Source organism: Streptomyces sp. SX-6 (assembly GCF_059089585.1).
Genome location: NZ_JBTHHU010000007.1, coordinates 170515 through 228185 on the forward strand (window position 1 = coordinate 170515; position 57671 = coordinate 228185).

Sequence of the window (57671 nt, forward strand, 5' to 3'; positions counted from 1 at the left end):
GGCCCGGGCAGACCGTCGCCGCCGCCCTGTGGGGTGCCGGGATCCTGGCCTGGCGCACCACCCGTGACGGGGGCCGCCCGCGCGGGGTGTTCTGCGGCATCGGCCAGTGCTTCGACTGCCTCGCCACCGTCAACGGACGTCCCAACCGCCGGGCCTGCCTCGTCCCCGCCCGCCCCGGTGACGCGGTCACCACCCAGGAGGGGCACGGCCATGACGACCTCGGAATCTGAGGAGTCCGAACCGTACGACCTGGCGGTCGTCGGCGCGGGCCCCGCCGGGCTGTCCGGTGCCGTCACCGCGGCCGGACTCGGCCTACGCGTCGCCCTGTTGGACGCCGCCGCGCACACCGGCGGGCAGTTCTACCGCCACCCCGCACCCGCCGCCCGCGCGGCCCGGCCCGAGGCCCTGCACCACGACTGGTCCGCCTACGCCGGCCTGCGAGGGCGGCTGGCGGAGAGCGATGTCACCCACCTGCCCGGGCACCACGTGTGGAGCGTCACCGACGACACCCCGGCCTGGACGGTGCACTGCCTCACCGGTGACGACGGCTGCGACGAGCGGCCGGTGCGCGTACGGGCCCGCGCGGTGCTGCTGGCGACCGGGGCGTACGAACGTCAACTCCCCTTCCCCGGCTGGACCCTGCCCGGCGTGGTGGGTGCCGGGGGAGCGCAGGCCATGCTCAAGTCCGGGCTGGTGCTGCCGGGGCGGCGGATCGTGGTGGCAGGCAGTGGGCCCCTGCTGCTCGCGGTTGCCTCGTCACTCGCCGCGGCCGGCGCCGAGGTGCCCGCCGTGGTCGAGGCCTCCGGGTACGTGGCGTACGCCCGCCACCTCCGGGCCCTCGCGGCCAATCTGCGGAAGGCGGCCGAGGCGCTGGTCCACGGAACGGCACTGCTGCGGCTGCGGCAGCGCAGTGCGGTCACCCAAGTGCACGGCACCGACCGGGTGGAGGCCGTCACCGTGACCCGGCTCGACCGCGACTGGCGGCCCGTGGCGGGGACGGGCCGCCGGATCGCCTGCGACGCGCTCGCCGTAGGACACGGCCTGGTCCCGCAGATCGAACTGGCCACGGCGCTCGGCTGCGCGACCCGCAGAACGGCCGACGGAACCGTGGCGCTGACCCTGGACGTCCGCCAGGAGACCTCGGTCCGCGGCCTGTGGGCGGCGGGTGAGACCGGGGGAGTGGGCGGCGTCCGGCTGGCCTGCGTCGAGGGCGAGCTGGCGGGCATCGCCGTCGCCGCCCGGCTGGGCGGAGCCCGTGCCCGCACCGGCCGGATCCGCGAACTCCTGAGCCGCCGCAGGGGGATGCGCGCCTTCGCCGACGCCATGGCCGCCGCCCACGCCCCCGGCCCGGGATGGCCGCAGTGGCTGACCGACGACACCGACGTGTGCCGCTGCGAAGAAGTCACCGCCGGACGCGTCCGCGAAGCGGTCGACGACCTGGGGGCGCGGGACGCGCGCACCGTCAAGCTCCTCACCCGGGCGGGCATGGGCTGGTGCCAGGGGCGGATGTGCGGAGCCGCCGTGGCCTGCCTCGCCGCACGCGGCGGCACCCCCGAACTCCCCGCCGAACGGCGCCCGTTCGCCGTACCGGTCCCGCTCTCGGCACTCGCCGAGCCGGAGCCGGAACAGTGACCCCTTCCCCCACCGCAGAGAGAGGCTCGCCGACATGACACACCCCTGGCGCGGCATCATGGTCGCCACCGCCCTGCCCCTGCGCGACGACCTGTCCGTCGACTACGACGCCTATGCCGCGCACGTCCGTTGGCTGCTCGCCAACGGCTGCGACGGCGTCGTGCCCAACGGCTCGCTCGGCGAATACCAGACCCTCACCGACGAGGAGCGGGCCCGCGTCGTCGAGGTCGCCGTCGAGGCGGCGGGCGACGGTGCGCGGGTGATGCCCGGGGTCTCCGCCTACGGCAGCGCCGAGTCCCGCCGCTGGGCGGAACAGGCCGCCGAAGCGGGCTGCGGCTCGGTCATGCTGCTGCCCCCCAACGGCTACCGCGCCGACGAGCACGCCGTACGCGCCCACTACGCCGAGGTCGCCGCGGCGGGGCTGCCGGTCGTCGCGTACAACAACCCCATCGACACCAAGGTCGACCTCACCCCCGGACTGCTCGCCCGGCTGTACGACAGCGGCAGCATCGTCGCCGCGAAGGAGTTCAGCGGCGACGTCCGCCGAGCGTACGAGCTCGCCGAACTCGCCCCGGGACTGGACCTGTTGATCGGCGCCGACGACGTCCTTCTGGAACTCGCCGTGGCCGGCGCGGTCGGCTGGGTCGCCGGCTACCCCAACGCCTTCCCCGCCACGTGCGCCGAGCTGTACCGCGCGGCCGTCGCGGGCGACCTCACCACGGCACTCCCGCTCTACACCTCCCTGCACCCACTGCTGCGCTGGGACTCGAAGACCGAGTTCGTGCAGGCCATCAAGCTGTCCATGGACATCGCCGGACGCCACGGCGGTCCCACCCGCCCGCCGCGCTTCCCCCTCACCGGCGAAGCCGAAGCGGCGATACGGGCCGCCACCGGCAAGGCCCTCGCCAACGACCACCGCTGAAACGACTACCGCTGAAGGGAAGTTCATGCGGACGCGTCATGTCTTCCACGCCGTCGACTCGCACACCGAGGGCATGCCCACGCGCGTGATCACGGCAGGTGTCGGGACGATCCCCGGCACCACCATGGCCGAACGGCGGCTGCACTTCATCGAGCACCTGGACCACCTCCGCACGCTCCTGATGTACGAACCGCGCGGCCACACCGCCATGAGCGGCGCGATCCTCCAGCCGCCCACTCGGCCCGACGCCGACGTCGGCGTCCTCTATATAGAGGTCTCCGGAGTGCTCCCGATGTGCGGGCACGGCACCATCGGCGTCGCCACCGTCCTCGTCGAGACGGGCATGGTGCAGGTGACCGAACCGGTGACGAAGGTACGCCTCGACACCCCGGCCGGACTGGTGAGCGTCGACGTGCACGTACGCGACGGCGCGGCGAGATCGGTCACGCTCACCAACGTGCCCGCGTTCTGCGTCGGGCTCGACCGCAAGGCGGAGGTGCCCGGGTACGGGACGGTGACGTACGACCTCGCCTTCGGCGGGAACTTCTACGCCTTCGTCGAACTCGACGCGCTGGGCCTGCCGTTCGACCGCTCCCGCAAGGACGACCTGCTGGCCGCCGGGCTCGCCGTCATGGACGCGATCAACGCATCGCCGGACCGGCCCGTCCACCCCGAGCAGCCCGCGATCGCCGGAGTGAAACACGTCTACCTGGCCGCCCCCGGCTCGGACGCACACCGCTCACGGCATGCCATGGCCATCCACCCCGGCTGGTTCGACCGCTCCCCGTGCGGCACCGGTACCTCGGCCCGCATGGCCCAGCTGCACGCTCGCGGCCTGCTGCCGCTGGGCCGCGACTTCGTCAACGAGTCGTTTATAGGCACCGAGTTCACCGGCCGCCTGACCGAGGAGACCACGGTCGGCGGGCTGCCCGCCGTGATCCCCACCGTCACCGGACGCGCCTGGATCACCGGCACCGCCCAGTACTTCCTCGACCCGGACGACCCCTTCCCCGGAGGCTTCCTCCTGTGACCACAACCGTGTTCGTCTCGCGCAACCCCGCCGACCCGGCCGATGTGGTCGCCGAGTTCGCGGCACCCGGGCCCGGCGCGGTCGTGGACGCCGTCGAGCGGGCCCGCTCGGCCCGGCCCGTCGGAGCCGCCGCCCGCTCGGCCGCACTCACCACGATCGCCGACGGCATCGAGACCGTCGCCGACGAACTGGCCGCGCTGGCCGTGCGCGAGGCGGGCAAACCGCTCGCCGAGGCCCGCGCCGAGGTCGTACGCACCGCCGCGATCTGGCGCTACTACGCCCAGGCCCCCTACGAACCCACCGGCGCCGTCCATGAGACCGCCGCGGGCCCCGGCCTGCTCCTGACCCGCCGCCGCCCGTACGGCGTCGCCGGACTGATCACCCCGTGGAACTTCCCCTTCGCCATCCCCAGCTGGAAAGCTGCACCCGCACTCGCCGCGGGCAACACGGTCGTCCTCAAACCCGCCCCCGAGGCCACCGCCTGCGCCCTGCGCCTGGCCGAGATCGTCCAACAGGCCGTGCCCGAAGCCGCGTTCACCGTCGTGCCCGGTGGGGCCGCCGAGGGCACAGTGCTGGTGTCGGCCGCCGACGTCGTCTCCTTCACCGGCTCGACGGCCGCCGGCCAGGCCGTGGCGGCGCGCGCGACGGCCCGGGGCGTGCCGGTGCAGGCCGAGATGGGCGGCCTCAACGCCGCGATCGTCCTGCCGGACGCCGACATCGCGCAGGCCGCGGCCCATATCGCCGCCGCGATCGCCGGGTACGCGGGTCAGAAGTGCACCGCCACCAGCCGCGTCATCGCGGTCGGCACGGCCCTCGCCCCGCTGCGCGACGCACTCGCCGAAGCCCTGCGCGCCGTCCCGGTCGGCGACCCGGCCTCCGTAACGACCGTGTGCGGGCCGCTCATCGGCGAAGCCGCCCGCACCCGGGCCGAGGAGGCCTGCCACGGGCTGAGCATCCTGGCCGCGGGCTCCGCGCCGGACGGACCTGGCTGGTACACGGCCCCGGCCCTGGTGGAGAAGGTGCCCGAGAGCCACCGGTTGCTGCGCGAGGAAGTCTTCGGCCCCGTCGCCGCCCTGCTGCCCGCCGACGACCTGGCCCACGCGGTGCGGATCACCAACTCCGTTCCGTACGGCCTGGTCACCTCGGTCCACACCACGGACCTGGACACGGTGCTGCACGGGCTCGACCACCTGGACACCGGCATGATCCGCATCAACGCGCCGACCACAGGCGTCGACTTCCACCTGCCGTTCGGCGGCACGAAGGCCTCCGGCCACGGCCCCCGCGAACAGGGCCGTGCCGCTCTGGAGTTCTACACCTCGAGCCGTACGTACACCCTGTCGCCGGCCGGCGCTACCGCTTGACCGAGGTGGCCCACAGGGAGCGGACCTTGCCCAGGTGGCGGGACATGCACTGCTCCGCCCCCTTGGCGTCGCCCGCCAGCATCAGGTCGAGGAGCTCCAGGTGCTCCTCGGCCGACGGGAGCAGCTCGCCGCGCTCGTCCAGTGCGGTGAGCCCGTACAGGCGCGAGCGCTTGCGCAGGTCGCCGACGGTCTCGACGAGCCGCTCGTTGCCGGAGAGGGCCAGCAGGGAGAGGTGGAACTGCCGGTCGGCCTCCAGGTAGCCGATGAGGTCGTGGTCCCGTGCGGCTCGTACGATCTCCTCGGCCACGGGGCGCAGCGCCTCCAGCTGCTCGCGGCCGGCGGTGCGGGTGACCAGGACGACCGTCGGTATCTCGATCAGGGCGCGGATCTCGGTGTACTGGTCGAGATCACGCTCGTTGACCTCGGTGACCCGGAAACCCTTGTTGCGGACCGGCTCGACCAGGCCTTCCCGGGCCAGGTCGAGCATCGCCTCGCGCACGGGAGTCGCCGAGATCCCGAAGTCCTCGGCGAGGCCCGGCGCCGAGTAGACGTGGCCGGGGCGCAGTTCGCCGGAGATCAGGGCGGCCCGCAGGGCGTGGCCGACCTGGTCGCGCAGCCGTTCCCGGTTGGCGTTCAGATCGCGGTGCTGCAAGTGCCCCATGGCGGGAATCCCTTCGGGCCGGAGCGGATCATTACTCTACATGCAATGTCACACCTTATTCCGTCGCTTACCGGCCGCGAGAGGCAGTCATGAACCCTGCGTACGCCACCACCGACCACGTCTTCACCGTTCCTCTGGACCACTCGGCTTCGGGCGGTCCCTCCATCGAGGTGTTCGCTCGTGAGGTCGTCGACCCGGCCCGCGAGGGTGAGGAACTGCCCTGGCTGCTCTTCCTTCAGGGCGGCCCGGGCTGCAAGTCGCCCCGCCCGTCGGCCGGTTCGCCGGGATGGCTGCCGAAGGCGCTCGAGACGCACCGGGTGCTGCTGCTCGACCAGCGCGGCACCGGGCGCTCCACCCCGGTCACCGCGCGGGCCGCCTCCCGGTTCGGCTCGGCGGAGGAACTCGCGGCGTATCTGGGCCACTTTCGCGCCGACTCGATCGTCGCCGACGCGGAGCTGATCCGCCGGCGCCTGTGCGGTGACACCCCCTGGGAGACGCTCGGCCAGAGCTACGGCGGCTTCATCACGCTCACGTATCTGTCCCAGGCCCCCGAGGGACTGCGGGCCTGCTATGTGACCGGCGGGCTGCCAGGGCTCACCGCCACCGCCGACGACGTGTACGACCGCACCTGTCCGCGCGTACGGGACCGCGTCCTCGACTTCTACGCCCGCTACCCCGACGACGCCACCCGCCTGCGTACGATCGCGGACCTGCTCGCCGCGGGCGACGTCCGGCTGCCGGACGGCGACCGGCTCACCGTCCGCCGTCTGCGCTCCCTCGGGATCGTGCTCGGCATGGGGGACGGGTTCGAGCGGCTGCACTGGCTGCTCGACGAAGCCCTCGATGCCGATGGCGAGTTGAGCGATACCTTCCTTCACCAGGTCGCCTCGATGACCGGCTTCACCGACAACCCGCTCTACGCCGTCCTGCAGGAGTCGCTGTACGGACAGGGTGCGGGCCCGACCGGTTGGGCGGCCTCGCGGGCGCTCGCCGGCCGTCCCGAGTTCGCCGAGGAGGCCGGCCCTCTTCTGCTCACCGGCGAGATGGTGCTGCCCTGGATGTTCCAAGAGATCGCGGGCCTGCGTCCCTTCGCGGACGCCGCCGAGCTCCTGGCCGCACGTACCGACTGGCCGTCCCTGTACGACCTGCGGCGCCTGGCCGCCAACAAGGTCCCGCTCGCCGCGGTCGTGTACCACGACGACATCTACGTCGACGCGGAGCTCTCCCTGCGCACCGCACGCGAGGTCGGCGCCACCCGTGTCTGGGTCACCAACGAGTGGGAGCACGACGGCCTCGCCGCTTCGGACGGCCGCGTACTCGGCCGCTTGATGGACCTGGCCGCCGGCCGCGCATAATCCAGCGGCCCGGCCGCTGTGCGTCAGCGGCCGGGCCGGGTGGGGGTGGGGGAGTGCCGGGCGGGCCGGGTGGGGGAATGAGGGGCCGGGCGTCAGCCCACGTGGATGCGGGGGCGCCGGGAGAGGTCCGGCTCCGCGCGGCGCAGCACCTCGCGGGTGACCGGCGCGACCTCGCCGTCGCCGAAGACCAGGAAGCGCAGCAGGTGGCCGAGCGGATGGCCCTCGGTCCAGTTGAAGTACGCGTGCGGGACCATGTCCGTGCACGCGCGCAGTTCCATCAGGACGGCGGCGATGGTGTTGGCCACGACCGGGCCCTCGACGCGCAGGATGCGGGCGCCGTGGCACTCCTCGCCCGTGACCTCGAGGTCGGAGGTGAAGTCGGAGGAGTCCCGGACCATGACCTCGAGGAAGAGCACGGGCGAGCCGTCGGGGATGTGGGTCTCCTCGCGCTGGCTGTACTCCTTCGCCCGGTACTCGGCCTCGTCCCGCTCGTCCGGCTCGTTGGCGACGATCCGCAGCGGTCCGGCGGCGGCCGCCTCGTCGACCAGTCGCCGTGCCGTCTCGTCGAACGTGACGTCCACGGCGCGCAGTTCGAAGGCGCGGTGGACCCGGGAGGCGATGGAGGAGAGCAGGATGGCCAGGATGAACAGGGAGGCGATCTTCAGGCCGTCGGGGCGCTCGATGACGTTGGCGACGAGGGTGTAGGCGAAGACCGCGGTGATCACACCGAAGCCGACGCTCGCGGCGCGGTGGCCGCGGTGGCGGGCGGCGATGGTCGCGGCGAAGGACGCCGAGAGGATCAGCACCAGCACGCCGGTCGCATAGGCGCCGCCCTGCGCGTCGACGTCGGCGTCGAAGAGGACGGTGACGGTGACGGCGATGGCCATGAAGAGCAGGACCAGGGGGCGTACCGCGCGGGCCCACTCGGGGGCCATGCCGTAGCGCGGGAGGTAGCGCGGGACGAGGTTGAGCAGGCCCGCGAGCGCGGAGGCGCCGGCGAACCACAGGATGGCGATGGTCGACACGTCGTACACCGTGCCGAACACCTCGCCGAGGTAGTTGTGGGCGAGGTAGGCGAGCGCGCGGCCGTTGGCCTCGCCGCCCTTCTCGAACTCCGCCTTCGGGATGAGGACGGTGGTCGCCAGGCTGCTGACGAGGAGGAAACCGCTCATGATCAGGGCGGCGGTGGTGAGCAGCCTGCGGGTGTCACGGATGCGCCCGGCCGGGTTGGCGTGGGTGTCGCCGGCACCGCCGCGTATCTGGGGCATGACGGCGACGCCCGTCTCGAAGCCCGACATCCCGAGCGCGAGCTGCGGGAAGACGAGCAGTGCCACGCCGATCATGCCGAGCGGGTTGGGGTGCTCGATGGTCAGGGCGCTCCACCAGCCACTGATCACCCCGGGGTGGGCCGCCACGTGGCCGACGGCGACCGACAACACGACCAGGTTGAGCACGAGGTAGACGGCGACGAGGACGACGGCGATACGGATGGCTTCCTTGAAGCCCTTGAGGAACACCGCGCCGAGGCCCGCGAGGAGGAGCAGCGTGATCCACAGGTTGCCGTTGTGCATCCAGCTCGGCGCGAAAGGGTTCTCCACGACGTGCGCGGAGGCGTCGGCCGCCGACAGCGTCATCGTGATCATGAAGTCGGTGGCGGCGAAACCGAGCAGGACGAGAACGAACAGCTTCCCCGCCCACCAGGGCAGCAGTCGTTCCAGCATGGCGATCGAACCTTCGCCGTGGGGGCTCTCCTTGGCCACGCGCCGGTAGACGGGCAGCGCCCCGAGCAGGGTCAGCGCGATGAGGACGAGCGTCGCCAGCGGGGAGAGCAGGCCGGCGGCCAGGGCGGCGATGCCCGGCTGGTAGCCCAGGGTGGAGAAGTAGTCCACGCCCGTCAGGCACATCACCCGCCACCAGCTGTGGCCCTTGTGCTCCTCCGGCGGCGTGCCGTGCGGCCCGGGGTGCCGTGCCGACTGTTCGCTCAGTCCCTCGAGGAGCCAGGCCCGCCCGCGGCGGGCGGTCTGTTGCGGCTCCGTATCAGCGGGTTCGACCCGCGTGCCAGTCATCAAGCTCTTCCTTGCCGATTCATTGACGCGTGTGGGCAACGAGGAGCGAGTATCCACCAGTGCTGGTACGCCGCCCGCAGGGGGTGGTGTCCCAGCCGGTCCGCAGGAGCGCGGCGAGGAGCGCCTCGGCGATCATCAGGCCGGGCCCCTGGCGGCAGACCTCCGCTTCGGGCCGTAGCGGGACCGGGTGGCCCGAGGGGCAAAAGGATTACTGGTGCATGATCGTCGCAAGCCGGTCATGCGGCGGAACGGGTCAGTCCGCCCCCAGGAGGGCCAGCGTCGCCGTCACCAGCTGCTCCATGCCGACGGCGGACGCGTCGTCCTCGACGACCAGGTAGCGCAGCGCGAGGCCGTCGAAGCCCGACAGGAAGAAGCGCGCCACCGACAACGGGTCGGCGGTCAGGGGCTGTTCGGACCGGTCGGCCACGTCGGCGATCATCCTGGCGGCCGTCTCCTCCAGCTCGCCCAGATGGGCCCTCAGCACCTCGTGCAGCTCCGGGTTGCGCAGGGCGTGTGTGGTGAGTTCGATGAACAGCAGATAGCGGCCCGGCTGATCACGCAGCGCCTGCCACAGCGCCCCGGCCATCAGCCGCAGCGACTGCTCGAACCCCCCGCCGGCGGACGCCGCCTGCCGGACCAGCCCGACCAGTTCGACGGTCAGCTGCTCGGTGACGGCGCGGTACAGATCGCGCTTGGAACCGAAGGTGTAGTGCACCGTGGCCTGGGCCACGCCAAGTTCGGCGGCGATGGCACGGGTGCTTCCGGCGTCGACTCCTTCGCGGGCCATCAGGTCGATGGCAGCGCGGACGAGTTGCGGGCGCCGCTCGGCGGCGGGGACGTGGGGCATGCGGCCAGCGTAACCACTGCGACCCGGGATGTTCACCAGCCAATTCCGTCAAGTGACTTGGTCGACTGACAAAGTTCTGCGTATCGTGGAAGCCCGGACGGGAGGGGCCCTCATGGCGACGTTCCTCTACAGGCTGGCCCGGTGGTGCCACCGGCGCCGCACGGCCGTACTGGCGCTCTGGCTGGTGCTGTTGATCGGGCTCGGCGGACTGGCGGCGACGTTCTCGGGGAGGACGAGCGAGCAGTTCCGCGTGCCGGGCACCGAGGCCCAGAGCGCGGCGGACCGGATCGCGCGAAGCCTGCCGGAGTACGCCAACGCCTCCGCCCAGGTCGTCTTCGCGGCGCACAAGGGCGGGACCGTCGCAACGCCCGTCAACCGCAAGGCGATTGAGGACGCTTCGGCGGCCATCGGCCGGGTCCGGGGTGTCGTCGCGGTCCAGGAGCCGTTCGCCGCGAAGGCCGTGTCGCCCGACGGGCGGATCGCCTTCGCCCACGTCGTGTTCGCCGCGAAGCCGGACGCGCTGGAGGCCGGGCCGCGCGACGCGGTCCGCAGGGCCGCTGCCCCCGCCCGCGCGGCAGGCCTGCGGGTCGAGTTCGGGGGCGACGCGTACACCCCGGGCGTGCGGGTCGAGGGCGGGGAGATCATCGGCGTGGGCGTCGCCGTGCTGGTGCTGCTGGTCACCTTCGGTTCGCTCGTCGCCGCCGGACTGCCCATGGCCGGCGCGGCGGTCGGCGTCGGCGTCGGCATGGCCGGACTGCTCGCGCTGACCGGCCCGTTCGAGATCATCTCCACCGCGCCGGTGCTGGCGCTGATGATCGGTATGGCCGTCGGCATCGACTACGCCCTGTTCATCGTCTCCCGGCACCGGCAGTACCTCGCCGAGGGGCTGGAGCCCGGGGAAGCCGTCGCACGGGCGGGCGGCACGGCGGGCAGCGCCGTGGTCTTCGCGGGGGCCACCGTCGTGGTGGCGCTGGCCGGACTGGCCGTCGCCGGAGTGCCGTTCCTGACCGTGATGGGGCTGTCCGCCGCCGGGGCCGTGGTCGTCGCCATGCTCGTCGCGGTCACCCTGCTGCCCGCCCTGCTCGGCTTCGCGGGCCGCTCGGTCGAGCGGCTGCGCGTGCCAGGGCTAGGGGGTGTCCGGCGGGCCGACACGGGCGAGCGCTGGGGTCGGTTCGTCGTGCGGCGGCCGGTGGCCGTGCTGCTGGTGTGCCTGGCGGTCGCCGGGGCGGTGGCCGTGCCGGCGAAGGACCTGCGGCTCGGCCTGCCCGGTGGCGGCTCGTACCCGGCGGACACCTCCGCCCGCGCGGCGTACGACCTCGTGAGCGAGGGGTTCGGGCCCGGCTTCAACGGCCCGCTGGTCACCGTGGTGGACACGGCCCGGGCGGCCCGGCCCGACCAGGCCGTCCAGCAGGTGGCCGGGCGGCTGTCACAACTGCCCGGCGTCGCGACGCTGTTGCCGCCCTCCTCCGACCGCGGCGGCAGGCTCGCCGCGATCGCCGTCGTCCCCAAGGGCGGGCCCGACTCGCGGACCACCCACGACCTCGTCTCCGCCATCCGCGACCTGCGCCCCCAACTACGGGCATCCGGAGCGGACGTCAGGGTCACCGGCACCACCGCCGGCAACATCGACGTGTCGGACAAGCTCGGCGCCGCGCTCCCACCGTTCCTCCTGGTGATCGCCGGCATCTCGCTCCTCCTGCTCACCCTCGCCTTCCGCTCGCTGCTGGTGCCGCTCAAGGCCGTCGCCGGTTTCCTGCTCAGCGTCACCGCCTCCCTCGGGGCCGTCGTCGCCGTCTACCAGTGGGGCTGGCTCCGCGACGTGATCCCGGTGCCGAGGACGGGGCCCGTGGTCGCCTTCCTGCCGATCCTGCTCATCGCAGTCCTCTTCGGACTGGCCATGGACTACGAGCTGTTCCTCGTCTCCCGGATGAAGGAGGAACGCGCCCACGGCGCGGAGCCCCGCGCCGCGGTGATCGCGGGCTTCGGCGCCGGGGCCCGGGTCGTGACCGCCGCGGCCCTGATCATGATCTCCGTCTTCGGCAGCTTCGCCTTCGGCCACGACCCGATCGTCCAGCCCATCGGCTTCGCCCTCGCGGTGGGCGTGGTCATCGACGCGTTCGTGGTGCGCATGGCCCTGGTCCCCGCCGTGATGGCGCTCCTCGGCCGGGCCGCGTGGTGGTTCCCGCGCGCGCTCGAACGCGTCGTCCCGCAGGCCGACATGGAGGGTGCGCGGCTGTCCGCCCGCCTCGCCGCCGATGGAGACGGGCGGACAGCCGCGGCCGCGGCGCCAACGGCGGAGCACCACGGGGCCGAGCGGTGACCGGACCCTGTCGACCGTCACCGCCGGGGAGCGATCCGCCAGGCACGCAGGCCCTGCCCGGCGAGCTCCTCCGGCACCGTGGCGAGCGCGGCCTGCTGCTCGATGTGGTGCACCCCGGCCGGCAGACCGCCCGCGAGCACCCGCTCCGCCACCCGCGCCGCCACCAGCCCCGTGACCCGGCTCTGCGAACGCCCGGTCAACGCCCGTGCGGCGCTTCGCCCTTGACGGTACGCATCGGCCCGTACGGCGAATCCGTCGCCGCCGAGGTGCACCTTCCCGACCGCCGAGGTGAGCGCGCCCTCGGCCCGTACGGCCCGCACCGCCCGGAAGACGCCCGCGCGCCGCAGAGCGAAGAGCAGCCCGGTGAGCGGCCCCGAGTCCAGGGCGAAGCGGGTGGTCACCTCGGGGACGCCGAGGGTGCGGCGCAGGGCGTACTGGTCCGAGAACGGGAAGGCGTGCAGGGTGCGCGGCCGGCCCGACGGGGCCATGGCGGTGCGCAGGCGGTGGGCGAACTCCCGGTTGTTCTCCGAGAGTTGGCCCACTGTCCAGCGGAGCGCGTCCGCGCCGTGTGCCTCGCCGGCGCCGATGAGGACGGACAGCTCGATCCGGTCGGCGCCGCCGAGGTCGTCGCGGACCCGGCGGGCCAGCAGGTTGGTCAGACCGGGGGCGACCCCGACGCTGAGCACCGCTCTCGCCCCGCGGGCCCGGGCGAGGTCGTCGAGATCCTCAACTGCCGTGATGAGCCGGTGTGTTGCCGTGACGTCCACGAGGCCGATGCCCCGCTCGAAGAGGAGTCTTGCCGGGTGGCCGGACGGTTCTCGGGGCTCGACCGTGAGGACGACGAGCGACACGCCGTCGAGGGCGCGTTCCACCGAGGAGGGGTCGGCGAGATCGACCCGGGCCGGGCGCAGGATCCCCCCGCTGTCGGCGGCGCAGCGTGCCGCGCGGTCCGCGTCCCGCCCCGCGACGACCACCCGGCCCGGCAGCCGCTCGGCCAGAGAACGGGCCGTCACCTGCCCCACCGCGCCGTAACCGCCGATGACCAACACCCGTCCGGTGTCGCCAACTTCTGGTTTTGTCATGGCCACATGAAATCAATGCAGAAGGAATCCAGGCAACCGGACGTGTAAATTCCAGGAAACATAACGCCCGGTGCGGCAGGGCAATTGGAGGACGCGTTCCACCGCCGCAACGGTTGCGTGACGCTTGCCACCTGATCGACTCCCGGCGCTCCTTGACCCGGGGAATGTGAATCATTAATGATGACTGGAGCAAGCAACCCTGGGATCCTGCACCGGAATTGTCCGACGGGGGACAGCTACCTACCACGGCCGGGCCGCAGTCGCGGCCGGAGTGCCGAACCATCGCGTTGACCTGTAGTGGGGCGGGTTACTGCACCATGTGCCCTGCGCTGTTTCCCCGGGCCTCCGTATCGTTTCCGTGCGCGTCACAGGAGACTTCGCACGACAGTCGCCGTGCCCACCGAACGGAGAACCAAGCCGTGCTCTCCAACTCCCCGGGAGAATTAGGAAAACGTTTCCTGATTCTTTCCGTAGGTAAAAACCCCGCCTTTCATGCGGCCGTGGCCGGAGCATTCGCCGAGCTGACCGCCGGCTCGGGCCGCCGCCTCACCGGAACCGGCGCCGGAAAACCGGCCGCCCGCGCGACCGCCCGCCCGCACCGCGACACCGTGGCGAAATCCCGGCGCTTTCTGGACCGCGCCCTGCCGGACGCCGAGATCTGCCTGGTCACCGCCGACACCACCGCCGACGCCGCCCGCGCCCTCGCCGCCCTGCCCCCCGCCCCCGGCGAGGACTCCCTCGCCCTGCTGCTCGTCGACGCCGAGGGGGCGGGGCTGAGCACCGAACCCTTCGACCACTCCGTCACCGACGCCCTCGGCGCGCTGGCCGGCGAACTCCCCGGCCATCTGCCCGTCACGCTCCCCACCCACGGCACCCTCGTCTACGGCCCGTCCGGCGACAGCGCGGACACCGTCCGGGCCCATGTGGCCCGCCCCTACGTCCTGCGCCGCATGCCCCAACACCCCTGGGTGCTCTCGGCCGACGTCATCTGCGCGTTCACCGACCACGTCCAGGTGGGCCTGGCCGCCTCCGCGCTGTACGCCGCGACCAGGACCGGACCCTCCGTGCTCGCGACCGCCCTGCACGGCTTCCTCTCCCGCCGCTCCCGCACCTGGGGACTGCACTACTACACCGGCTCGGTCGTCTCCGGCACCATCGCCGACCTCGACCGGCTCGCCACCGCCACCGGCAACCCCGTGCTGCGCGGCCCCAGCGAACACGGCCTCGCCTGCGGTGCGTTGGCCCGCTGGCAGCTCGACGGGGCGCCTTTCCTCATCGTCGTCACCAGCGGCATGATCGACGAGTTCCGCGGCACCCTGGCCAACCTGCGCGACGCCCGCGCACGCGGCTTCATCCTCTGCGCCGACACCGCACCCGGCGCCTGGTTCCCCTTCCAGGGCACCGTGCACGCCGCCGAGGACGCCCGCGCCGTCCTGGCCGCCAAGGGCGTTCCCCACCTCTACCTCGACGACCCCGCCCGTCTGCCCGATCACCTCGCGCAGGCGTACACCGCCTACGAGGCGGGGCACGGCCCCGTCGTCCTCCTCGCCACCCCCGCCGTGCTCGAAGCGGCGGGCGACATCGGCCCGTTGCCCGACGGCCCGCGCCGCCGGGCCGCGCTCCAGGTCACCGAGAGCGACCTGGAACCCGTTCTCCGGCTCGTCAACTCCCAGTCGGACAGGCTGCTGTGGCAGTGCGGCGCGCTCGACGAGGGCGAGTCCGGGCTCGTCCACGACATCGCCGCCCGGGCCGGCATCGGCCTGGCCGACTCCCTGACCCGGCCCGGCAGCGTCGCCAAGTACCGCAAGGGCGCGGTGGTCGAGGAATACCTGGGCACCCTCGGCATGTACGCCTTCTCCTCGCGCGTCCACGACTTCCTGCACCACGACGGCAGGCTGCGGCCCCGCTCCGAACAGGCCCTGTTCTTCCTCAAGAGCCGCATCACCGAGGCCGCGACCCCCTTCGCACCCCGCGCGCTCGCCCGCAAACTGCGCGTCGTCCAGGTCACCCGTGAACGGGAGCACCTCGCCCCGTTCACCGACCACCCCGTGCACGCCGACGCGCGTTCCTTCCTCACCGCCGTGCGCGAGCGGCTCGACGTCGACCCGGACCTGCTCGCCGCACGCCGGGCGGCCATCGCCCTCACCCGGGAGAGCACCTCCGACGTCCTGCACACCCTGCCCGTGCTGCCGATGAGCGCCAACTACTTCTACGGGCGGCTCCAGCGCGTGCTCGAGGACCTCATCACCACCACCGGCTACACCTACACCGGCGTGTTCGACGTCGGCCGCGGCGGCCTCTCCGCCATCCGCAACCTGCCCAGGACCGGCCCCGGTTTCTCCGGCTGGTACGGGCGCGCGCTCATGGGCGACGCCCTCCAGGCGATCCCCGCGATCGCCCTCACCCGCGACGACAACGTCCTCGCCTTCATCGGCGACGGCGCCACCGCGCTCGTCCCCGACATCCTGCCCACCCTCGTCCAGCAGGCCGCGCTCCACGGCCGGCCGCTGCGCCGCAACGTCACCGTCTTCCGGCTCATCGACGGCGGCCACTCCGTCATCCGCACCTACCACGAGGGCCGGGCCGGGGCCGAGGCCAGCCGGCAGACCCAGGTGCTGCACCTGCTGGAACCGGAGTGGACCCGCTCCTACGGCGACCTCACCGTCCGCCACCGGCACGTCCACGACGCGGCCGAGGCCGACCTGCGCGGCTGGCTGCGCGAACCGGGCACCCTCACCATCTGCTCGGTGATGCTCTCCCACAACAACGAGGGCGACGGCCTCAGTCTGCTGTCCTCCCTCGGCTGGCAGCGCGACGAACTCCCCGAGCTCACCTTCGAACTGGCCCGCGCGGCCCGCTGACCCGCGGCGCCCGCCCGAACTGGAGCCACCACCTTGCCCGTCACCTTCGGCTTCCTCGCCCACCCCACCAGCACCGGGCACCGTCACCAGATACGCGGCCTCGACCTGCTGGGACGCCTCCTCGACGACCACCGCGGCACCGCGCCCCCACCACACCCGCGCCACCACGTCCCGCTGCCCCTGCTCACCTCCGTCACCTCCGCCACCGGCGCCCGTTGCACCGGAGAGGTCCGCTGCCTCCCGTACACCGCACCGCAGTTGCTGCGCCGGCCCACCATCGCCCGCAACCTCGTCGCCGCCGAAGTCACCGCGCTGCGCGACGAGGCGGGCGCCCAACTGGTCGGCCTGGGCGGCGCCACCTCCATCGTCGGGGACCGCGGCCTGTGGACCGCCGAGCAGGTGGGCGTCCCGGTCACCAGCGGCAACTCCCTCACCGCGTACGCCGCTCATCAGGAGCTGCTGCACACGGTGGCGCTCCTCGGCCTCGACCCCGAGCACACCCGCGTCGCCGTCGTCGGCTACCCCGGCTCCATCGGCCTGGCCGTCGCCCGGCTGCTGCTCGCCGACGGCTTCCCGCTCGACCTGGTGTGCCGCCGAGGACAGCGAGCCCCCGCATCCCTGCTCCGCCACCTCGACCCCGAGGACCGCGAACGTACCCGTGTCGTCGACGACATCGCCGACTGCGCCCCGCGTACCCGGCTGTTCGTCTGCGCCTCCTCCACCGGCGGACTCGTCGACCCCGAGGCGCTCCGCCCGGGTTCGGTCGTCATCGACGTCGCCCTGCCCCGTGACGTCACCGTACCGCCGGGCCCCGGCAGCGACGTCCTCGTCATCGACGGCGGCCTCGTCAGCGCCACCGACGCGGTACGGATCGGTGACGGCACCCTGCCCGCACCGGCCCGGCAGCTCAACGGCTGCCTCGCGGAGACGATGGTGCTCGCGCTGGAGGGCCGCACCGAGTCCTTCTCGCTGGGCCGTGAACTCGACCTGGAACGGGTCGCGATGATCGGCGGCCTGGCCGCCCGGCACGGCTTCCTGCCCACCCCGCTCGCGTCGTTCGGCCGCACGGTCCCCGACGACGACATCGCCCGCCTGGCCCGCCACCACCGGCCCGTCTCCGGCGGCGGGGGAGCGGGAGGGGAGGTGACGGCCCTCACCGTGCGGCGGTTCCGGGAGTACGTCAACCCGCCCATGGCCCGGCTGTTCGCGGCCCACGGCCTGGACCGGGTCTTCACGCACGGGCAGGGCGCCACCCTCACCACCGCCGACGGCACCGAGTACCTCGACTTCATCGCCGGCTACGGCTGCCTCAACCTCGGCCACAACCACCCCGAAGTCACGGCGCGGTTGCGGCAGTTCATGGACCAGGGGGCGCCGACCTTCATCCAGTACGTCTCGATGCCCGCCCAGGCCGCCGAGCTCGCCGAGCGGCTCAGCGCGCTCGCCCCCGGGCGTCTCGAGCGCGTCTTCTTCGGGAACTCCGGCACCGAGGCGATCGAGGCGGCACTCAAACTGGCCCGCGCGGGCACGGGCCGTACCCGCCTCGTGTACGCCGACAACAGCTACCACGGCAAGACCCTGGGCGCCCTGTCGGTGACCGGACGGGCCGCGCACCGGGCCCCGTTCGGCCCGCTGCTGCCCGACACCGTCGGGGTTCCGTACGGCGACCTCGACGCCCTCGCCGAAGTCATCGACGGGGCGGCCGCGTTCATCGTGGAACCGGTCCAGGGCGAGGGCGGTGTCGTCCTGCCGCCCGAGGGCTATCTGCGCGCGGCCCGCGAGCTGTGCCGCGGGGCGGGAGCGGCGTTCGTCCTGGACGAGATCCAGACCGGACTCGGGCGCACCGGCGCCCTGTTCGCCGCCGAGCACGACGGCCTCGACCCGGACGTCCTGTGCCTCGCCAAGTCGCTGTCCGGCGGCCTGGTCCCCATCTCGGCGACGCTGTGCCGCGCCGACCTGTGGGACGCCGCCTACGGCAGCACCGACCGGTCGATGCTGCACTCCTCGACCTTCGGCGGCGGCAACTTCGCCGCGGCCGCGGGCCTGGCCACCCTGGACGTGCTCACCGGCCAGGACCTGCCGGGCCACGCCCGCAAGATCGGCGAGCACCTGCGCGCCCGGCTGCGGGACGTGACCGCGCCCTACGGCTTCGTGAAGGATGTGCGCGGCATCGGCCTGATGACCGCCATCGAGTTCGACGGCGATTTCTCCGGCGCCGTACGGGCGTTCACGGACGAGGCGCTCACCCGGCTCCCCGGAGACCTGCACGCCCTCGCGGACTGGCTGCCCGACGACCTGCGCGGCGCGCTGTCGCGCGCGGGCGAGGCGGTGGAGTCCACGCTGGGCGACCTGATGTGCCTGCGCTTCGTGGGCAGTCTCGCCCGCGACCACCGGATCCTCACCTTCGTCACCGCCAACCACAACCGCGTCCTGAGAATCCAGCCGCCGCTGATCCTCGGGACGGCCGAGGCCGACCGCTTCGCCGACAGCGTGGCCGCCGTCTGCGCCGGACTCGCCCTGCACGCGGACCTGGACGCATGGCGTCCCTGACCGCCATCCTCACCGGAAGAGAGACAACCGCCATGAGCGAAAGCACCGTTCAGCAGCAGATGACCGAATTCCTCGTCGACCACCTCGGCCTGCTGCCCGAGGAGATCACCCCGGACGCACGGCTCAAGGAGGACCTGGGCCTCGACTCGCTCGACATGGTCGAGCTGGTGACCATCGTGGAGAGCCGCCTGGGCCTGTCGATCGACGACGCCGCCGCCGAGAAGCTCGCCTCCCTCGGCGACGTGGTCGCCTTCATCGAGACCCAGGAGAACGAGACCCAGGAGAACGAGAGCCGGGTGGACGAGGCCCAGGCGCAAAGGCCCGAGAGCTCCGCCGAGGTCACGGCATGACGGGCCATGGCCGCAGGGTCGTCGTCACCGGGCTCGGCCCGGTGACCTCCGTCGGCGTGGGCGCGAAGCGCTTCCACGTGGGCCAGCTCGAGGGCCGCAGCGGCGTCCGCCCGATCAGCCGCTTCGACGCCTCGGACCTGCCGGTGCGGATCGCCGCCGAGGTGGACCTGCCCGAGCACCTGGAGCTGCCCCGCCGGGAGGTCCGCGCCACCGACCGTGCCACGCAGCTCGCCGACGCGGCGGCACGGCTGGCGCTCGAGGACAGCGGCCTCGACCTCGAGGCCGAGGACCGCGGCCGCATCGGCGTCGCGATCGGCTGCGGCGCGGGCGGCGCCGAGACCACGGAGCACAACTTCCACGCCTCCTACGTCCGTGGCCACCAGGGGCTCTCCGCCCGCTTCATCCCCGCGTCGATGGCCAACAGCCCGGCCGCCTGGATCACCATCCGGCACGGCCTCACCGGCCCGAGCGGCGCGACCGTCACCGCCTGCGCCTCCGGGGCCGACTCCCTCGTCGCCGCCCACCAGATGATCACGAGCGGTGAGGCCGACGTCGTCCTCGCCGGCGGCACCGAGGCACCGCTCGCCTCCCGCATGGTCGGCGGCTTCGCCAGGATCCGCGCCCTGTCCACCCGCAACGACGACCCCGCCGGGGCCAGCCGCCCGTTCAGCGCCGACCGGGACGGCTTCGTCCTCGGCGAGGGAGCGGCCGTGCTGGTCCTCGAGTCCGCCGAGCACGCGGCGGCCCGCGGCGCCGTCCCGCTCGCGGAGTTCCGCGGCTACGGACGGTCCTCGGACGCGTACCACGTCACCGCCCCCCGGCCGGACGGGGCGGGCGCCGCGCTGGCGATCGGCGCGGCGCTGCGGTCGGCGGGCCTCGCCGCCGGGGACGTGTCGTACGTCAACGCCCACGGCACGGCCACCTCGTTCAACGACGCCGCGGAGGCGCGGGCGCTGCACCTCGGGCTGGGCGAGGCCGCCTCGCGGGTGCCGGTCTCCGCGACGAAGTCCATGACGGGCCACACGCTGGGCGCCTCCGGCGCCATCGAGGCCGTCGCCTCCGTCCAGGCGCTCGTGCACAACGTGGTGCCCCCGACAGCGAACCTGGACGAACCGGACAGCACGCTCGGCCTCGACGTCGTGGGCGCGGGCGGCAGGGAGACGGCCGTCGACGCCGTGCTCTCCGATTCCTTTGCCTTCGGCGGGCACAACGTGGTGCTCGCCTTCACCCGGGCTTGACCTCCTTCACTGTGAGGGGTGATCCCGTCACGCATCGTGCCGTTGATCACCCCTCACGGCAGGCGGGCTTGGGGCCTCGCCGCCCCGCGCATGTAGCGTTTGCGGGTACATCCCGCTTCATCCCGCGCGTGCAGCCGTTCCGGCGCCGCCATGCCGATACGAAGGACACCTTGCCCATGCCCTACGTGCGCCACTGGTTGCGCTATTCGATCCTGCTGTTCGTGGTGGCGATCGCACTCGGACTCCTCGCCGCGCACACCTCGCTGATCCAGCCGCACGACCTGGACCTGGACCGCACGATCCAGACCAACACCCGCACCGGCTGGCTGAACGACGTGATGCTGGGCGTCAGCTACCTGGCCTCGCCCGTCGCCGGCGTGATCGTCCTCGCGGTGTGGACCGGCTGGCTGCTGTTCGTACGGCGCCGGCCCATCCGGGCGGTCGCCACGTTCCTCGTGGTCGCCGTCGGCTGGAACAGCACCCAGGTCGCGAAGTTCATCGTGGCCCGCCACCGGCCGCCGGCCAAGTTCTCGCTCGACCCGGAGATCGGCTCCAACAGCTTCCCCAGCGGCCACACGGCCTTCACCGTGGCCGTGGCCGTCGCCGCGTACTTCCTGTTCCGCAACTCCCGCCACCGGCGCACCGTCGCTGTCTGCGGTGTCCTCGCGGTGCTGCTGGTCGCCTTCTCCCGGATGTACATCGGCGCCCACTACCCGACCGACACCTTCGGCTCGGTGCTGATCGCCGGTTCCGCGATCTTCTTCATCACAGGCATCTGGCACGCGTGGCTGCTGCCGAACCTGGACCGCCTGCCGCTGCTCGGCAGCTTCGGCCTGGCCCAGGAGCGGGCGGAGCTCGAGGCGGCCCATGGCGGGACCGGATCCTCCGTGCCCGGCCCGGGGCGCGGCGGACGCCACCGCAGGCGCGTAGGACGCTGAGCGGCAGGACCGGATACGGCGAAGGGGCGGGTGCGTGGAACGCACCCCGCCCTTCCGTATTGCCGCGACGCGTTCTACCGTGTGCGCCGCCGCCGTGGGACCGACCCTGGGGAGGGGCCGTGGATCTCGACTACACCCCGGAGCAGCAGCGCCTGCGCAGTGAACTGCGGGAGTACTTCGCCGGCCTCGTGCCCGAGGGCTCCGCCTCCCGGCACGCCGACCCCGCAGAGCAGAAGCGCTTCTACCGCCGCACCATCCGCCGCCTCGGCACCGACGGCCGCCTCGGGGCAGGCTGGCCCGAGGAGTACGGGGGCGGCGGGCTGACGCCCATGGAACAGTTCATCTTCTTCGACGAGGCCGCACAGGCGGGCGTACCACTGCCGCTCATGGCGCTCAACACCGTCGGCCCCACGCTCATGCGGTACGGCACCGACGAGCAGAAGGCCTACTTCCTGCCCCGGATCCTGTCCGGCGAGATCGACGTCGCCATCGGCTACAGCGAACCCGGCGCCGGGACGGACCTCGCCTCCCTCACCACCCGCGCGGTCCGCGACGGCGACCACTACGTCGTCAACGGCCACAAGATCTGGACCACCAACGGCGACACCGCCGACTGGATCTGGCTCGCGGTGCGCACCGACCCGGACGCACCGCCCCACAAGGGCATCAGCATCCTCCTGGTGCCGACCGCCGCACCCGGCTACTCCTGCACCCTCATCCACACCCTCGCCTCGCACGACACGACCGCGAGCCACTACGAGAACGTCCGCGTCCCCGTGACCAACCGGGTCGGCGAGGAGAACGCCGGCTGGCGGCTCATCACCACCCAGCTCAACCACGAGCGCGTCACCCTCGCCGCCCACGGCGCCTCCGCCATCAGGGCCCTGCGCGACGTCCGCGCCTGGGCCGCCGCGACCCGGACCACCGACGGGCGCCGCGTCCTCGACCTCGGCTGGGTACGCGGCCTGCTCGCGCGCACCCACATCCGGCTCGAGGCCATGAAGCTCCTCAACTGGCGCATGGTGGACGCCCTCCAGCGCGGCACCCTCACCCCGCACGAGGCCTCGGCGGTGAAGGTGTACGGCTCCGAGGCCCGCCGCGAAGCCTGCGCCTGGCTGATGGAGGTGCTGTCCGCGGCCGGGCCGCTCAAGGACGGCTCCACGGGCGCCGTCCTCCACGGCGAGCTCGAACGCGCCTACCGCAGCGCCGTCGTCTTCACCTTCGGCGGCGGCAACAACGAGATCCAGCGGGAGATCATCGCCTGGATCGGCCTCGGCATGCCGAAGGTGCGCCGCTGACGGGCTGACGGGCTGACGGGCGTCAGCGGCCCAGGGGCTGGGTGAAGCGGAGCATGTTGCCGGCCGGATCCCGGAAGGCACAGTCGCGGACCCCGTAGTGCTGGTCCATCGGCTCCTGGAGGACCTCGCCGCCGGCGGCCTGAATCCGTTCGAAGGTGGCGTCGCAGTCGTCGGTGGAGAAGATCACGCCGCGCAGCATGCCCTTGGCCAGCAGCTCCGCCATCGCCTGCTTGTCGGCCGGCGAGGCGTTGGGGTTGGCGAGCGGCGGCTCGAGGACGATCTGCACGTCCGGCTGCTCGGGCGACCCGACGGTCACCCAGCGCATCCCCTCGAACGCGACGTCCCCGCGCACCTCCAGGCCGAGGGTGTCGCGGTAGAAGGCGAGCGCCTTGTCATGGTCGTCGACTGCGATGAAGCACTGGGAAAGCTTGATGTTCATGCCCCCGACGCTACGAGGCGGCGGCGGATCGCGCTTCTTCGATCCTGACCGGTTCGGCGCGCCTCGGTGGTCGCGTGAAGATCTTGGCCACGCACGAGGGGATCGAGGCCTCCGCCCCGTGATCGCGGGCCCGGTACGCGCTCGGGCTCTCGCCGACCAACTCGGTGAAGCGCGAACTGAACGAACCCAGCGAGGTGCACCCGACCGCGAAGCAGACCTCCGTCACGCTCAGGTCGCCCCGCCGCAGCAGCGCCTTGGCCCGCTCGATACGGCGGGTCATGAGATAGCTGTACGGCGTCTCGCCGAAGGCGGCACGGAAGCTGCGGGAGAAGTGCCCCGGCGACATGAGGGCGACCTCGGCCAGCGCCGGGACGTCCAGCGGCTGCGCGTAGTCGCGGTCCATCACGTCCCGCGCGCGCCGCAGCCTCACCAGGTCCTCGAGTGTCACGCCCACCAGCATCGCATGGGGAGTTTCAGTGCTCCTGGGCCGTCGGGCGCACCATGATCTCGTTGATCGCGGCATGCGGAGGCTGGGTGACCATGAACGCGACGGAACGCGCGATGTCCTCGGCCCGCAGCCAGGACTCCTGCGGCATGCCACGTGCCACGGTGACCCCGGTACCGGCCGCCATCTCCGTCGAGACGAGCCCCGGTTCGACCACGCCCACCCGCACACCGCGCCCGGTCACCTCCTGGCGGAGCGCCTCGCCGAACGCGCACACCGCGTGCTTCGTCGCCGAGTACACGCTGTTGCCCGGGCGCACCACCCGGCCCGCGACCGAGCTGACGTCGACCAGGTCGGCGACCCCGCGCGGGCCGTCCGCCGCCGCGCGCAGCAGATGCGGAAGCGCCGCCTGCGACATGTGCAGGACGGCCGTCAGATTGAGGCCGACCATCCGGTCGATCTCCTCGGGGCCGAGCTCCTCGACCGCCCCCACCGCGACGTAACCGGCGTTGTTCACCAGCACGTCCAGCCGCCCGAAGTGCTCGACGGCCTCCTCGACGGTGCGCCGGGCCCGTGCGCTGTCCCGCAGATCGGCGGTGACGGCGACGCACGAGCCGCCCTGCCCCCGGATCGCGGCCGCCAGCTCCTCCAGCCGCTCGGTACGCCGGGCCACGAGCGCGAGCGCCGCGCCCTCCCGGGCCAGCGCCTCGGCGGTGGCCGCCCCGATGCCGCTGGACGCACCGGTCACCAATGCCACACATCCCGACAGCGGTTGCCTGTCACTCATGCCGGAAGCTTGCACCAGATGTGCCCGGACCGCCTCTCATCGGTCTCTCATCGGTCAGGATTCCCACCAGGCCCTACTGGAGGGGCTACTGGTGCCGGACGGACGGGTCTCAGGCGCGGGTAAAACCCCCGCGCAGGCCCGCGTCGACGGCCCGGCCGGCGCGTTCGACGGCGTGGGCCAGGCGCCGTACGTCGTGCGAGGGATCGACCATCGCGCACAGCGCGCCGACGGCCTGACCGCTGCCGAGGGCGACCGGTACGGCCGCACAACACACGCCGGGGATCAGGTCCTCCCGGTCCAGGGCGACCCCGCTGTCGCGGATCGCCGAGGCCTCCCGCCGCCAGGAGGCCGGCAGCGGACCCACGGGCACGCGGGGCGGCGCCACCGCCACCAGGGCCTTGCCGGCGGCGGTGCTCCACGGCCAGCTCACCCCCGGCTGTACTTGGGCGACGTGGTCGACCATGCCGGGGACCCCGGAGACGGCCAGGGTCATGCCCTCCCGCAGCACGCACATGGCGACCGTGGCACCGGTGGCGGCGGCCAGCTGCCGCATCGGCCCCGCGGCGGCGGACCGCAGCCTCGGGTGCGGCTGCCACTCCCGCCCCAGCCGGAACATCCGTGGCCCCATGCGGTAGTTGACGCCGTGGCGTTCGACGGCACCCAGTTCGACCAGCTGCTCCAGTAGCCGGTACGCCGTCGTCTTCGGCAGCCCGCTGTCGGCCGCCAGCGTGGTGAGCCCGGCCTCCTGGGCCTTCTGCACCGCCTCCAGCAGGGCGAACGCACCGTCCAGCACACTTCGCCCCGGAGCGGATCGCTCGCCGGAGACTCTGACCACGGACCTGGGCATGGGCGCCCCCTTTCCCTCGTCATGCTCAGACAACTGCACGGCCATAAACGCCACGTAAATGCCAACTGGGCGCGATGAACGAACAGTTGTCGTGGGCGTGTGTCAGTGATCCGTGGGACGATCGTCTTCCGAAGCTGAAGCAATCCCCCATTCCGAAGCCGAAGGCCGTAGCCGAAGCCGAAGGCCATGGCCCCAGCCGCAAGTCGCGCAAGGAGAGGACCGGTTGTCGTGACTCTGCTCCAGCACCGACGTGCCCTGCTGACCCTGTGCGCCGCGGCCGGACTGATCGGGAGCGCACTCGTCGTCCCCGCATCCGGCGCACCGCGCACCGCGGACCCCGCCCACACCGACGTCCTGTTCATCGGGGCCCACCCCGATGACGAGTACCAGTCCCTCGCCACCTTCGGGCAGTGGAAGGAGCGGCGCGGGCTCAGCACGGGCGTCGTCACCATCACCCGCGGCGAGGGCGGCGGCAATGCCGTGGGCCCCGAAGAAGGCGCCCCCCTCGGGATGATCCGCGAGGGGGAGGAGCGCGCCGCCGTCCGGCACGCCGGCATCCGTAACGTCTTCTACCTCGACAAGCCGGACTTCTGGTACACGCTGTCGGCCCCGCTGACCGCGAGCATCTGGAACAAGGCCCCGCGACAGCCGCGGACGGACGCCCTGTCGCGGCTCGTCCGCCTGATCCGGGCGACGACCCCGGCCACGGTCGTCACCATGGACCCGCGCCCGTTCCACCAGCACGGCGGCCACCAGGAGGCCGCGCGCCTCGCCGTCGAGGCGTTCCGCCTGGCCGCCGACCCGAAGGCATTCCCCGAGCAGATCACCAAGGAGAAGTACAAACCCTGGAGACCCTCCGGACTCCTCGCGCAGAACTGGGACTTCAAGGGCCCCGTCGGACCGCGGTGCACCGCGCACCCGGCCGAGGATCCGCACACCGGTCTGCCTGTCATCGGCGTCTGGCCTGGCACCCGCTCCCGGGCCAACGGCCACACGTGGGCCCAGAACGAACGGGACGCGGCCCGCGTCTACCGCACGCAGGGCTTCGGTTCGCTCCCGCCCCGCGTCACCACACCGCCCCGGCGGATGCCCTGCGAATGGTTCACCGTCCTCGGCAGAAACGGCAGACCGGTGACCGCCCCGGTGCGCGAACAGTCCGGCCTGCGCCCCGTGTACGCCGAATTCCGTGACTGGACACGCCGGATGGCCATGCCGTGGCTGGCCAATGACGCCCAGCCCGCCTACCCGCCGCGCCCCTCCGTCACCGTCCCCGAGGTCGCCAAGGCCCCCGTCGTCGACGGCACGGCGGAGCCCGGCGAATACCCCGGCCCGAAGCTGCGGCTGAAGCAGTGGGAGGGCAAGTCCTGCACGCCGCAGGACTGTTCGGCGGTGGTCCGGGTCTCCCGCCACGGCGACGACCTGTATGTCCTCGTCGAGGTGACCGACGACAAGAAGGGTGCCGCACTGGACGCCCGGACGGACTGCAAGCGCCACTGGCGCACCGACTCCGTCGAGATCGACCTCGACCCGCAGGGGCGCTCCGACGACACCTCGACCACGTTCAAGACCGGCATACTGCCCTACACCGCGCACCACGGCGGCCCCTGCGCCGAGCGCGACGCCGACAACCGCCAGGGCCCTGCCCGCCGTACGGCGCCGGGCATGGTCGTCGCCTCCAAGGTCACCGCACCGTACCGGGGTTACACGATCGAGGTGAGGATTCCGCTCCGTGACCTGCCCGCGGCGGCCGACCCGGAGCGGATGACGGCGAACTTCCTTGTCTACGACTCCGACACACAGGACAAGACCGGCAAGTCCCGCCTCGCCTGGTCCCCGTACGGCAGTGCCCAGGCCGACCCGTACGTGTGGGGCACCCTTCGCCTGGCCGGGTACACCCCGCCGTCCGGGCGCCCGGTCCGGCCCGCGGAGATACCGCGGGAGGCGGCGCGCAGCAAGGACTCGCCGGCCTCGGTGGCGCAGGCACGCCGCACCGGTGTGCCCCTCGCCGCGGGCCCCCGCGTTCCGCGCTGACGGCGGCATCACGCTTTACAGTGTGCCCTTGGACGACAAGCCCTCCCCGGGGCGCCGCCGCTCCCGTCGGCCTACAAGCCGCGCAGGCGGGCCGTCATACTGGAAGGGGCCGGGGGAGGGCTGCGAATCGACGGGGGCGGCGGCGCGGGATGGCGGAGACCAGGCTGATCCAGGGCCGGTACCAGCTGCTCGACCGGATCGGGCGGGGCGGCATGGGCGAGGTGTGGCGTGCGCGCGACGAATCGCTCGGCCGCCATGTCGCCGTCAAGTGCCTCAAGCCGCTGGGTCCCCGGCACGAACCGTCCTATCTGCGCGTGTTGCGCGAGCGGTTCCGCCGCGAGGCACGCGTCGCCGCCTCCCTCCAGCACCGCGGCATCACCGTCGTGCACGACTTCGGCGAGTCCGACGGCGTGCTGTATCTGGTGATGGAACTGCTCGACGGCCGCAACCTCAGTCAGCTCCTGGAGGACAACAAGGCCCACCCGCTGCCCGTCCCCGACGTGATCGACATCGCCGAACAGGTCGGCGCCGCCCTCGCCTACACCCACCGGCAGGGCATCGTGCACCGCGACCTCAAGCCCGCCAACATCATGCGGCTCACCGATGGCACCGTGAAGATATGCGATTTCGGCATAGCGCGCCTCGGGCACGACATCGGCTTCACCGCCCGGCTCACCGGCTCCGGCATCGCGATGGGCACCCCCCATTACATGTCGCCCGAGCAGATCGGCGCGGGCAGCGTCGACCACCGCAGCGACCTGTACTCGCTGGGCTGCGTGCTCTACGAAATCGCCACCGGCGCGCCGCCGTTCGACATGGACGACGCGTGGGCCGTCCTCGTCGGCCACCGCGACACCACGCCGCGACCCCTGCGCGACCTGCGGCCCGAACTCCCCGAGCCCTTCGAGCGCGTGGTCCTCGACCTGCTCGCCAAGGACCCCGGGGACCGCCCCGAGGACGCCGCTGACCTCGTACGGCGCGTGACCGAGGCATGCGACGGGGCACGCCCCGCCGACTCCGGTGTGCCGAGGCCCCGTTCGGGACAGCGTGAGCCCGCCCGCAACGCCGAACCGCCCCGGCTGCCCGGCTGGGCCCGGAACATGACCACCGGCTCCAAGGCGGTCGGCACCGTCACCCCCACCCCCGTGCCGGACCCCACCACCGCCCTCACCGGCACCTGGACCGCCACCCCCGACGCGGCCGGCGCCGAACGCCCGCCACCCCCCGCGGTCCTCGCCGAACTCGCCGCGCGGCACAGCGAGGGACTGCGGCTCGGCCGCGAGGGCCGCTGGGCGGACGCGAGCGAGGCGCACCTGGCCGTCGTCGCCGAACGTGAACAACTCCTCGGCGCCGACCACCCCGACACCCTCGCCAGCCGCTACGAGGTCGCCTTCACGCTCAGCCGCCTGGGCCGCCCCGACGAGGCCCTGCGCGAATTCGCCCGCACCGCCGCGGGCCGGTCCCGCGCACTCGGCCCCGACCACGCGGACACCCTCGCCGCCCGCCAGGAAACCGCGTACGTGCTCGGGCAGTTGGGCCGCCACTTCGAGGCCCGCGAGGTGTACGCCGCCGTGCTCGCCGCCCGGGAGCGCACCATGGGCCCCGAGCACCCCGACACCCTCGCCGCCCGCTACGAGGCGGGCATCTGCCTCGGCCGGCTGGGCCGCAGCGCGGACGCGCTGGAGCTCTACCGCGCCCTGATCGAGGACCGCACACGGGCCCAGGGGCCGGCCCACCCCGACACGCTGCGCGCCCGGCACGGCCTCGGCGTCAACCTCGGCCGTCTCGGCCGCTGGGAGGAGGCCCTCGCCGAGGCCCGCGACGTGTGCGCGATCCGCGCCCGCGTGCTGGGCGCCGACCACCCGGACACCCTTGTCAGCCGCCGCGAGGTCGCGGTCGGCCTCGGCTGGCTCGGCCGCTGGCCGGACGCCCTCACCGTCTACCGCGACGTCGCCCAGGCCCGCCAGCGCGTCCTCGGCGCGGACCACCCCGACGCGCTCGCCAGCCGCAACGACGAGGCGCACTGCCTGGAGCAACTCGGCCGCGCCGCCGAGGCGGTGGAGCTCTACCGCCAGGTGGCGGCACTCCGCCAGACCCGGGCGACCCGCGAGCGCCCGGTCTGACCCCCGTCGCGCTCAGTGCAGATACGAGCCCCCGTTCAGATGCAGCACCGCACCGGTCGCGAACTCGGCCTGGGGAGACGCGAACCACGCGACGGCGGAGGCGATCTCGTCCGGGTCGGCGACCCGCCCCAGCGGATGCTGGGCGAGCACCGCCCGGGCGGCCTCGGGGTCGTCGAGGAGCTCCGTCGTCAGATCGGTGCGCGTGAAGCCGACCGCAAGCGCGGCAACGGCGATGCGGTGCGGCCCCAGGGCCACCGCCAGCGACTGGGCCAGCGCGTGCAGGCCCGCCTTGCTCGCCCCGTACGCGGGCACGTCCGGCTCGCCCCGGTACGCGCCGCGCGACCCCACCATGATGATCCGGCCGCCAGCCGGCCCCTCGGGCCGGTGCAGCAGATGATCCACCGTGCACCAGGCGGCGTTGGCGGCGGCGAGCAGATTGACGTCGAGGTGGCGGCGCCACAGCTCCTGCCACTCGGCGTAGGAGGTGGTGGCAATGGGGTGCTCCACATACATACCGGAGTTGTTGACCAGGACGTCCAGGCCGCCCAGCCCGTCGACCGCCTCGCCCACGACCCGCGCCACCACGTCGGGGTCGGCGAGATCGCCGGTCACCGTCATGTGCCCTTTCCCGGGCAGCCGTTCGACCACCGCCTTGCCCGCCGCTGTATCGGCGCGGCAGTGCACCGCCACCGCCGCCCCCTGCGCCGCGAGGGCCTCCGCCGCTGCGGCACCGATGCCGGTCCCCCTCGACGCACCGGTGACCAGCGCCCGCTGCCTCATACGCTTCCTCCCTCGTACGCGTCCACGACCCGGCACATACGCCGCACCGCCTCGTACACCTCCGTGAAGCGCGTGGACAGCGGCACCGGCGCGATACGCAGCCGGTCGGGCTGCGAAGGATCGACGAAGACCCCCGCCTCGGCGAACAGCGGCACCAACTCCCGTGCACTGCGGTGCTCGTACGTCACATGCGCCCCGCGCCGCTCCGGCTCGGCCGGCCCGGCCAGCCGGAAGCCGCGCGGCACCAGCTCCACCTCGGCCAGCTCCTGGAGGAACCCGGTCAGCGCCAGGCTCTTGGCCCGCACCCGCTCCATGCCCGCTTCTGCGAGCACATCCAGCCCACCGCCCGCCGCGACGATCGACAGTACCGGCGGGGTGCCGGTCAGAAAGCGCCGTATGGTCGGGTCCGGATCGTAATCGGGCAGCATCGACAGCTGCTCACGATGCCCGTACCAGCCCTGGACGGGCTGGGTGGTCAGGGACTGCAACTCCCGCCGCACGTACAGCAGCGCGGGCGCACCGGGGCCCGCCAGCATGTGCTTGTACGTCGAGCCGACCGCCAAGTCCGCGCCGCTCGCCCCGAGTTCGATCGGCACGGCGCCCACGGCATGGCTGAGATCCCACAGCATCAGCGCGCCCGCCTCGTGCACCAGCGCGGTGACCGCCGCCATGTCCAGCAGCGCCCCCGAACGCGGTGACACCAGGGACAGGCAGACCACCGCCACGCTGTCGTCCAGCGCCGCCCGCAGTACCTCCGGATCGAGCCCGAGGTCGATGTCGGTGTGCACGGTGCGCAGTTCGCCGCCCGCGTCGGCGGCGACCCCGGCTATTACATAGCGGTCGGTGGGGAAGTTGTCGTCGTCCACCACCACGGTCGTACGGCCCGGACGCGCCCGCAGCGCCGCGACGGCCAACTTGTAGAGATTGACACTGGTGCAGTCGCTGACGACTACCTCGCCCGGCTCCGCACCGAGCAGCACCTCGGCGATCCGGTCGCCCATCCGCTGCGGCAGATCCAGCCACTGCATACGGGCCTGCGCGAGCCGGTCGCCCCACTGGCCGCGTACCGTCTCGTCCAGCAGCGCGGGCGTTGCCGCCGGCAGCCGCCCCAGCGAACTCCCGTTGAGGAACAGCGCGCCCTCGGGCACCGGGTGGAACCGCTCAGGGAAACCGGACAGCGGATCCTTGGCATCGAGCAGCCGAGCCTCTTCCAGCGTGGTCACAACAGCCCCCTCGCGGTCCACAACTCCGGAAAGAAACGGTGCTCGTTCACCCTGCGCAGCCACGCCACACCCCGGGTCCCGCCCGTACCCGGCTTGTTCCCGATGATCCGCTCCACGGTCAGCAGATGCACCGACCGCCAGCGGCACATCCCCTCGGCGACATCCATCAGCGCCTCCGCCAGCAGGAACACCGGATCCTCCGGCCCAGCCGCCGCCGCACGGTAGACCTCCGCCCACGCCCGCTCCACCTGCTCGTCGGGCTCGTACGGCTGGGAGAAGTCCCGCTCCAGCAGGGCGGGTGGGATGTCCGCACCACGCCGCGCCAGCAGCGCGATCGCGGCGTCGTAGACACTGGGGGAGTGCAGCGCCCGCTGCACCGACTCATGCACATGCGGAACCCCGCGGTGCGGGCGGGCCAGCTCGGGGGTCTTGTTGCCCAGCACGAACTCGACCATGCGGTACATGTACGACTGGAAGCCGGACGCCTGCCCCAAGTGGTCGCGGAAGGCGTTGAATTCGGTGGGCGCCAGCGTGCCGAGCACATCCCAGCAGGACACCAACAGATCCACCACCCGCCGGGAGCGCTTCAGCGCCCACACGGCTTCCGGGACGCGGTCTTCGTCCAACAGCCCCCGGATACGCACCATTTCCTCGTACACGAGCTTGAACAGCAGCTCCTTGACCTGCCCCAGCACATAGAACGTCAGCTCCGACGGGGCCCCCGAGCGAGGATGCTGGAGATTCAGCAGGACGTCGATGCTCTGGTAATCGATGTACGGGGTGCTGTCGCCCGTGAAGTCGACGACAGGGGTTCCTCCGGTGACCGCCGAGATCGCGGCACGCTCGGCATCACTGCTGACTCCCAGATCCGGTGGTGTGCGGCTCACAGAACTCCTTCGTCTCCCCATGCTTGCTCCGCCCGCGCGAAGATCTGCGCGAACAGCGGATCGGGCATCGTGCCGCTTTGATACCGCGCCCCGTACCGCGCGCGATAGGCCGCGAACCATCGCGGGTCGGTGTTCAGGAACATCACGTCGTGAAAGGCCATGCGCCGCAGCGCGAACATCGGCACGGGCGACCGCGACACCGGGAACTCCTCATTGCGGGCTGCCCGTTCATCGCACTCCGCATGGAACTGCCCCAGCATCATGCCGCGCCACGCCAGCTCGGTCTTCACTCGCGCTTGCGCCGTGTCCAGCACCCCGAACCGGTCCGGCCCGATCCCGCGCACCACCACGACCAGCGCGTGCAGTGTGCGGTTGCGTCCTTTCCAGGCCATGGCGTCGAACGTCACCGTCATCCGGCGGACGAGCTCCACCATGCCGCTCACGTCGATGTCCGGCTCGACGTCCCACTCCCGCAGCTCCAGCGTTCCGGCTTTCATGGACGGCTCCACGAAAGGGCACACCGGTCCGCTTCTGCCGATGCGTTCATGCGGCATGGCCAGATAGCCGCCGATCCATTCGCGCGCGATTTCCGCCGACACCGTGCCGACTCCCCCCGTTTCGGCCCAACTCCCCAGCCGGGGAGCGGGCATGGTCAGAGTCGCTCCAAGGGGGCGGGACGGGGGAGGCGCTTCCGCGCCGAATGGGCGCGGTCAATTTGCCGTCACCTGCTGTGCTTTGCCGCGGGGAGAATCTTGCGGTGCGGTGCATGGTGATACGTGGTTATGCCACTGACAAGGCGCTTCGTGGCTGGGCGCCGGTTTGCCGATGATGGCCGACAACTACCTTGCGCTTGCATAAAAGTTCCGGGGCAGCCCTCGGAAGGGCTGCCCCGGAATGCCTGCTGGTGATCGTTACTGGTTCATGCCCTGCAAGGTCTTCTCAAGGGAGTTCGCGTACAGGCGTGCTCCCCCGATCTTCGGGTGGAACGACTGGGCCGACAGGCCAATGGTCAGCCAGGACGGCTTCGGTTCGTCGGACCTCGTGAGATCTTTGACGATGCCGTGTATCTGCTCCGGGTCGCCGCACACGGCCTTGCCCGCAAAGTCATCTGTCGGGTCGGAGAACGTCACCTGAGCGCCCTCCTTGTTCGCGTCATCGGCCGCACCCTTCATGGCCGCCACCAATGTGGGGGCGACGTTGTTGAGCCAGGCGGCGGACGACTCGGACAGGCCGATGCCGGGCAGGCCGGGGATGCCCTTATTCAGGCAGGAGCCATTGTTGGAGAACAGTGCCGGATATCCCATGAGGACGATCTTCGCTTGCGGAGCCCTGTCATGGATCTCCAGCAGGGTCTTCTTGATGTCCGGACGGACGAGCTCGTTGATGATTCCCGGCACGGCTGTTTCCAGTGACGCGCCGTAGAACTTCATGTCCCGGTTTCCGATGAACTGCCGGTCATCATCCCGAATTTTTGCGTAAGAGTCCTTCTCCAGCTTATCGAATGTCTTGTCCTTGCAGTTGCCGTCGCCGATCGACAGCAAGCACTTCTGAACAATGAGGGCAAATCGGGCGTCGTTGCCGCCGATGGAGATCGTGACCAGAGTCGTGTTGGCGTCCAGGTACCCCTTGTCCATTTGGGGCATCTCACCGCCGTCGTCCTCGCTCACACCGCCATGCACCACGTTGTAGGTGCGGGCACCTGAGCATGCGATCAGGTGGTAGTCCATGTCCGGATCCTCTGCGTCCTCAAGGTCACCGATGGACTTCGATGCCCCTGGCAGCGTTGCCTGGCGCGACCACGCGTAGCGGGACCGGTGGCAGGCGTCACGCTCGTACGGAGCGTTCTTGTCGCGGTAGTTGGTCTCCGGGTAGTAGTCCCGGTCGCCTTCGGATGCGCCCTCACCGGAGGAGAACGAGTCGCCCATCGCGACGATCATGTTCTTCGGCTTGCCCGACAGCGGCTGGAACGCGACCGTGCTCCAGGCGATGTCCTCGTCGGCCGTACCGTCATAGGTGTAGTTCGACAACGCCACCTTCGGCTGCCCGGTGAAGTGGAACACGCCCAGGCTCACCCAGCGTCCGGCACGCTGTTGCACATTCCGGTTGGGGCTCGTGCTGTCTGTGTTGAGGACGTTGTACATCGCCGCCCTCGTCTGTGCGCCGGTGTCGGGCACCTGCACCAGGACACGGGCCCAGTCGAGATTGTGGTTGAGGGTCCAGATGCCGGTGATGGTCATCGGGCCGTCGTTGCCGCCGCCATGGGCCGCATCGCGTGTATGCCCGTACCAGAAGTGTCCGTCGTATCCGCCGCCGATCGAGTGCAAGTCCTCCTTGCCCACGTAGTACTTCTGGTTCTCGGTGTGATGCCCGACGTCAGACGGGGCGACGCCGTTGAAGCGGAACTCGAAGCTTCCTGCCGAGTTCGTCTTGCCGCAGTCGGACCACGTCTCCGTCCCGTCCGGTACCGAGGCCACGACCTGCGTGCCCGAGGGGGCGCCGGTGCACACCGGGGTGCCGGTCTGTAGCCGATGGCCGCGTCCGGGCTCCGGGATCAGCGTTTTGTACTTGAGGGCCTCGTACCCGCATGTGTTGGCGCAGTCGGACTTCCATGTCACGTTGGGCTGATTCCACCAGTACTGCTTGTAGCAGTCCTCGTTGGTGCATTGCGGCGGGGTGTTCGGATCGCACCCGTTCGTGGTGTTGCAGAATGCGTCCAGCGGCGGGGAGGCCTGGCTTTTGAGAAGGTCGCTGGTCCACCACGCGGGCTGGAAGCCGGCCGAGGAGAACCCCTTGTCGCCCGGCCAGTCCTGACGGCCGTCGGTGCCGTAGGAGAAGCCGGTGTCGATGGACCAGGAGGCCCAGCCCACCACCTTCTCCTCGTACGGCCAGTCCTGCGGATGGGCGGCGTCCTTGTTGGCTTCCGATCCGTCCACGGCGGTGTCCATGAACGGGTGGCCCCAGCTCTTCTTGTAGAGCGGGTTGGCCGGGTTGTTGTACCAGCCCAGCCCCCAGTGTCCGGCGTTCTTGTCCGCTGCGGAGGGCGGGTTGAAGCCGAGGTTGTAGTTCCACACCGCGGTGAACCAGTTCTCGACCTTGGACGGATCGTCGTTGTTGACGGTGATCTTCTGTCCGTCGGTGTGAACTTCGTTCCACTTGTCGGCGAGGATCTTCATCGAGGCGGCGACGTTCGTGGCGTAGTCGATCGCGACAGCCTTCTGCAGACCCGGGGACAGGGCGGTCTCCTTGTTCCCGTTGCTGTCCACCTTCTCGTGACCGGCCAGGCGCATGCCGTCGGTGACCTGTCCGACGCCGTACCCGCAGTCGGACTTGTCCCAGTGGATCTGCCAGTAGGAGTCCGGGGTGTCCTTGACGGCTTTACGGCCGTAGTAGCCGTCCATCGCGGCGAGCGGGTTGCCCATCTGGCCGGGGATCGAACCGCCTTCGGCCTGCCACAGGTTGGACTCCTGCGCCATGATGCCGAGCATCACGTTCGCCGGGATGCGTCCGCCGCCGTTCAGCGTCGGCGGCGGGAACAGGCCCTGCGGGTCGATCGTGCCCAGGCCGGCCTGGCTGCGGTAGCCGCCCTGCCGCAGGTACTGGGCGTGCAGCTGACCGCGGACGGCCATGTCGACGGCCCACTCGACCTGGTTCGGCGTCGGCTGCAACGCCTGCGCGCTCATGTCGTTGCGGGAGATGGCACAGACGCGGTCGGGGTCGGTCGGGTCCGTCGACGCATCGGTGTCGTCCGCAGCCGCAAGCGACCGCGAGGAGGCCGGCTTGCTCTCGCGGGCGGGGATGGCGGGGGAGGGGTTCTTCCCGCCCGGCGCCGTCGTCTCCGCGACCGTCTGGGTGAGCTTCTTTCCGGTGGTGGTGGCCATGCTGGTGACCGTCACCGGTTCGGTACTGGCCTTGGTTTCCGGGGATTGTGCGGAGCGGCGCTGCGGGTTGGGCTCCGACTTGGTGAAGCCCTTGCCCGCGTCCTTGATATGGGCCAGTCCGGCACGGACGCCGGGGGTGAGGACGGGGTCGACAGCCAGGCGCCCCTGGGTGGATATGTCCTTGTCGGCAGGGGCGTTGATGCGGGTGACGCCGGTGCCTGCCGTCTTCGGGGTGCCCTTGGGGTTGCCGGTGAGGAACACCCGGCCCTGGTCGCCCTGCATCAGGTCGAGGTCGCCGAGCTTCCCGGAGGCGACCACGGCCGGCTTGCCCTGCCCGTGCCACACCTTCGCCTGCGCGGTCTTGGTGTCCTTGCGGTCGACGAAGCCGATCTTCCCGCCCTGCGCGGGCCGGATGTCGAACGGGACACTGTCGCCGGTGGCGAGGTTCTTCACCTTGCCGGAGTGGTCGATGTGGACCAGGCTGCGGCCGCTCGCGGCCACGGCCCCGTCCTCGACCGGCACGGCACTGGTGAGCTCACCCTTCACGGCCGCCTGGTCCAGGGACTTCCCGGACGTGTCGACGGTCACCACACGGGACTGCGTCTTGCGCGGGTCGTTCATGTCCCGGAACGCGGTGAACGCGGCCGTGTGCGTCTGCGTGTTGCAGGACGGGTCGAAGTAGGCGAGGGACGCGGTGAACGGCAGCTTGTTCACCGCACCGGTCCTGACGTCGACGATCGCGGCGAACGCGCCGCCCTGCATCAGGTCCGGCTTGTTCGTGAAGGCGCGCGGCGCGTACACGGCCGCGACGTGATCCGGGTCCATGACGCACTGGTTGCCGATCCACGTGTCCGCGGACATACCGGGCTCGGCGAGAACGGCGGCGGTCTTCCACGCGTACGCGTTGCTGCTGTCGGCGACCAGGATCTTCAGCCCGCCGGTGTCGGCGGCAGCGGTGACGGCACGGTCCTTGCTGGACTTCCAGTCCTTGCCGAGATTGCTGTCCGGATTCGTGACGCGCCCGGACGGGGCCGGTGCGCCGTTGCTGTTGCCGGGTTTCGGCTTCGTGTCCGCGAAGGCGGGTACGGCCTGCAGCAGTCCGCCGACCATGGCGGCACAGGCCACAACAGCGGCCAATGGCACGCGTGTTCTTCGTCTTGATCTCAAGAGAGTTTCCTGTTTCTCGTTGAGCGGTCTCCCGTGCCTGTGTCCGGGCACGGCTCGGACCGCCTCGTCCCGAAGGGCAGGCGGGGGCTTGGTGGTTCAGTCAATGGCGCCGAGGTGAACGCACCGGGCTGTGGCAGGCCCCCACCGGCCACAGCCCGACGCGGATGCAGCTGCCAGGGACGCGACTCTTCGATGTTTTGCGCAAGGGTGGTCCCTTCGGATGTGATCGCGGGGGCTGACCGGCGGCGTCCCCATGCGCCGCCTTCCTGCCGCCCGTGGGGGCCCGAATCAACTCTCCTTGTGGGAGCGCTGGTTGGGTGCGAGCACTTCCTTGGTCAACCGCTGATCGAAAACTTATGGCAACCGTATGGCGGTACATAGGTTCCATGTGCACAGTGAAACGACGATTCTGGTGTGCCGGTGCACAGTGAGCACGGTGGTGTGCGGACGCTCACTGTGCACCGGCGCACCGGGAACACCGTTTCACTGTGCAGATGAACCCTGGGTACTGCCGAGCTGTTGTCGTAGCTTCCTGGTCAGCGGTTGCGTGGCTCGTGCCCCTCGCCGGCAACCGGTCTCTTCTCTCGACTCCCTTGACCAAGGACAAATACGCATGCCCATTTCTACTGCCAAGCGCCGTAACCGCGTTCGCGCGGCCGCGGTCACCGGAATTCTCGCTGCCGCCACATTGGGTACCGTCGGCAACGCCGGCGCCGAAGGGAACCCCACCGGCAGGACCGATTACGACTACAGCACGTACCAGAACCCCGAGAGATGCGCTGACCAGTCGGAGGAGTTCCGCTTCCGGTTCTACTTCAACTCCAACTACGGCGGGGCCTGGACCAACATCGGCCATCCCATACCCAACCTGTCCGTGCTCCGCATCGGCGGCAGCGGTGGCGGAGAGGTACCCCTGACCTACTGCGACAAGGGCAAGGGCGCGGGCCAGGTCGTGGGGAACAACTCCGCATCGGCCTACAACTGGTACCGCGGCTACTGCGCCACCGTGTTCTACCACTCCTACTACCGGGGCGACGCCAACGACCGTATCTACCCCAACAACGGCATGAACCTCTCTGCCACGTACAACAACAACAAGTCCATCGACTTCGACGCCTGCTGACGACGGCACCGGTACCCACCATGCGACAAAGCCACCGCAGAGCCCTGTCGGCCACCGCGGCCCTGATCCTGTCCGCCCTGGCCGGCTGCTCTGGCACGTACCACCGGCCTGCGGTGGCTCCTGTCCCTTCTTTCCCTACGGCGGATCCCTCGACCTGGACCCTGCCGCTGATGCGCTACCAGCCCACCCCGGCCCAGGCGCGCACGATCAGACAAGCCCGGGAAAGCCTCACGCGGCAATGCGCTCTCCGCTACGGGGTCACCCTCGCCCCTGAGACCGAACTGCCGCCGCTGGGGCCGAAGAACATCATGGACTGGCGCTACGGCATCCACGACCGCGCCCTCACCACCCGCCGCGGCTACCAGCTCGACGACGCCCAGCAGGCCCGCTACGACGCCGCGTTGCGCGCACAAACCAAACGCCCACGGCCCTCCCAGGACACCCCCGTCGTCGTATCCGGCACGCACTTGCCCCCCGACGTGCTCGCCGCCAGCAGCCCCCAAGCCCGGAAGGGCATCGTCGCCGGCAAGTCCGTACCCGACGGCGGTTGCAGCGGTGAGGCCCAGCGCACCCTGGGCACCGCCACCCAGGGCACGTCCCCGCTCGCGGCCCGGCTTATGACGGCTTCCTATTCCCAGTCCGTGAAAGAGCCCGACGTCAAGCGCGTCTTCGCCCAGTGGTCCTCCTGCATGAGCGAGCGCGGCTTCCACTACAACGCGCCCATGGACGCCAACGACGACCCCGCGTTCCACCCCAGTCCCAAGGGCATCTCCCGCAAGGAGATCGCCACCGCCGTCGCCGACCTCGACTGCCGCGAAACCCACCACGTCGCCGAGGCCTGGCACACCGCCGAAGCCCGTCTCCAGAATCAGGCCGTCACCCAGCACACGACCGCCCTCGCCGACGACCGCCGCGCTCTCGACCGCACCCTCGCCACTGCCCGGCAGATCGTGGAAGACGGGAGGTGATCTTGGTCCTGATACCGCTGTACCCTTTGTCGCCGGGGGGCGGCATGTACATGCAGGCGAGTGTCGGCAGCGGGAGAACATCCCACCGCGCACAGCGGGCCGAGGACGTGTTGGCCATGCAGCGCGCGGCTCGCAAGGACGGCACCCGGTCGCTGCTGCGCTGGCTGGCCGACCGGACGGGCGCCTGGGTCCAACTGACCGACGGATCGCCGCCCGACGGCTTGGACGGCGAGGCAGCGGAACTCGTCCTTCGCGGGGTGCAAGAGCTCTCCTCCCGAAGCCTGCGTTCCATGGCCATCGACGGCGAGAGCCACACCGCGCTGCTCTTCCCTCTGGACGGCCCGCGCGGAGTCCGCGCACCCGTTCTCGCCGCGGTCACCTCTCGCCCGGCGTCGGCCCACCTGCCCACGCTGCTCGCCGACGCCGCGTCCGCCCTGAGCCTGTGCTGGCAGGCCGAGCATGCCGAACGGCTGCGTCAGCGGCTCGAACTCGCCGAGTCCCACAACCGCGAGGCCGTACTGCACCTGCTGATGAACGGTCACCTCACGGCCGCCCACCAGGTCGCCGAGGTGCTGCGCCCGCCACTGCCCTCGGTGATCCGCTTCTATGTGGTCGAATGCGCGTTTCGCGTGCGCAGCGACATCGCGGCCCGCTGCACCGAGCTGGCCGAAGGCGCCTGGATCGTCCCGTGCCCGGTCTACGCCGACCACATCCTGGTGGTCGCACCCGCCGACGCTCCGGCGCTGGAAGAGGCCTTTGCCGCGCTGTCGGACGACTGCCTGGCAGGCGCGAGCGAGGAACTGCCACTGCGTGACACGGCCACCGGTTACGCGCAGGCGTTCCACGCCCTTGCCGCGGCCCGCAACGAGCCCGGTCGTCACGCGAAGTTCGCCTCCCGGCCGGATCTGGCGCTCGCCGCCGGGCCGGTCGCGGCAACCTGGGCGAGGGGTGTGCTGGCACCCCTGCGCGCCTACTCGGCGAAACGTCCCCAGGACCCCGACAGCGGCGAGCTCCTGGCCACGGCCGTCTCCTGGCTGACCTTCTCCTCACAGGCGACCGAGCACCTGAAGATCCACCGGAACACGCTGTCCGCTCGTCTCAAACGCATCGAAGAGTTGCTGAACCTGGACCTCGACCGCCTGGCCGACCAGTCCCTCCTGGCCCTCGCCGTCCGCGCAGGGGCGATGCCTTCCGACAGCCGGGATGCCGGGACCGTCCACTCACTGGACGAACTCCTGACGCGACCGGCTGCGGTGTCATGGGCCCGTCGGCAGCTCGGCCCGATCCTGGCGAGACCTTCCTCGGACGAACTCGGCCGGACACTGACCACCTATCTGTGCAACGACGGCCGCCTCGGCCCGACCGCCACGGCGCTCTCCCTCTCGACCACCGCCACGCGCAAACGCCTCGCACGCATCGAGGCACTCCTCGAGCGGTCGTTGCTCCGCTCTCCCAGCGTGCGTTACGACTTGTGGCTGGCGCGACGCGTCATGACTCTCACGGAAGGCGCGTAAGCAGCCAACGTCGGCACCTTCAATCCTCATGAACTGGTATCCGATCAGCGGCACTGCGTTGCCCACTGCGCGGAAACCCTGCGCCACTGCTGTGTGTTGGACTTGTGGGTGTCCAGCCAATGCTTGAGCGAGCTGCAGGGTGAGGCCGGAGCGTTGGGGCGCGCGGTGGCGGCCGGAGCCGCCTTGGGTACGGCCGGCGCGGCAGCGGCCTGGGTCACCGCACCGGCTGAAGTCAGCAGAAGGGGCGCGATGACCGCGGTGACAACCGCCCGACGCCGGTGGGATCGACGCTTGAGATCAACGGAATTCGACATGGCCCGCCTCCTTTACGCGCGGGAACGGCACCGGCAACCACGTCGACCGCGCCATCCCGGGCGAACGGCTACCTCGATTTCAGGCTCGCGCCACGGTGACCGGCTGTCAACGCCCCCTCTGCATCCGTCCGGCGCCCTCCACGATCCCGCTGGTCAGCGCGGCGAACGCGGTACGCGGCCGGTTCGGGTTTCACTGTCTGCCCGGTAGCTATAACAGTTGGTTACGTGCTGGCTTGGGTCAGCACGCCGTCGTCCCCGCTATGGATGCTCAGCGTGTCGATTGCGTGCACGAAGTGGCGCCATGCGATGGCTTCGAAGAGGAGGGTGGTGCGGCGTCGGGAGTCCTTGGTATCGCGGACGGCGTGGCGGCCGTGGGGGAGCGAGGCGTGCTCGAGGCAGTTGTTGTTGCCGCCGCTGTAGCTGCTCGTGTGCCACTGGGGATCCTGTTGCGCGGATATCATGAGCCGTTTTCCTCGATGAGCCTACGGATGAACTGCCGTGAGTCGGTGGGCGAGAGCGCAGCGGCTGTCAGCTCTTCCCACGCATGGGTGTACGCGTGTACGTCGGGCTGCTGTTCCAGCAACGTACCACCGGTCAGATGTTCCAACCACGCGACGTCGATGGATGATTCGCCGCGAAAGGTGAAGAGGCTGAACGGTCCGAACTGGTCGAACGAGAGCCTTGCTTTGAGCGGCAGCACTTGGACGGTGACATTGGGGCGACGCCCGACCTCGGTAAGATGCCGTAGCTGCTCGGTAGCCAGTGATCGGGAGCCCATGATGCGGTGAAGGGCGGGCTCATCGATGACCGTTCGCACCCTGAACCCCAAGTGATCGTCCAGTAGTTCCTTGCGCTTGAGTCGCGCTTCGAGGAGTGTCTCGACTCGGTCTTCGGGCGCCACGGCGGTGAACAACGTCCGCATGTACGCCTCGGTTTGCAGGATTCCCGGAATGAGCGTCGGTTCGTAAACGCGGACGAGTCCCGAGTCGGCTTCCAGCGTCAGGTAGTCGCGCAGCGCGTCGTAGAGCAGAGGCCCCTGTGACGTCCACCAGTCAACCTTGTATACGTCCAGGGCCAGTCGCCTCAGGCGTTGACGGTACTTGTCGTCCGTCACCCCGTACAGATCAAGGAGAGCCACCAAGTCGTTCGGCTTGATGCCGCGGTTGCCGATCTCGATCTGGGAGATCCTGGGCTGGCCGCAGCCCAGTCGGCGCGCCACCTCCGAGATGGTCAACTCCTTCGCCGTCCGGAGCCGTCGCAACTCGCTGCCGATCCGCTTGCTGCGCATGGTGGGCATGCTCCTTTGATCCATGCGTGCATGATGGCCCACTCGCTTCCGGCCCAGCGGCGGCATATGCCAATCCCTTCCGGTGATGTATCACGTTGACGGGAATACTTGCCCAACCGACTGTCGTGGGTCCAGTATCGGCGTCGTCACGCACCGCATGTGGTCCGTGACCGGCCCGCACCGCTGGAGGGGACATGGGGATCGATCAACGCCTCGCGATGGAACTGGAGCTGGAGCCATCCGAGCTGTGGATAATCCGCCGTATCACCCGCTCCCATCTGGCCCGCTGGGGCTGGCCGGAGACAGAGGATGCCCTGACGGTCGTCAACGAGCTGCTGACCAACGTCGTGGACCACGTCCCCGCCGCACGGTGCTCGCTGTTCATGGAGCGCGACGGTGATCACCTACGTGTCCGGGTGGGCGACGACTCCCCGGTGATGCCGGAACGGCGAGCTCCCGACGCCGACCAGCCAACAGGACGCGGCCTCGCCCTGGTTGACGCGCTCGCCCGCAGCGGCTGGGAGGCGAAGCCCACCGCGTCCGGCGGCAAGGAGGTCCACTGCGTGCTCCGCGCCCCGCAGGCTCCGCAGTCGAAGAGGCCTGCGCGGTGCGAGACATGCCCGGACATCAAGCTGCGGTACTACCGGGCCGCACTCGCCGGAGACCGGGACGCCGCCGAGGGGTGGATCGTCGCCATGGGGCGCCATCAGCGGGAGGCGCACTGATCGCGGAGCCGCGACCGGCGCAAGGCAAACCACTTGCCGCGCCTCAACCGCCCCGGGCACCGCTCCCGTTCCCGCCGTGAAGGGGCGACTGGCGAGTCGGGTACCGCTTTCCGCACGAGAACTGCCCTCAGCCGTGAGGAAAGCCGTACCCGACTCGCCGTTCAGCATCCGGGCCGGGCCCACCCCCGCGCAGCGCAGCGGTGAGGTCCACCAGGCGCAGCCCGGCCGCGCCTACGGGATGTCTGCCAGGTGCCCCGCTTCGCGCAGGTAGGGGCACCGTTCGCCCCGCAGTACGTCGGTGGCGATGGCCAGGACACGGGCCTGATGCGGACGCACCAGCGGCGCCCACTCCTCTGCGGTGAGCATGCGCCAGGCGTCGTGCTCGTCGGACAGCTTCACCTCGACCGTACTGGAGTCGACGAGCGGGCCCTTGAAGAGAGTGAAGACCTCGGGAATGCCCTCGGGGTGCAGGCCCCAGTCAACGGCCAGCAGTTCAGGCTGGTCCGGCATGACCAGGCCGGTTTCCTCGTAGGTCTCGCGCACAGCTGTCTGCCACAGATCCTCGCCTTCGTCGTGGCCGCCACCGGGCAGCTGCCACCTGTCGTTCCAGGAGGTGTGCAGCAGCATGATCCGCTGCTCGGCGTCGTGGATCAGGGATGCGGCGCAGCCGAGGATCCGCGCGCGGCGGGCGAGCCATTCGGCTCGGGGAAGCTGCGGGTGCTTGGTCAACTGGCTGTCCCTCCATGCTGTCAGGTTGAGCCCAGCGTTCAACGGGTCACCAGTCGGAAGGTCACGACGGCGACCACCTGCGGGTCCGCGCGGGTGACCGGCGAGTCGGGTACCGCTTTCCCCACGAGAACTGGCCTCAGTCGCGCGGAAAGCGGTACCCGGTTCGCCGTTCGGCATCCGGGCCGGGTCCGCCCCGCTCCGTCCGTGTCGGTGGACGGGCGCCGTCAGGCGTAGCCTGGCCGCCTTTGACGAGGGGAGCGTTCGTGGCCACCAAACCATCTCGACTCCGGCCCGTAGCCGAGGGGTTCAGTGCTGTTGTCGCATGCGCGGTCGGCCAGGGGGAGGCGATCCGGGACTTTGTGCGCGAGGCCGTCGGGGCGGGCGTGCGCAATGTCTTCCTGGTCGGCTGCGGAGGGGCGCTGGCCGGGGCGTATCCGGCGCATTTCCTGTTGGAGACCAGGGCGCCGCAACCGGTCTTCCTGCTGAACAGCGCCGAGTTCGTCCTCCGGTGTCCCGCGACACTGGGCGCGGATTCCCTGGTGGTGGTCGTCTCGCATACGGGGGCCACCGCGGAGAGCGTTGCGGCCGCGCAGATGGCCCGCGGGGCCGGGGCCCGTGTCATGGCCGTTACCCGCAGCGCGGGCAGCGCTCTGGCAGCGACGGCCGACCTCGCCTGCGTGTATCGCAGCCGCGACATCGTCGTGGAGCCCCGGCAGGTCCTGCTGGGCCGGTTCGCCCACGCGCTGCTGGAGGCGGTCGGAGCCGAGGGCGACTTCGCCACGCTTCCCGATGTGTACGCGGCGCTGCCCGGGACTCTGCTCTCAGTGCTGCGGGAGACCGAGGACCTCAACCGTTCCATCGCCACAGCGTTGGGCGACGAGGCCGTCACCTATGTACTGGCGGCTGGTCCCAACTACGGCAGCGGGTATGCCCTGGCGATGTGCTCGTTGATGGAACGGCAGTGGAGACACGCGACTTGTGTCCATGCAGGGGAGTTTTTCCACGGCGCATGCGAAATGCTCACGCCTGCACAGGGTGCCGTCCTGCTGCTGGGCGAGGACGGTACCCGGCCGATGGCCGAACGTGCGCAGGCGTTCCTGAGGGAACACACGACGAAGGCCTACTGCATCGACAGCCGCGAGCTGAGCCTGCCGGGCGTGCCACGGCATCTGCGCGGTGAGTTCGGTCCCCTCGCCTCCGTCACCAGCCGGCTCGCCCGGCATTTCGAAGCCGTACGGAACCAGGCTGTGGCCGGGCACCGCTATATGGTCAAGCCCCCTTGCTGACACCGTCCTTGAGGCCCGCTGTCTCGGTGAGCCGGGTGAGGAGGGCCGTGTTCTCCTCCGCATGATGTCCGAGGGTGAGGGTGTGCCGGGGCAACCCGGCGAGGAGAGCGAGAGCGGGGCCGACGGTCGCTTGCTGGTCGGGCAGAAGACGGAAGATGTCGGGGTAGCGGGCTTCGGTGGTGCCGGTGAAGAAGTCGTCCTCGCCGATCCGGCGGTCCTCGTGGGTCTCGGCCGCGGTGGCGTCGGGGCCGGTACGGGGGAACAACAGGCGGGTGGCCCGTCCCTCGGTGGCCAGCGCGAGGCCGAGCCAGTCGGCGAGCTGGTCGGGGAAGAACTGCGGCTTGAGCTCCCGCCCGTTGTCGTTCCACAAGGGTGTGCGGCGGCCTGCCGCGAGGGCGTCGGTGACCAGCTGGTTCTGGGTCGGGTGCAGGCGTTCGCCGCGGAGGGTGTGCTCGCGTACGGGGGCGTACAGGCCGAGGGCGTCCAGCAGCCCCAGGCCGACGGCGGCGGCCGAGGGCCAGGGCAGGACCCGTACGGTGTCGCCGTCGGGCCGGACGAAGACCCGGTCGTTGGCCAACAGCCGCCATCCGCGGCGCGCGAGCAGGAGGGCACAGGTGGTCTTGCCCGCGCCGTGGCTGCCCAGCACCAGAACGGTCCGGTCGCCGTGGACGACGGCCGACGCGCGCAGGATCGACCAGCCGTCCCGCAGCAGCCGGCCGCGCACGACCTCGCGGGCGAGGCGGGCGGCGGCCAGGGCCACGGACTGCTCGTCGCACCCCACGATGCGGATGTGACCGGGCCGCACCCGGTAGCCGAGCCGGTCGCCGGGCTGAACGGCGGTGACCGTGCCGTCACCGTCACTCTCGTGCAGCGTCGGGGCGTTGGCGTACGTGGTCTGCCGGTGCGCACGTGAGGCCAGGTGCCGTACGTACTCGTCGAACCGGCCCTCGTCCACGTCGGCGACGACCAAGGGCCCGGAGAACGGGTCGACGGCCGCGGCCGCCTGCCACCACCGGCCGAGGTAGCGCAACGCCCAGTCGGTCACGGTGCGGGTGTCGCTGACCACGGTCACGGCGCGGTCGGCGGCGGCGATACGGGTCGCATGACAAGCCACCACGGAACCTCCCTCACGGCGGCTCCCCATTGTGGGCGTCTCTCGCGTGTTCCGGCATGGGTGCGAATCGGACAGTTCGGGAAGCGAAGCCAACCGGGTCCGGAGGCCCCCTTTCACCGGCATTTCATCGGTGCTCTCTATCGTCGGCCGCCGACGAACGGAGAGGTTCTGTCGTGATGCCTTTCAGATCATTGCTCAGCAGATTGCTTCTGCCGCTGATAGCCGGTGTGGTCACGCTTGCCGTGACCACACCGGCTTTTGCGAAACCGGCCGAGTCGTCCCAACGCGGCGGCCCGATCACCCGAAGCGAGGTGATCTGGCGCGCCCAGAACTGGGTGGACCAGCACCCTCGGTACAACCAGGACGGGTCCTTCCCCGGCCCCGGCGGTGACTTCAACTACCGCACCGACTGCTCCGGATATGTCTCCATGGCGTGGCATCTGGACGCCAACCCGAACACCCGGCTACTGCCCGGCTTTTCGCATGAGATCGGGCGAAACGAGTTGCGGTCGGGGGACATTCTGAACTCGTTCTACGATCACGTCCTCATCTTCCAGAAGTGGGAGGACGATCACGGCGGATTCTCCTACTACAGCTTCGGTGGGGGCGCCACCGCCGTAGAACCGCCGGGGCACTTCCGCGCGAACATCAACAACGCCACGCTCGACGGTCACCCCAACGGCGACTACAAGGCGCTCCGGTACAACAACATCATTGAGGAGACCGCGACCCGGCCGCACCCGTACGCCCCGGGCCGGGTGGTGTCCGGGCGGTCCGCGGATGGCCGGTTGGAGGCTTTCGCGGCTGGTGCCGATGGTGTGTATCACTCGTGGCAGACCGCGGTGAACGGCGCTTGGTCGGATTGGCAGTTCGCGGGTGGCCCACGTAATGCGCAGTTGGCGGTGGCGTCCAACGCGGATGGCCGGCTGGAGCTGTTCGCCTTGTCGGACAGCACGTTGGACCACATATGGCAGACCGCGCCCAGCGGGGCCTGGTCGGGTTGGGAGAATTTCGGTACTGGGGGGTATCGGCTGGCGGCGGGTAATAACGCTGACGGGCGTATTGAGGTGTTTGCCTCCAACGCCAGTGGTGTGTTTCACCGGTGGCAGAGTGCGCCCAGCGGTGGCTGGGCCGGCTGGGAAGGTGTCGGCGGTGGCCCGGCCAACTCGCGGCTGGCGATGGAAACGTCTGCGGACGGGCGGCTCGAGGTGTTCGCGCTGTCGGACTCCACGTTCGGGCATCTGTACCAGAATGCGGTCAACGGCGGCTGGTCGACGTGGGAGAACTTCGGCGACGGCGGACACAGCCTGACCGTCAACCACAACACTGACGGACGGCTGGAGGTCTTCGCCTCCAACGCCAACGGCGTCTTCCATCGCTGGCAGACCGGATTCTCCACGTGGTCCGGGTGGACGGGAACGAGTGGGCCGGCGAATTCCCAGCTGACGTCGGACCGTTCGGTCGACGGCCGGGTCGAGGTGTTCGCGATCAACGGCAGTACCGCTGCTCACATCTGGCAGACCGACCCGAACGCACCTTATTCGGCCTGGGAGACCTTCGGTGGCGGCGGTACCAAAATCACCGCCGGTCACAACGCCGACGGGCGCGTCGAAGTGTTCGCGACCAATCGTGACGGTGTCCATCACCGGTGGCAGACCGGCTTTGCCACTTGGTCCGAATGGGGCTGGGTGGGCAATTCCGCTGGGCCTGGGGTCGGCTGAACTCCGCACATTTCACTTCACAGCAGGAAGTCAACATCATGCCAAGACGTGGTTTACGCCGTGCGTTCACCAGACTGGCCGTCGTGGCCGCTGTGTGGGCGTCGGTCACCGGGATGACCGCCTCGACTGCCTTCGCCGGACACACCCCTGTTCCGGGCCCCGGCAAGGACCGATCCGGCGTCTCCCGGTACTTCAGCGGCCCACAGGGGCTGGCCATTCCGACCGTGCCCTGCGACCCGGCCGGACCGTCGGCCACCGACGGCATCATGGCCGACCAGCTCAACCCGCAGCTGCACGCGAAGATGGCCAACTACATGAACGCCTACAAAGTGTCCTGCGCGCGGATGGTCACGCAGGCGGTGAAGGACCGGGGGCTCAACCCGAGAGCCGCGGCGATCGCCGTCGCCACGATCATCGTGGAGAGCAGCATCAACAACTACTCCCAGGCCGTGGACTACACCAGCCTCGGGCTGTTCCAGCAGCAGAACTGGTGGGGCACCCGGGAGGAGCGACTGAACCCCGCCCACGCCACCAACGCGTTCCTCGACAAGATGGAACAGCTGTATCCCGGCGGCTCGTGGAACAACGAGGCGATCGGCGAGGTGTGCTGGCACATTCAGCAACCGAGAGAGGACCTGCGCGGCCTGTACGCGATCGAGGCGGCCGACGCGACGGTCATCGCCAACGCGCTGTGGTCCGGAATGAGCGGCGGCCCCAAACACCCGTATGCCTCGGGTCGGGTGGTGTCCGGGCGGTCTGCGGATGGCCGGTTGGAGGCTTTCGCGGCTGGTGCTGATGGTGTGTATCACTCGTGGCAGACCGCCGTGAATGGTGGTTGGTCGCAGTGGCGGCTCGAGGGTGGTCCGCGTAACGCGCAGTTGGCGGTGGCGTCCAACGCGGATGGTCGGCTGGAGTTGTTCGCGTTGTCGGACAGCACGTTGGATCACATATGGCAGACCGCGCCCAGCGGGGCCTGGTCGGGTTGGGAGAATTTCGGTACTGGGGGGTATCGGCTGGCGGCGGGTAATAACGCTGACGGGCGTATTGAGGTGTTCGCTTCCAACGCCAGTGGTGTGTTCCACCGCTGGCAGAGCGCGCCCAGTGGCGGCTGGGCAGGTTGGGAAGGTGTCGGCGGTGGTCCGGCCAACTCGCGGCTGGCGATGGAAACTTCTGCGGACGGGCGGCTCGAGGTGTTCGCGCTCTCGGACAGCACGTTCGGGCACCTGTACCAGAATGCGGTCAACGGTGGTTGGTCGGCGTGGGAGAAGTTCGGTGACGGCGGACACGCCGTCACCACCAGCTACAACCAGGACGGCAGGCTCGAGGTGTTCGCCTCCAACGCCAACGGAGTGTTCCACCGCTGGCAGACCAGCCCGACCGCGTGGTCGGAATGGACGGGCACCGGCGGGCCCGCCAATGCCGAGCTGACCACCTCACGTTCGGTCGACGGCCGGGTCGAGGTGTTCGCGATCAACGCCACCACCGCGAGCCACATTTGGCAGACCCGCCCGAACGCGCCGTACTCGGAATGGGAGACCTTCGGTGGCGGCGGCACCCAGATCGGTGCGAGCAACAACGCCGACGGTCGCATCGAAGTGTTCGGTACCAGCCGCGACGGTGTCCATCACAGGTGGCAGACCGGGTTCGCCACGTGGTCGGAATGGGCCTGGCTGAACGATTCCGGCCCCGCGGTCAGCTAGCCACTTCGACGTGGGTCTTCCGTGGCCGTTGGTGCCGCGGAAGGCCCAATTTCGGTACGCCGACCGGAAACGGATGAATCATGCGCAGCTTCAGATCGCTGTGGGCGGTTGTGCTCACCCTCGTGTTCCTGGCAGGAGCAGCCGGATCGGCACTGCCCGCCACGGCGGGGTCCGGGCAGGTCGGTGCGACGCCGTTCGTGCAGATCTACGACCCGAGCGTGGGCGAATCGGGTCCCTGGTATCTCAACGACCACACGTTCGTGCAGGACGATCAGGGCACCTGGCACCTGTTCGGCATCACGCACGCCGAACCCTCGAACGACAAGGACGAGAACACCTTCGCTCACGCCACCGCGCCGAGCCTGCACGGGCCGTGGACGAAACGTCCGCCCGCTCTGCACGCGGACCCTTCCTACGGTGGCGGCGAGACGCACCTGTGGGCGCCGCACGTGATCAAGTCCGGGTCGACGTACTACATGTTCTATGCGGGCGGCGGATCCGATCCCACCAACGCCGCGATCAGCCTGGCCACTTCCACCGACCTGTACACATGGACCCGGCACCCGGGCGGGCCGCTGTTCCGTGACGGCTACGAGGCCCGCGACCCCATGGTGGCCCGCGTGGGCGACCAGTGGGTCATGTACTACACCGCGACCGCCGTTCCCGGCGGCGGGAACCATGTGGTGGCCTACCGCACCAGCACCGACCTCGTGCACTGGAGCGACCGGTCGATCGCGTTCACCGACCCGGCGAGCGGGCGTGGCGCCGGCGACACCGAGTCGCCGTTCGTGGTGTTCGCGGACGGGACATGGCATCTGTTCCTCGGGCCCCGTGGCGGGTACGTCGGCACCGACGTGTTCTGCAGCCCGGATCCGTTCCGCTTCTCCGCCGACCAGCTCTGCGGCCATGTGTTCAGCCACGCCGCGGAGGTGATCAACGCCGAGGGCCGATGGTGGATCAGCCACGCCGGCTGGGGGCAGCGCGGGGTGTGGCTGGCCGGTCTCGACTTCGGCAAGGGCAGTCGGCAGTACGCGGTCGAGGCCGCTTCGGACCCCGGTGACCGGGTGGTGATCGTCTCCGGCGCCGACGGGCGGCAGGAGGCGTTCGCCGGTGGGCCGGACCAGGTGTGGGGGAGGTATCAGACCACGCCCAACGGGCCGTGGTCCGGCTGGTATCCGTTCGGGGGACCGAAATCGGCGACGCTGTCCGCGGCACGCGACCTCGACGGGCGGCTCGAACTGTTCGCCTCCGGCGAGGGCCGGGTGGACCGCAGGGCACAGTCGGCACCGAACGTATGGCAGGGCTGGGAGAACTTCGGCACCGCCGCACACGACCTGACCGTGGCACAGAACGCCGACGGCAGGCTCGAGCTCTTCGCCAGCGGGCCGCAAGGCATCTACCACCGCTGGCAGACCGTGCCCGGCGGCACGTGGGCCGGGTGGGAGCCCTTCGGCGGGCCCGCCGGCTCGGTGATCGCCACCGGTCGTGACGCGAGCGGCCGGATCGAGGTGATCGCCGCCGCGCACGACACGGTGTACCGGCGCAGACAGGACGTGCCCAGCGGTAACTGGCCTGCCGGGTTCGAGGAGTTCGGCACCGTGCCCGGCATCACGCACCTGGCTCTCAACAGGCGGCCGGACGGCGCGCTCGACCTGGTGGCCGGCGGATCAGCGGGCCTGTCGCGGAGAGTCCAGTCCGGGCCTTCGGGTGAGTGGTCCGCGTGGGACTTCTTCGGCGGGCCGTCGAGCGCACGAGTCCACGTGGGGCGCAACGCCGACGGCAGGATGGAGGTCTTCGCCACCGGCCGCACCGGCACGGCGCACCGCTGGGAGAACGGGTCCGGCTGGTCGGCGTGGGAGGGCTTCGGCCCCGGTGCGTCCGGGTCCGGGTTCGGCACCAACGCCGACGGCCGCATCGAGATCATTGCCGGGACCTCCGCCGGCCCGCTGAACGGCCGCTACCAGCTCGTGCCCAGCGGTGGCTGGTCGCCGTGGGCACCGGTCGGCGGCCCGCCCCTGGCGTGAGTCCGCTTGGGCCCCGCGGGGTTTCACAGGGATTTCATCGGCCACTGCCACTGTCGCCCGGTGAACTCGGGTCCGGACCAGGAGGTCAAGTTGAGCGAGCACCGCCCCACCCGCAGAAGTCTCTTGAAGGCCGCAGGCGGAATATCCGCAGCGGCGGCGCTAGGCGGCGCGAGTGTCCTTGCGACAGCGTCGGCGGCCAGTGCGGCCGACGACGGCTTCGGGCTGCACATCTACGAGCGTGGCGAGACCGACCCTCGCATGTGGTGGTATCGGTTCGAAACCGCCGAGATCGGCTGGCGACCCGCGGTCAATGTCCTGCTCCCCGACGACTACCACACCAGCGGACGCACGTACCCCGTCCTCTACCTGTTGCACGGAGGCGGTTACGACCAGGACTTCATCACCTTTGACCGTCCGGACATCAACATACGCGAGCTGACCGCCGGCAAGCCGATCATCGTCGTGATGCCCGACGGCGGGCACTTCGGCTGGTACTCCAACCCGGTCAGCACTCTGGTCGGCCCCCGGAACTGGGAGACTTTCCACTACAACCAGCTGATCCGGTGGATCGACGCGAACTTCCGGACGTTCGCCGAGTACGACGGCCGCGCCGTCGCCGGGTTCTCGATGGGCGGCTTCGGAGCGCTGAAGTACGCGGCCAAGTACTACGGCGACTTCGCCTCGGTGAGCGCCCATTCCGGCCCGGCCAGCCTGCGCGGCAGCGGCGGCGCGGTCGTCCACTGGGCCAACGCGACCTCGATGCTGGACCTGGGCGGCGGCCAGGTCTACGGCACGCCGTGGGACCAGAACAGGGTCAACATGGACAACCCGTGCCAGCGCCTCGACAGCTACCGGAACAAGCGGATCTTCCTGGTCGCCGGTACCAGTCCCAAGCCGCTCGACTGGTTCGACACGTTGAACGAGAAGTTCGTACTCGACACCCAGCGGGAGTTCCGCGGCCTCCTCGACCGCGCCGGCATCCCGTACGAGGCGCATGAGGAGCCCGGCGGCCACTTCGTCCGCAGAGAGCTCCTCCGCCAGGACATCGACGGCATCATCGGCCGGCTCCGTAAGGCATAGGTAAGGCATAGACCGACCACGCGCGTCGCGATGCGGAACACGTGGGCTCCAGCCGCTGGTTGGGGCCCACGGCCGAGCGAACCGACGGCGGTGGCGCGGGCGAAGGCCGCCCAGGCAGAGGCCGGATTGCTTCAAGCAGGCCCCGCGGCCAGGCACTGCTGCCGCAACGGCCGTATCCGGCGATGAAGGCGGGACGATGTGATTGACCTGATCCTGACAAGCCGGTTGACTGTGCGCGCCCATGCATTCCTCAACCGGGAGGATCCGTGCGCCACTTCAGGCCCGTCGTCATCCTGGCCGCCGCTCTGGGCCTCTGCGTCGCAGCGGTTCCGGCGGCCTCGTCGGCCTCGGGCGTGCCCCAGCATCCCGGCACCGTCCGCGTCAGCGTCCGCGCGGACGGCACCGAGGCCAACGGCGACTCGTTCGGTCCCCGCATCAGCGCCGACGGGCGCTTTGTCGCCTTCGCCTCCACCGCCACCAACCTCGTGCCCGGCAGCCCCGCCTACGACGGCCTCTACCTCAAAGACCGGTGGACCGGAGCACTGGCGCGTGTGGACTCCAAAGCCGATGGCGCTCCCGTCGGATTGACGGGCAGGCGCCCATACGACCTCAGTGCCAACGGGAGATATATCGCCTTCAAGGTTGCCCGGGGAGACGGGGCCGACACCGATATCCGGGTATATGACCGGGCGACGAGGCGGAGCGAGCCGCTCGTTCCCAATCCGGGCCGTGCGGCGGGCTCTGTGGGCAGCCCCCGCATCAGCGCCGATGGACGCTACGTCGCCTTCTACTCCGACCGCAAGGATCTCCTTCCCGCGGGTTCCAGCCGGGGAGAGGTTTTCGTGAGGGACCGTCTCAAGGGCACCACCACCCTGGCGAGCCTGACCTCCCAGGGCGTACCCGTGCAGGCGATCGACGTGTCACTGCGCGGGCTCAGCGCGGACGGCAGCCGGGTCGCCTTCGTCGGCAGGACGAGGCAGGCACCGGACGCGCCGCCCTCTGCCAAGTCCCCGGCCGGAGGGGGCCAGCGCCCGCACTGGTACGCGTTCTACGTGCGTGACTTGCGCACCGGCCGCACGCAATGGGGAGCCCACTATCCCGACGGGGACCCGGTGAACGTCAGAAACGGCCGTGCCGACGTCAGCCCCGACGGCACCACTTCGCTTTTCGACACCACCTCGGAGCGCGTGATCCCCAGCGACACACGTGAACCCGGCTACAGCGACACCCACGAGGTCTACCTGAACGACCTGCGCACCGGCGTCACCCAGCAGGTGAGCACCGCGCCCGATGGCACCATGGCGAATGGCGAGTCCCATTACATCGCCGCCAGCGGAAACAACCGTTGGGTGCTTTTCCTTTCGCTGGCAACCAACTTGGGCTGGCCCAATACCGGCGACATGGGTGTGCCCTTTGTGCGGGACATGAAGACCGGTGCCATCGAGCGCGTGGACGCCGCATACGACGGCAGCACGCCCAACGCCGACGCGGGCGAGGGCTGCGCGATCGACTGGAGCGGCCACGTGGTGGCCTTCGCCAGCCGTGCGGACAATCTCGTGCCGCACGACACCAACAAGCACGGGGATGTGTTCGTGCGCCGTCTGCCGTAGTCCCTCACCGTCCGGATTCGGCCGGGTCTGATTCCTCAAATCCTGTCCGATTCAGGTGCCTTGCACGCATGAGTCGGCTACGCATAGCGTCACTCGGGTTACAGCGCATCACACGTATCCCACGACGCACGCGGCCGCTCCCGCGTGCCCGAGGAGGCTGCCGCATGCCCGAGTTCACCGGACCGATCGAGGCCGCCCCGGCCGTCGCCGAGGCCAACCGCAAGGTCATCGAGACGATCCCGCCGAACTCCGAGGACTTCGAGGACGCCCAGCGGGGCCTGATCGTGCTGCCCCCGATCCCCGCGATCCCGGCCCGCCGCCAGGGGGACCGGGTCGTGTGGAACTTCGTCTCCTACGACTTCCTCAGCGACTCCGACGTGTCCGAGGCCCCGCCGACCGTCAACGCGAGCCTGTGGCGCCAGGGGATCCTCACCGCCCAGGCCGGTCTCTTCCAGGTCGCGTCCTACGAGCACGGTGCGGTCTATCAGGTCCGCGGCTACGACCTGTCCAACATGACCATCATCGAAGGCGATTCGGGCATCGTCATCATCGACCCGCTCGCCTGCTACGAGACCGCCCAGTGGGCGCTCAAGCTCTACCGGGACGCCACGGAGAGCAAGCGGCCGATCGTCGGCATCATCTACACCCACAGCCACGTCGACCACTTCGGCGGCGTACGCGGTCTGTTCCACGAGAAGAACGACGTCATCGACACCGACATCCCGATCATCGCGCCCGACGGCTTCCTGGAGCACGCCGTCAGCGAGAACGTCTACGCGGGACCGGCGATGGCCCGTCGCTCGGAGTACATGTACGCGGCCAAGCTCGACAAGAGCCCGTACGGGCAGGTGGGTTCGGGCCTCGGGCTGACGATCTCCACCGGCGAGGTCACCCTCGTCCCGCCGAACGTCAGCATCGGCGGGTCCGGCACCGCGCCCGTCCCGCGTGACCAGTGGTCGTCCAAGGACGTCATCGCCTGGAGGCCCGGCCTCTACCGGCAGCTCATCGACGGCATCCGGCTGATCTTCCAGCTCACGCCCGGCACCGAGGCCCCGGCCGAGATGAACATCTATCTCCCGCAGGCCCGCGCCCTGTGCGCCGCCGAGAACGCCACCCACACCCTGCACAACCTCCTCACCCTGCGCGGCGCCCAGGTACGCGACGCCCACGCCTGGTCGAAGTACCTCACCGAGACGATCCAGACCTTCGGCGAGCACACCGAGGTCGAGTTCGCGTCCCACCACTGGCCCCGCTGGGGCAAGGAGAAGATCGTCGAGTACCTGAGCAATCAGCGGGACCTCTACGGCTACCTCAACGACCAGTCGCTGCGCCTGATCAACGTCGGCAAGACGGGCATCGAGATCGCGGAGGAGCTGGAACTGCCCGAGTCGCTCGCGGCCCACTGGTACACGCGCGGCTACTACGGTTCCCTCAGCCACGACCTCAAGGCCGTCTACCAGCGCTACATCGGCTGGTTCGACGGCAACCCGGCCCACCTGTGGAACCTCCCGCCGGCCAAGGCGGGTGCCCACTATGTGGAGGCCATGGGCGGCGTCGAGGCCGTCGTCGCCAAGGCACAGGAGGCGTACGACCGTGACGACTACCGCTGGACCGTCGAGCTCCTCAACCACGTCATCTTCGGCCACCCCGAGGACGACGCGGCGGCCAAGGAGCTCCAGGGCAAGGCCCTGACCCAGCTCGGCTACAGCTCCGAGAACGGCACTTGGCGCAACTTCTTCCTCACCGGCGCCCACGAGCTCGCCCACGGCATCGAGAGGCCCGCCAACCAGGAGCCCGGGGACCTCGTCCTCAGCATGAGCCTGGAGCAGTACTTCTCGACCCTGGCCCGCACCGTCGACGGCCCCGCCGCCGGGCGCGAACAGCGCGACCCGATCGTGCTCCAGTGGCTGGTCAACGGCGCGGAGGAGGAGACCTGCACCACGACGCTGCGCAACGGCGTCCTCGTCTTCACACCCGGAAAGGACCACTTCGCCGGGACCCCGCAGACGGTGATCAAGCTGACCCGCGAGGTTCTCAACGGCCTGCTGTACGGCCCCAACGGCTTCAAGGCCGCCTTCGACGCCGCCGTCACCGGCAGCCACGTCCAGATCCTCGAGGGTAAACAGGACTACGCGGACACGGTGTTCGGCTACCTGACCGCACCCAACCCCTCGTTCCCGATCGTCGCCCCGGTTTCGCCCGAGCAGCCGAGGCGCTGACGCCCGTCCCGTGAGGCGAATGCTCGGTTGCCCGCGCGCGGAGGAAGTAGTCGGCCCACTCGGCGATGCCGGGGCCCAGGAGTGCCCAGTGGGCCCCAGCCCGTCCGTAGGGCATGCCGACGCTGCCCGGGTTGATCACGAGGCGGCCGTGGGCGAGCCGGACGAACGGCATGTGCGTGTGGCCGCAGACCACCGCGCGGATGTCGGTGGCGAGCCCGCCGAGGACTTCCTGCCAGCGGTCGAGCGGTGAGTCGACCAGGACAACCTCTTCGTCGTCCCGGGGAGTTGCGTGGCAGAACAGCACCTGCCCCAGGCCGTGCACGGGAAGGGTGAGCGAGCGCGGCAGCCGGGCGAGAAGGGCGAGGTGGTCCTCGCGCAGCTGTCCGGCGGCCCAGGGGGCGATCGGGTCGGGGATCGAGGTGCGTTGGCCTCGGCGGTATTCGAGGAGCTCACGGTCGGCGTTGCCGCTGATCCACAGGGCGCGGTCACCGAGGCCGGTCAACAGGTCGAGGACCTGGGCCGGTTGCGGGCCGGCGGCGATGTCGCCGGTGAGCACGATGCGGTCGGCGGCGCCCACGTCGGGTTCGGCGAGCACCGCCTCCAGGGCGGGCAGGACTCCGTGGATGTCGGACAGTACGGCCACTCGGTTCGGCATGGGTACCACTATGGGTTCCCGCACGGGCCGAGCGGGAGCCGCTCCCGCTCGGCCGGTCCGTAGCGCCTTCCTACTTCGCTTCTTCGAGCTGGTACAGCTCGGGCAGGGACACCTTGATCGGCTCCTGCGTGGTCCGGGCGATGACGACGACCACGGGCTCGTCCGGGCTGGGGTTCTCCTCGCGGTGCGGGACGAACGGCGGGACGAGCAGGAAGTCGCCGGGGCCGGCGGTGATCCGTACCTCCTGGGTGCCGTCGTGGAAGACGAAGACGGGGTGGCCGCTGACCACGTAGATGCCCGCCTCCGACTCGCCGTGGTGATGGTTGTCCGTGGCGCTCAGCGGAGGGTTCTCCACCAGGCCCATCCAGAGCTTCTTCGAGCCGACCGTGCCGCCGCTGATGGCGGTGTAGCCGTCCAGCTCGCCGGACCGGACGTGGTGCACGCGGTTGGCCGGGGGCACGTTGTGGGTGGTCATCGTGC

The 57671-nt window shown here is 70.6% G+C and carries 45 protein-coding genes and 1 pseudogene (1 of these 46 running past the window's edge); 26 read left to right on the forward strand and 20 right to left on the reverse strand.

Features of this window, described 5'->3' with window-relative positions:
• The 5 genes in view from ACV530_RS11110 to ACV530_RS11130 are tightly spaced (at most 34 nt apart) and all read left to right on the forward strand, a layout consistent with a single transcriptional unit that may run on beyond the window.
• Positions 1 to 230 carry the 3' portion of a (2Fe-2S)-binding protein gene (locus ACV530_RS11110; protein ID WP_494332184.1) on the forward strand. The gene continues 85 nt to the left of window position 1, outside the view, so only the last 230 of its 315 coding nucleotides appear in the window; its start codon lies off the left edge, out of view; it ends in the stop codon at positions 228 to 230.
• Complete coding sequence (locus ACV530_RS11115; protein WP_494332185.1) at positions 211 to 1632, forward strand: FAD-dependent oxidoreductase; 1422 nt, start codon at positions 211 to 213, stop codon at positions 1630 to 1632. The genes ACV530_RS11110 and ACV530_RS11115 overlap by 20 nt, the downstream gene beginning before the upstream one ends.
• 34 nt (positions 1633 to 1666) lie before the next feature.
• Positions 1667 to 2554 (forward strand): dihydrodipicolinate synthase family protein, encoded by an 888-nt coding sequence (locus ACV530_RS11120; protein ID WP_494332186.1) that lies wholly within the window; start codon positions 1667 to 1669, stop codon positions 2552 to 2554.
• Between the two features lie 25 nt (positions 2555 to 2579).
• Positions 2580 to 3584 carry a proline racemase family protein gene (locus ACV530_RS11125; RefSeq protein ID WP_494332187.1) on the forward strand — a complete coding sequence of 335 codons (1005 nt, stop codon included), beginning with the start codon at positions 2580 to 2582 and terminating at the stop codon, positions 3582 to 3584.
• Positions 3581 to 4948: an aldehyde dehydrogenase family protein gene (locus ACV530_RS11130; RefSeq protein WP_494332188.1), complete on the forward strand. Its 1368-nt coding sequence runs from the start codon at positions 3581 to 3583 to the stop codon at positions 4946 to 4948. The genes ACV530_RS11125 and ACV530_RS11130 overlap by 4 nt, the downstream gene beginning before the upstream one ends.
• Here the strand turns inward: ACV530_RS11130 and ACV530_RS11135 are convergent.
• Complete coding sequence (locus ACV530_RS11135) at positions 4938 to 5609, reverse strand: GntR family transcriptional regulator (protein WP_494332189.1); 672 nt, start codon at positions 5607 to 5609, stop codon at positions 4938 to 4940. The two genes, ACV530_RS11130 and ACV530_RS11135, sit on opposite strands and share 11 nt — an antisense overlap.
• Positions 5610 to 5698: 89 nt before the next feature.
• Between ACV530_RS11135 and ACV530_RS11140 the strand changes: the two genes are divergently transcribed.
• Positions 5699 to 6964 (forward strand): alpha/beta fold hydrolase, encoded by a 1266-nt coding sequence (locus ACV530_RS11140; protein WP_494332190.1) that lies wholly within the window; start codon positions 5699 to 5701, stop codon positions 6962 to 6964.
• 92 nt (positions 6965 to 7056) lie between these two features.
• Here the strand turns inward: ACV530_RS11140 and ACV530_RS11145 are convergent, their stop codons facing one another.
• Entirely contained in the window at positions 7057 to 9030 is a 1974-nt protein-coding gene (locus ACV530_RS11145; RefSeq protein ID WP_494332191.1) for an APC family permease, read from the reverse strand.
• Positions 9031 to 9283: 253 nt separating this feature from the next.
• A complete protein-coding gene (locus ACV530_RS11150; RefSeq protein WP_494332192.1) occupies positions 9284 to 9877 on the reverse strand; it encodes a TetR/AcrR family transcriptional regulator in 594 nt (197 codons plus the stop codon).
• A gap of 112 nt (positions 9878 to 9989) precedes the next feature.
• Between ACV530_RS11150 and ACV530_RS11155 the strand changes: the two genes are divergently transcribed.
• Positions 9990 to 12197 (forward strand): MMPL family transporter, encoded by a 2208-nt coding sequence (locus ACV530_RS11155; protein WP_494332193.1) that lies wholly within the window; start codon positions 9990 to 9992, stop codon positions 12195 to 12197.
• 17 nt (positions 12198 to 12214) lie between these two features.
• On the opposite strand, the gene ACV530_RS11160 is transcribed toward ACV530_RS11155, so the two are convergent.
• Positions 12215 to 13279 carry a saccharopine dehydrogenase NADP-binding domain-containing protein gene (locus tag ACV530_RS11160; protein ID WP_494332194.1) on the reverse strand — a complete coding sequence of 355 codons (1065 nt, stop codon included), beginning with the start codon at positions 13277 to 13279 and terminating at the stop codon, positions 12215 to 12217.
• A 500-nt stretch (positions 13280 to 13779) separates the two neighbouring features.
• Here ACV530_RS11160 and ACV530_RS11165 point away from each other — a divergent pair, with 500 nt between their 5' ends.
• The 6 genes from ACV530_RS11165 (at position 13780) to ACV530_RS11190 (ending at position 22514) form a co-directional block, all read left to right on the forward strand.
• Positions 13780 to 16140, forward strand: a complete 2361-nt coding sequence (locus ACV530_RS11165) for a thiamine pyrophosphate-dependent enzyme (RefSeq protein ID WP_494332195.1) — start codon at positions 13780 to 13782, stop codon at positions 16138 to 16140.
• 33 nt (positions 16141 to 16173) lie between these two features.
• Positions 16174 to 18690, forward strand: coding sequence for a prodigiosin MAP biosynthesis aminotransferase PigE (gene pigE / locus ACV530_RS11170; RefSeq protein ID WP_494332196.1), 2517 nt, complete (start codon positions 16174 to 16176; stop codon positions 18688 to 18690).
• Between the two features lie 32 nt (positions 18691 to 18722).
• Positions 18723 to 19040, forward strand: a complete 318-nt coding sequence (locus ACV530_RS11175; protein WP_494332197.1) for an acyl carrier protein — start codon at positions 18723 to 18725, stop codon at positions 19038 to 19040.
• Positions 19037 to 20278, forward strand: a complete 1242-nt coding sequence (locus tag ACV530_RS11180; protein ID WP_494332198.1) for a beta-ketoacyl-[acyl-carrier-protein] synthase family protein — start codon at positions 19037 to 19039, stop codon at positions 20276 to 20278. Before ACV530_RS11175 ends, ACV530_RS11180 begins: the two co-directional genes overlap by 4 nt.
• 176 nt (positions 20279 to 20454) lie before the next feature.
• Complete coding sequence (locus ACV530_RS11185) at positions 20455 to 21216, forward strand: phosphatase PAP2 family protein (protein WP_494332199.1); 762 nt, start codon at positions 20455 to 20457, stop codon at positions 21214 to 21216.
• A 119-nt stretch (positions 21217 to 21335) separates the two neighbouring features.
• Positions 21336 to 22514 (forward strand): acyl-CoA dehydrogenase family protein, encoded by a 1179-nt coding sequence (locus ACV530_RS11190; protein WP_494332200.1) that lies wholly within the window; start codon positions 21336 to 21338, stop codon positions 22512 to 22514.
• Positions 22515 to 22536: 22 nt separating this feature from the next.
• Here the strand turns inward: ACV530_RS11190 and ACV530_RS11195 are convergent, their stop codons facing one another.
• The 4 genes from ACV530_RS11195 to ACV530_RS11210 form a co-directional block, all read right to left on the reverse strand.
• A complete protein-coding gene (locus ACV530_RS11195) occupies positions 22537 to 22953 on the reverse strand; it encodes a VOC family protein (protein WP_494332201.1) in 417 nt (138 codons plus the stop codon).
• 10 nt (positions 22954 to 22963) lie between these two features.
• Positions 22964 to 23413 (reverse strand): helix-turn-helix domain-containing protein, encoded by a 450-nt coding sequence (locus tag ACV530_RS11200; protein ID WP_494332202.1) that lies wholly within the window; start codon positions 23411 to 23413, stop codon positions 22964 to 22966.
• Positions 23414 to 23426: 13 nt separating this feature from the next.
• Complete coding sequence (locus tag ACV530_RS11205) at positions 23427 to 24185, reverse strand: SDR family oxidoreductase (RefSeq protein ID WP_494332203.1); 759 nt, start codon at positions 24183 to 24185, stop codon at positions 23427 to 23429.
• Between the two features lie 109 nt (positions 24186 to 24294).
• Positions 24295 to 25032, reverse strand: coding sequence for an IclR family transcriptional regulator (locus tag ACV530_RS11210; RefSeq protein WP_494332204.1), 738 nt, complete (start codon positions 25030 to 25032; stop codon positions 24295 to 24297).
• A gap of 228 nt (positions 25033 to 25260) precedes the next feature.
• On the opposite strand from ACV530_RS11210, the gene ACV530_RS11215 reads away from it, so the two are divergent.
• Positions 25261 to 27063 (forward strand): sugar-binding protein, encoded by a 1803-nt coding sequence (locus ACV530_RS11215; protein WP_494332205.1) that lies wholly within the window; start codon positions 25261 to 25263, stop codon positions 27061 to 27063.
• 149 nt (positions 27064 to 27212) lie between these two features.
• Positions 27213 to 29186, forward strand: a complete 1974-nt coding sequence (locus tag ACV530_RS11220) for a serine/threonine-protein kinase (protein WP_494332206.1) — start codon at positions 27213 to 27215, stop codon at positions 29184 to 29186.
• Between the two features lie 12 nt (positions 29187 to 29198).
• Here ACV530_RS11220 and ACV530_RS11225 read toward each other — a convergent pair whose 3' ends face one another.
• From ACV530_RS11225 to ACV530_RS11245, 5 genes are all read right to left on the reverse strand, one after another.
• Positions 29199 to 29966, reverse strand: a complete 768-nt coding sequence (locus tag ACV530_RS11225) for an SDR family NAD(P)-dependent oxidoreductase (RefSeq protein WP_494332207.1) — start codon at positions 29964 to 29966, stop codon at positions 29199 to 29201.
• Entirely contained in the window at positions 29963 to 31189 is a 1227-nt protein-coding gene (locus ACV530_RS11230) for a kynureninase (protein ID WP_494332208.1), read from the reverse strand. Before ACV530_RS11230 ends, ACV530_RS11225 begins: the two co-directional genes overlap by 4 nt.
• On the reverse strand, positions 31186 to 32076 hold the full coding sequence (locus ACV530_RS11235) for a tryptophan 2,3-dioxygenase (protein ID WP_494332209.1): 891 nt from the start codon (positions 32074 to 32076) through the stop codon (positions 31186 to 31188). The genes ACV530_RS11230 and ACV530_RS11235 overlap by 4 nt, the downstream gene beginning before the upstream one ends.
• Positions 32073 to 32675 (reverse strand): DUF6875 domain-containing protein, encoded by a 603-nt coding sequence (locus tag ACV530_RS11240; RefSeq protein WP_494332210.1) that lies wholly within the window; start codon positions 32673 to 32675, stop codon positions 32073 to 32075. Before ACV530_RS11240 ends, ACV530_RS11235 begins: the two co-directional genes overlap by 4 nt.
• A gap of 312 nt (positions 32676 to 32987) precedes the next feature.
• Positions 32988 to 37097: an SGNH/GDSL hydrolase family protein gene (locus ACV530_RS11245; protein ID WP_494332211.1), complete on the reverse strand. Its 4110-nt coding sequence runs from the start codon at positions 37095 to 37097 to the stop codon at positions 32988 to 32990.
• Positions 37098 to 37734: 637 nt separating this feature from the next.
• On the opposite strand from ACV530_RS11245, the gene ACV530_RS11250 reads away from it, so the two are divergent.
• The 3 genes from ACV530_RS11250 (at position 37735) to ACV530_RS11260 (ending at position 40726) form a co-directional block, all read left to right on the forward strand.
• A complete protein-coding gene (locus tag ACV530_RS11250) occupies positions 37735 to 38244 on the forward strand; it encodes a hypothetical protein (protein WP_494332212.1) in 510 nt (169 codons plus the stop codon).
• A gap of 170 nt (positions 38245 to 38414) precedes the next feature.
• The gene (locus ACV530_RS11255) at positions 38415 to 39212 is read left to right on the forward strand and encodes a hypothetical protein (protein ID WP_494332213.1); all 798 of its coding nucleotides are present in this window, start codon (positions 38415 to 38417) and stop codon (positions 39210 to 39212) included.
• A 116-nt stretch (positions 39213 to 39328) separates the two neighbouring features.
• Positions 39329 to 40726, forward strand: coding sequence for a helix-turn-helix domain-containing protein (locus ACV530_RS11260; RefSeq protein WP_494332214.1), 1398 nt, complete (start codon positions 39329 to 39331; stop codon positions 40724 to 40726).
• A 44-nt stretch (positions 40727 to 40770) separates the two neighbouring features.
• Here ACV530_RS11260 and ACV530_RS11265 read toward each other — a convergent pair whose 3' ends face one another.
• The 3 genes from ACV530_RS11265 to ACV530_RS11275 form a co-directional block, all read right to left on the reverse strand.
• A complete protein-coding gene (locus ACV530_RS11265) occupies positions 40771 to 41040 on the reverse strand; it encodes a hypothetical protein (RefSeq protein WP_494332215.1) in 270 nt (89 codons plus the stop codon).
• 221 nt (positions 41041 to 41261) lie between these two features.
• Positions 41262 to 41501: a DUF397 domain-containing protein gene (locus ACV530_RS11270; RefSeq protein ID WP_494332216.1), complete on the reverse strand. Its 240-nt coding sequence runs from the start codon at positions 41499 to 41501 to the stop codon at positions 41262 to 41264.
• Positions 41498 to 42352, reverse strand: a complete 855-nt coding sequence (locus ACV530_RS11275; RefSeq protein ID WP_494332217.1) for a helix-turn-helix domain-containing protein — start codon at positions 42350 to 42352, stop codon at positions 41498 to 41500. Before ACV530_RS11275 ends, ACV530_RS11270 begins: the two co-directional genes overlap by 4 nt.
• 170 nt (positions 42353 to 42522) lie before the next feature.
• On the opposite strand from ACV530_RS11275, the gene ACV530_RS11280 reads away from it, so the two are divergent.
• Entirely contained in the window at positions 42523 to 43053 is a 531-nt protein-coding gene (locus tag ACV530_RS11280) for an ATP-binding protein (protein WP_494332218.1), read from the forward strand.
• 231 nt (positions 43054 to 43284) lie between these two features.
• On the opposite strand, the gene ACV530_RS11285 is transcribed toward ACV530_RS11280, so the two are convergent.
• Complete coding sequence (locus tag ACV530_RS11285) at positions 43285 to 43782, reverse strand: NUDIX domain-containing protein (protein WP_494332219.1); 498 nt, start codon at positions 43780 to 43782, stop codon at positions 43285 to 43287.
• 263 nt (positions 43783 to 44045) lie between these two features.
• On the opposite strand from ACV530_RS11285, the gene ACV530_RS11290 reads away from it, so the two are divergent.
• Positions 44046 to 45068 carry an SIS domain-containing protein gene (locus ACV530_RS11290; RefSeq protein ID WP_494332220.1) on the forward strand — a complete coding sequence of 341 codons (1023 nt, stop codon included), beginning with the start codon at positions 44046 to 44048 and terminating at the stop codon, positions 45066 to 45068.
• Here the strand turns inward: ACV530_RS11290 and ACV530_RS11295 are convergent.
• Positions 45052 to 46185 carry a hypothetical protein gene (locus ACV530_RS11295; protein WP_494332221.1) on the reverse strand — a complete coding sequence of 378 codons (1134 nt, stop codon included), beginning with the start codon at positions 46183 to 46185 and terminating at the stop codon, positions 45052 to 45054. The genes ACV530_RS11290 and ACV530_RS11295 overlap by 17 nt on opposite strands.
• Before the next feature lie 173 nt (positions 46186 to 46358).
• Here ACV530_RS11295 and ACV530_RS11300 point away from each other — a divergent pair, with 173 nt between their 5' ends.
• The 6 genes and pseudogenes from ACV530_RS11300 to ACV530_RS11325 form a co-directional block, all read left to right on the forward strand.
• Positions 46359 to 47903: a PLL family lectin gene (locus ACV530_RS11300; RefSeq protein WP_494332302.1), complete on the forward strand. Its 1545-nt coding sequence runs from the start codon at positions 46359 to 46361 to the stop codon at positions 47901 to 47903.
• Positions 47904 to 47941: 38 nt separating this feature from the next.
• Positions 47942 to 49603 carry a PLL family lectin gene (locus ACV530_RS11305; RefSeq protein ID WP_494332222.1) on the forward strand — a complete coding sequence of 554 codons (1662 nt, stop codon included), beginning with the start codon at positions 47942 to 47944 and terminating at the stop codon, positions 49601 to 49603.
• Between the two features lie 80 nt (positions 49604 to 49683).
• A complete protein-coding gene (locus ACV530_RS11310) occupies positions 49684 to 51627 on the forward strand; it encodes a DUF8189 domain-containing protein (RefSeq protein ID WP_494332223.1) in 1944 nt (647 codons plus the stop codon).
• 90 nt (positions 51628 to 51717) lie between these two features.
• Entirely contained in the window at positions 51718 to 52707 is a 990-nt protein-coding gene (locus ACV530_RS11315) for an alpha/beta hydrolase (RefSeq protein WP_494332224.1), read from the forward strand.
• A gap of 266 nt (positions 52708 to 52973) precedes the next feature.
• On the forward strand, positions 52974 to 54317 hold the full coding sequence (locus ACV530_RS11320) for a TolB family protein (protein ID WP_494332225.1): 1344 nt from the start codon (positions 52974 to 52976) through the stop codon (positions 54315 to 54317).
• Between the two features lie 512 nt (positions 54318 to 54829).
• Positions 54830 to 56449 (forward strand): annotated as a pseudogene (locus tag ACV530_RS11325) (alkyl/aryl-sulfatase); the annotation flags it as partial.
• Here the strand turns inward: ACV530_RS11325 and ACV530_RS11330 are convergent.
• Positions 56406 to 57191, reverse strand: a complete 786-nt coding sequence (locus ACV530_RS11330) for a metallophosphoesterase family protein (RefSeq protein ID WP_494332226.1) — start codon at positions 57189 to 57191, stop codon at positions 56406 to 56408. The pseudogene ACV530_RS11325 and the gene ACV530_RS11330 sit on opposite strands and share 44 nt — an antisense overlap.
• 70 nt (positions 57192 to 57261) lie before the next feature.
• Entirely contained in the window at positions 57262 to 57666 is a 405-nt protein-coding gene (locus tag ACV530_RS11335) for a cupin domain-containing protein (protein WP_494332227.1), read from the reverse strand.
• Between the last annotated feature and the right edge of the window lie 5 nt (positions 57667 to 57671).

Coding starts and splice junctions, on each gene's coding strand:
- ACV530_RS11115 (WP_494332185.1), top strand. CDS start 211: ATGACGACCTCGGAATCTGAGGAGTCCGAACCGTACGACCTGGCGGTC.
- ACV530_RS11120 (WP_494332186.1), top strand. CDS start 1,667: ATGACACACCCCTGGCGCGGCATCATGGTCGCCACCGCCCTGCCCCTG.
- ACV530_RS11125 (WP_494332187.1), top strand. CDS start 2,580: ATGCGGACGCGTCATGTCTTCCACGCCGTCGACTCGCACACCGAGGGC.
- ACV530_RS11135 (WP_494332189.1), bottom strand. CDS start 5,609: ATGGGGCACTTGCAGCACCGCGATCTGAACGCCAACCGGGAACGGCTG.
- ACV530_RS11140 (WP_494332190.1), top strand. CDS start 5,699: ATGAACCCTGCGTACGCCACCACCGACCACGTCTTCACCGTTCCTCTG.
- ACV530_RS11145 (WP_494332191.1), bottom strand. CDS start 9,030: ATGACTGGCACGCGGGTCGAACCCGCTGATACGGAGCCGCAACAGACC.
- ACV530_RS11150 (WP_494332192.1), bottom strand. CDS start 9,877: ATGCCCCACGTCCCCGCCGCCGAGCGGCGCCCGCAACTCGTCCGCGCT.
- ACV530_RS11155 (WP_494332193.1), top strand. CDS start 9,990: ATGGCGACGTTCCTCTACAGGCTGGCCCGGTGGTGCCACCGGCGCCGC.
- ACV530_RS11160 (WP_494332194.1), bottom strand. CDS start 13,279: ATGACAAAACCAGAAGTTGGCGACACCGGACGGGTGTTGGTCATCGGC.
- ACV530_RS11175 (WP_494332197.1), top strand. CDS start 18,723: ATGAGCGAAAGCACCGTTCAGCAGCAGATGACCGAATTCCTCGTCGAC.
- ACV530_RS11180 (WP_494332198.1), top strand. CDS start 19,037: ATGACGGGCCATGGCCGCAGGGTCGTCGTCACCGGGCTCGGCCCGGTG.
- ACV530_RS11185 (WP_494332199.1), top strand. CDS start 20,455: ATGCCCTACGTGCGCCACTGGTTGCGCTATTCGATCCTGCTGTTCGTG.
- ACV530_RS11195 (WP_494332201.1), bottom strand. CDS start 22,953: ATGAACATCAAGCTTTCCCAGTGCTTCATCGCAGTCGACGACCATGAC.
- ACV530_RS11200 (WP_494332202.1), bottom strand. CDS start 23,413: ATGCTGGTGGGCGTGACACTCGAGGACCTGGTGAGGCTGCGGCGCGCG.
- ACV530_RS11205 (WP_494332203.1), bottom strand. CDS start 24,185: ATGAGTGACAGGCAACCGCTGTCGGGATGTGTGGCATTGGTGACCGGT.
- ACV530_RS11210 (WP_494332204.1), bottom strand. CDS start 25,032: ATGCCCAGGTCCGTGGTCAGAGTCTCCGGCGAGCGATCCGCTCCGGGG.
- ACV530_RS11220 (WP_494332206.1), top strand. CDS start 27,213: ATGGCGGAGACCAGGCTGATCCAGGGCCGGTACCAGCTGCTCGACCGG.
- ACV530_RS11225 (WP_494332207.1), bottom strand. CDS start 29,966: ATGAGGCAGCGGGCGCTGGTCACCGGTGCGTCGAGGGGGACCGGCATC.
- ACV530_RS11250 (WP_494332212.1), top strand. CDS start 37,735: ATGCCCATTTCTACTGCCAAGCGCCGTAACCGCGTTCGCGCGGCCGCG.
- ACV530_RS11255 (WP_494332213.1), top strand. CDS start 38,415: ATGCGCTACCAGCCCACCCCGGCCCAGGCGCGCACGATCAGACAAGCC.
- ACV530_RS11260 (WP_494332214.1), top strand. CDS start 39,329: ATGCAGCGCGCGGCTCGCAAGGACGGCACCCGGTCGCTGCTGCGCTGG.
- ACV530_RS11265 (WP_494332215.1), bottom strand. CDS start 41,040: ATGTCGAATTCCGTTGATCTCAAGCGTCGATCCCACCGGCGTCGGGCG.
- ACV530_RS11270 (WP_494332216.1), bottom strand. CDS start 41,501: ATGATATCCGCGCAACAGGATCCCCAGTGGCACACGAGCAGCTACAGC.
- ACV530_RS11275 (WP_494332217.1), bottom strand. CDS start 42,352: ATGGATCAAAGGAGCATGCCCACCATGCGCAGCAAGCGGATCGGCAGC.
- ACV530_RS11280 (WP_494332218.1), top strand. CDS start 42,523: ATGGGGATCGATCAACGCCTCGCGATGGAACTGGAGCTGGAGCCATCC.
- ACV530_RS11300 (WP_494332302.1), top strand. CDS start 46,359: ATGCCTTTCAGATCATTGCTCAGCAGATTGCTTCTGCCGCTGATAGCC.
- ACV530_RS11305 (WP_494332222.1), top strand. CDS start 47,942: ATGCCAAGACGTGGTTTACGCCGTGCGTTCACCAGACTGGCCGTCGTG.
- ACV530_RS11310 (WP_494332223.1), top strand. CDS start 49,684: ATGCGCAGCTTCAGATCGCTGTGGGCGGTTGTGCTCACCCTCGTGTTC.
- ACV530_RS11330 (WP_494332226.1), bottom strand. CDS start 57,191: ATGCCGAACCGAGTGGCCGTACTGTCCGACATCCACGGAGTCCTGCCC.
- ACV530_RS11335 (WP_494332227.1), bottom strand. CDS start 57,666: ATGACCACCCACAACGTGCCCCCGGCCAACCGCGTGCACCACGTCCGG.